General features: G+C 44.3%; 41 protein-coding genes and 9 tRNA genes. 17 read left to right on the forward strand and 33 right to left on the reverse strand.

Annotated features, from left to right (window positions below; translation table 11 throughout):
• Positions 1 to 111: helix-turn-helix domain-containing protein (locus VTH8203_RS22225; protein WP_158296086.1), on the reverse strand; the 111-nt coding region annotated here is incomplete at its 3' end.
• 120 nt (positions 112 to 231) lie between these two features.
• Here VTH8203_RS22225 and VTH8203_RS22230 point away from each other — a divergent pair.
• Positions 232 to 852, forward strand: a complete 621-nt coding sequence (locus VTH8203_RS22230) for a LuxR/HapR/OpaR family quorum-sensing transcriptional regulator (RefSeq protein WP_096995613.1) — start codon at positions 232 to 234, stop codon at positions 850 to 852.
• 97 nt (positions 853 to 949) lie between these two features.
• Here the strand turns inward: VTH8203_RS22230 and lpdA are convergent, their stop codons facing one another.
• From lpdA to ampD, 5 genes are all read right to left on the reverse strand, one after another.
• Positions 950 to 2,377 carry a dihydrolipoyl dehydrogenase gene (lpdA, locus tag VTH8203_RS22235; protein WP_096995614.1) on the reverse strand — a complete coding sequence of 476 codons (1,428 nt, stop codon included), beginning with the start codon at positions 2,375 to 2,377 and terminating at the stop codon, positions 950 to 952.
• A gap of 327 nt (positions 2,378 to 2,704) precedes the next feature.
• Positions 2,705 to 4,624, reverse strand: coding sequence for a pyruvate dehydrogenase complex dihydrolipoyllysine-residue acetyltransferase (gene aceF / locus VTH8203_RS22240; RefSeq protein ID WP_096995615.1), 1,920 nt, complete (start codon positions 4,622 to 4,624; stop codon positions 2,705 to 2,707).
• A gap of 30 nt (positions 4,625 to 4,654) precedes the next feature.
• Positions 4,655 to 7,318 carry a pyruvate dehydrogenase (acetyl-transferring), homodimeric type gene (gene aceE, locus VTH8203_RS22245; protein ID WP_096995616.1) on the reverse strand — a complete coding sequence of 888 codons (2,664 nt, stop codon included), beginning with the start codon at positions 7,316 to 7,318 and terminating at the stop codon, positions 4,655 to 4,657.
• A gap of 56 nt (positions 7,319 to 7,374) precedes the next feature.
• Complete coding sequence (gene pdhR, locus VTH8203_RS22250; RefSeq protein ID WP_096995617.1) at positions 7,375 to 8,142, reverse strand: pyruvate dehydrogenase complex transcriptional repressor PdhR; 768 nt, start codon at positions 8,140 to 8,142, stop codon at positions 7,375 to 7,377.
• A 385-nt stretch (positions 8,143 to 8,527) separates the two neighbouring features.
• Positions 8,528 to 9,112, reverse strand: a complete 585-nt coding sequence (gene ampD, locus VTH8203_RS22255; RefSeq protein ID WP_096995618.1) for a 1,6-anhydro-N-acetylmuramyl-L-alanine amidase AmpD — start codon at positions 9,110 to 9,112, stop codon at positions 8,528 to 8,530.
• A gap of 135 nt (positions 9,113 to 9,247) precedes the next feature.
• Here ampD and nadC point away from each other — a divergent pair, with 135 nt between their 5' ends.
• The 8 genes from nadC to yacG all read left to right on the forward strand — a co-directional run bounded on the left by nadC (position 9,248) and on the right by yacG (position 16,288).
• Positions 9,248 to 10,138, forward strand: a complete 891-nt coding sequence (nadC, locus tag VTH8203_RS22260) for a carboxylating nicotinate-nucleotide diphosphorylase (protein ID WP_096995619.1) — start codon at positions 9,248 to 9,250, stop codon at positions 10,136 to 10,138.
• A gap of 229 nt (positions 10,139 to 10,367) precedes the next feature.
• Positions 10,368 to 10,847 carry a pilin gene (locus VTH8203_RS22265; RefSeq protein ID WP_096995620.1) on the forward strand — a complete coding sequence of 160 codons (480 nt, stop codon included), beginning with the start codon at positions 10,368 to 10,370 and terminating at the stop codon, positions 10,845 to 10,847.
• Positions 10,847 to 12,538, forward strand: coding sequence for a type IV-A pilus assembly ATPase PilB (gene pilB / locus VTH8203_RS22270; RefSeq protein ID WP_096995647.1), 1,692 nt, complete (start codon positions 10,847 to 10,849; stop codon positions 12,536 to 12,538). The genes VTH8203_RS22265 and pilB overlap by 1 nt, the downstream gene beginning before the upstream one ends.
• 12 nt (positions 12,539 to 12,550) lie before the next feature.
• Positions 12,551 to 13,777 carry a type II secretion system F family protein gene (locus VTH8203_RS22275; protein WP_096995621.1) on the forward strand — a complete coding sequence of 409 codons (1,227 nt, stop codon included), beginning with the start codon at positions 12,551 to 12,553 and terminating at the stop codon, positions 13,775 to 13,777.
• Between the two features lie 42 nt (positions 13,778 to 13,819).
• A complete protein-coding gene (locus VTH8203_RS22280; RefSeq protein ID WP_096995622.1) occupies positions 13,820 to 14,689 on the forward strand; it encodes a prepilin peptidase in 870 nt (289 codons plus the stop codon).
• Between the two features lie 2 nt (positions 14,690 to 14,691).
• Positions 14,692 to 15,300, forward strand: a complete 609-nt coding sequence (coaE, locus tag VTH8203_RS22285) for a dephospho-CoA kinase (RefSeq protein WP_096995623.1) — start codon at positions 14,692 to 14,694, stop codon at positions 15,298 to 15,300.
• 31 nt (positions 15,301 to 15,331) lie between these two features.
• Positions 15,332 to 16,072, forward strand: coding sequence for a cell division protein ZapD (gene zapD / locus VTH8203_RS22290; protein ID WP_096995624.1), 741 nt, complete (start codon positions 15,332 to 15,334; stop codon positions 16,070 to 16,072).
• A 21-nt stretch (positions 16,073 to 16,093) separates the two neighbouring features.
• On the forward strand, positions 16,094 to 16,288 hold the full coding sequence (gene yacG, locus VTH8203_RS22295; RefSeq protein ID WP_006074419.1) for a DNA gyrase inhibitor YacG: 195 nt from the start codon (positions 16,094 to 16,096) through the stop codon (positions 16,286 to 16,288).
• 160 nt (positions 16,289 to 16,448) lie between these two features.
• Here the strand turns inward: yacG and rplS are convergent, their stop codons facing one another.
• From rplS to ffh, 5 genes are all read right to left on the reverse strand, one after another.
• Positions 16,449 to 16,802 (reverse strand): 50S ribosomal protein L19, encoded by a 354-nt coding sequence (gene rplS, locus VTH8203_RS22300; protein ID WP_096995625.1) that lies wholly within the window; start codon positions 16,800 to 16,802, stop codon positions 16,449 to 16,451.
• Between the two features lie 42 nt (positions 16,803 to 16,844).
• Positions 16,845 to 17,594, reverse strand: a complete 750-nt coding sequence (trmD, locus tag VTH8203_RS22305) for a tRNA (guanosine(37)-N1)-methyltransferase TrmD (protein WP_096995626.1) — start codon at positions 17,592 to 17,594, stop codon at positions 16,845 to 16,847.
• Positions 17,595 to 17,628: 34 nt separating this feature from the next.
• Positions 17,629 to 18,186, reverse strand: a complete 558-nt coding sequence (rimM, locus tag VTH8203_RS22310; RefSeq protein ID WP_096995627.1) for a ribosome maturation factor RimM — start codon at positions 18,184 to 18,186, stop codon at positions 17,629 to 17,631.
• A 20-nt stretch (positions 18,187 to 18,206) separates the two neighbouring features.
• Positions 18,207 to 18,455 carry a 30S ribosomal protein S16 gene (gene rpsP, locus VTH8203_RS22315; protein ID WP_096995628.1) on the reverse strand — a complete coding sequence of 83 codons (249 nt, stop codon included), beginning with the start codon at positions 18,453 to 18,455 and terminating at the stop codon, positions 18,207 to 18,209.
• A gap of 221 nt (positions 18,456 to 18,676) precedes the next feature.
• The gene (ffh, locus tag VTH8203_RS22320; protein ID WP_096995629.1) at positions 18,677 to 20,056 is read right to left on the reverse strand and encodes a signal recognition particle protein; all 1,380 of its coding nucleotides are present in this window, start codon (positions 20,054 to 20,056) and stop codon (positions 18,677 to 18,679) included.
• 172 nt (positions 20,057 to 20,228) lie between these two features.
• Here ffh and VTH8203_RS22325 point away from each other — a divergent pair, with 172 nt between their 5' ends.
• Positions 20,229 to 21,023 carry a cytochrome C assembly family protein gene (locus tag VTH8203_RS22325; RefSeq protein WP_096995630.1) on the forward strand — a complete coding sequence of 265 codons (795 nt, stop codon included), beginning with the start codon at positions 20,229 to 20,231 and terminating at the stop codon, positions 21,021 to 21,023.
• Positions 21,024 to 21,124: 101 nt separating this feature from the next.
• Complete coding sequence (locus VTH8203_RS22330; protein WP_096995631.1) at positions 21,125 to 22,393, forward strand: HlyC/CorC family transporter; 1,269 nt, start codon at positions 21,125 to 21,127, stop codon at positions 22,391 to 22,393.
• Positions 22,394 to 22,459: 66 nt separating this feature from the next.
• Here VTH8203_RS22330 and metH read toward each other — a convergent pair whose 3' ends face one another.
• Positions 22,460 to 26,137, reverse strand: coding sequence for a methionine synthase (gene metH / locus VTH8203_RS22335; protein WP_096995632.1), 3,678 nt, complete (start codon positions 26,135 to 26,137; stop codon positions 22,460 to 22,462).
• A 299-nt stretch (positions 26,138 to 26,436) separates the two neighbouring features.
• Here metH and VTH8203_RS22340 point away from each other — a divergent pair, with 299 nt between their 5' ends.
• Complete coding sequence (locus tag VTH8203_RS22340) at positions 26,437 to 27,759, forward strand: cation:proton antiporter (protein ID WP_096995633.1); 1,323 nt, start codon at positions 26,437 to 26,439, stop codon at positions 27,757 to 27,759.
• Between the two features lie 177 nt (positions 27,760 to 27,936).
• Here the strand turns inward: VTH8203_RS22340 and VTH8203_RS22345 are convergent.
• From VTH8203_RS22345 to mutY, 7 genes are all read right to left on the reverse strand, one after another.
• Positions 27,937 to 28,012, reverse strand: a tRNA-Asn gene (locus VTH8203_RS22345).
• 56 nt (positions 28,013 to 28,068) lie between these two features.
• Positions 28,069 to 28,144, reverse strand: a tRNA-Phe gene (locus VTH8203_RS22350).
• A 7-nt stretch (positions 28,145 to 28,151) separates the two neighbouring features.
• Positions 28,152 to 28,227 (reverse strand) — tRNA-Thr (locus VTH8203_RS22355).
• Positions 28,228 to 28,284: 57 nt separating this feature from the next.
• Positions 28,285 to 28,360 (reverse strand) — tRNA-Phe (locus VTH8203_RS22360).
• Between the two features lie 126 nt (positions 28,361 to 28,486).
• A complete protein-coding gene (gene mltC / locus VTH8203_RS22365; protein ID WP_096995648.1) occupies positions 28,487 to 29,620 on the reverse strand; it encodes a membrane-bound lytic murein transglycosylase MltC in 1,134 nt (377 codons plus the stop codon).
• A 54-nt stretch (positions 29,621 to 29,674) separates the two neighbouring features.
• Positions 29,675 to 29,947, reverse strand: coding sequence for an oxidative damage protection protein (locus VTH8203_RS22370; RefSeq protein ID WP_096995634.1), 273 nt, complete (start codon positions 29,945 to 29,947; stop codon positions 29,675 to 29,677).
• Between the two features lie 15 nt (positions 29,948 to 29,962).
• Positions 29,963 to 31,009 (reverse strand): A/G-specific adenine glycosylase, encoded by a 1,047-nt coding sequence (gene mutY, locus VTH8203_RS22375; protein WP_096995649.1) that lies wholly within the window; start codon positions 31,007 to 31,009, stop codon positions 29,963 to 29,965.
• Between the two features lie 153 nt (positions 31,010 to 31,162).
• Between mutY and trmB the strand changes: the two genes are divergently transcribed.
• On the forward strand, positions 31,163 to 31,882 hold the full coding sequence (gene trmB / locus VTH8203_RS22380; protein WP_096995635.1) for a tRNA (guanosine(46)-N7)-methyltransferase TrmB: 720 nt from the start codon (positions 31,163 to 31,165) through the stop codon (positions 31,880 to 31,882).
• An 84-nt stretch (positions 31,883 to 31,966) separates the two neighbouring features.
• Entirely contained in the window at positions 31,967 to 32,887 is a 921-nt protein-coding gene (gene glsB, locus VTH8203_RS22385) for a glutaminase B (protein ID WP_096995636.1), read from the forward strand.
• A gap of 102 nt (positions 32,888 to 32,989) precedes the next feature.
• On the opposite strand, the gene VTH8203_RS22390 is transcribed toward glsB, so the two are convergent.
• From VTH8203_RS22390 to VTH8203_RS22425, 8 genes are read right to left on the reverse strand one after another with little or no spacing between them, the layout of a single operon-like run.
• Entirely contained in the window at positions 32,990 to 34,852 is a 1,863-nt protein-coding gene (locus VTH8203_RS22390) for an LTA synthase family protein (protein WP_096995637.1), read from the reverse strand.
• A 55-nt stretch (positions 34,853 to 34,907) separates the two neighbouring features.
• A complete protein-coding gene (hemW, locus tag VTH8203_RS22395) occupies positions 34,908 to 36,062 on the reverse strand; it encodes a radical SAM family heme chaperone HemW (protein ID WP_096995650.1) in 1,155 nt (384 codons plus the stop codon).
• A gap of 16 nt (positions 36,063 to 36,078) precedes the next feature.
• Positions 36,079 to 36,681 carry an XTP/dITP diphosphatase gene (locus VTH8203_RS22400; protein WP_096995638.1) on the reverse strand — a complete coding sequence of 201 codons (603 nt, stop codon included), beginning with the start codon at positions 36,679 to 36,681 and terminating at the stop codon, positions 36,079 to 36,081.
• Between the two features lie 48 nt (positions 36,682 to 36,729).
• On the reverse strand, positions 36,730 to 37,161 hold the full coding sequence (locus tag VTH8203_RS22405; RefSeq protein WP_096995639.1) for a DUF4426 domain-containing protein: 432 nt from the start codon (positions 37,159 to 37,161) through the stop codon (positions 36,730 to 36,732).
• Between the two features lie 24 nt (positions 37,162 to 37,185).
• Positions 37,186 to 37,473: a DUF167 family protein YggU gene (yggU, locus tag VTH8203_RS22410; protein WP_096995640.1), complete on the reverse strand. Its 288-nt coding sequence runs from the start codon at positions 37,471 to 37,473 to the stop codon at positions 37,186 to 37,188.
• Positions 37,473 to 38,030 carry a YggT family protein gene (locus VTH8203_RS22415; protein WP_006075533.1) on the reverse strand — a complete coding sequence of 186 codons (558 nt, stop codon included), beginning with the start codon at positions 38,028 to 38,030 and terminating at the stop codon, positions 37,473 to 37,475. Before VTH8203_RS22415 ends, yggU begins: the two co-directional genes overlap by 1 nt.
• A gap of 31 nt (positions 38,031 to 38,061) precedes the next feature.
• Entirely contained in the window at positions 38,062 to 38,880 is an 819-nt protein-coding gene (gene proC, locus VTH8203_RS22420) for a pyrroline-5-carboxylate reductase (protein WP_096995641.1), read from the reverse strand.
• 46 nt (positions 38,881 to 38,926) lie between these two features.
• Positions 38,927 to 39,637 carry a YggS family pyridoxal phosphate-dependent enzyme gene (locus VTH8203_RS22425; protein ID WP_096995642.1) on the reverse strand — a complete coding sequence of 237 codons (711 nt, stop codon included), beginning with the start codon at positions 39,635 to 39,637 and terminating at the stop codon, positions 38,927 to 38,929.
• 25 nt (positions 39,638 to 39,662) lie between these two features.
• Between VTH8203_RS22425 and VTH8203_RS22430 the strand changes: the two genes are divergently transcribed.
• Together VTH8203_RS22430 and VTH8203_RS22435 are read left to right on the forward strand one after the other, a co-directional pair.
• Positions 39,663 to 40,703 (forward strand): type IV pilus twitching motility protein PilT, encoded by a 1,041-nt coding sequence (locus VTH8203_RS22430; protein WP_096995643.1) that lies wholly within the window; start codon positions 39,663 to 39,665, stop codon positions 40,701 to 40,703.
• A gap of 9 nt (positions 40,704 to 40,712) precedes the next feature.
• Complete coding sequence (locus VTH8203_RS22435; RefSeq protein WP_096995644.1) at positions 40,713 to 41,822, forward strand: PilT/PilU family type 4a pilus ATPase; 1,110 nt, start codon at positions 40,713 to 40,715, stop codon at positions 41,820 to 41,822.
• A gap of 132 nt (positions 41,823 to 41,954) precedes the next feature.
• Here the strand turns inward: VTH8203_RS22435 and VTH8203_RS22440 are convergent.
• From VTH8203_RS22440 to VTH8203_RS22470, 6 genes are all read right to left on the reverse strand, one after another.
• Positions 41,955 to 42,030 (reverse strand) — tRNA-Asn (locus tag VTH8203_RS22440).
• Positions 42,031 to 42,050: 20 nt separating this feature from the next.
• Positions 42,051 to 42,126: transfer RNA gene (locus tag VTH8203_RS22445), tRNA-Thr, on the reverse strand.
• Between the two features lie 32 nt (positions 42,127 to 42,158).
• Positions 42,159 to 42,234: transfer RNA gene (locus VTH8203_RS22450), tRNA-Asn, on the reverse strand.
• 20 nt (positions 42,235 to 42,254) lie between these two features.
• A tRNA-Thr gene (locus tag VTH8203_RS22455) sits at positions 42,255 to 42,330 on the reverse strand.
• A gap of 56 nt (positions 42,331 to 42,386) precedes the next feature.
• A tRNA-Phe gene (locus tag VTH8203_RS22460) sits at positions 42,387 to 42,462 on the reverse strand.
• A 233-nt stretch (positions 42,463 to 42,695) separates the two neighbouring features.
• Entirely contained in the window at positions 42,696 to 44,318 is a 1,623-nt protein-coding gene (locus tag VTH8203_RS22470; RefSeq protein ID WP_096995646.1) for a methyl-accepting chemotaxis protein, read from the reverse strand.
• 167 nt (positions 44,319 to 44,485) lie between these two features.
• On the opposite strand from VTH8203_RS22470, the gene VTH8203_RS25235 reads away from it, so the two are divergent.
• Positions 44,486 to 44,905 (forward strand): helix-turn-helix domain-containing protein (locus VTH8203_RS25235; RefSeq protein ID WP_244181298.1); only part of this gene is annotated, 420 nt, incomplete at its 3' end.

Here is a 44,905-nt window from a genome sequence, read left to right on the forward strand (position 1 = left end):
ATAAGTGCGAACGGTATTTCTAGAGATACCTAAATCTCGCGCGATGCAGCGGATGCTTTGCCCTTGCTGATGTAAAACGTGTATTTCCACTAGTTGCTCCTGATTGATCATAATCCGCCGCTTTGTCCATTTTACGAACGGATAGTTTGCCTCAGGTGGGTCAATTTTAAATCGGCGTTAGTGGGTCATTTTTACATCGGCGCTGACAACAAACGTTGGCAAGGAATAATTATGGACTCAATAGTTAAAAGACCTCGAACCCGCTTATCTCCACAAAAGCGCAAGTTACAATTGATGGAGATTGCTCTAGAAGTATTCGCCAAACGCGGCATTGGTCGCGGTGGTCATGCGGATATCGCAGAAATTGCACAAGTTTCAGTAGCAACGGTATTCAACTACTTCCCAACACGAGAGGATCTAGTTGATGAAGTGCTCAACCACGTCGTATGTCAATATTCTAACTTCCTATCAAATACCATTGACCTTGATGTCGACATCAAAGAAAACCTCACCAACATCCTTGATGGTGTAGTAGACATGGTGACCGAAGACTGTCACTGGAACAAGGTATGGTTCGAATGGAGTACATCTACTCGTGATGAGGTTTGGCCATTGTTTGTTTCATCGAACAAAACTAGCCAAGCACTGATTGAAAACATGTTCATCAAAGCTACTGAACGTGGTGAAGTCTGCTCTCGACACAGCACCAAGCATCTCACTAACCTATTCCATGGTATTTGCTATTCAATCTTTATTGAAGCCAATCGGAGTAGTAATGGTGAATCTATTAAATCGCTTACCGACTGCTACATGGATATGGTTTGCATCTATGGGAAAGATGGTCACCACTAAAAACTGCCCTTGAGCATAAATATTCAAGGGTTTCATTTAAAATAGTATCCATAAAAAACGGCCAGTTTTGTACTGGCCGTTTTTGTCTTCTTAGAAATTATTTCTTTTTCTTCGCTTTTGCATTTGGAAGATCAGTAATAGTGCCTTCAAATACTTCTGCAGCAAGACCAACAGATTCGTGAAGCGTTGGGTGAGCGTGGATAGTCAATGCGATATCTTCTGCATCACAACCCATCTCGATTGCTAGACCGATTTCACCAAGCAGTTCCCCACCGTTAGTACCAACAATAGCGCCACCAATTACGCGGTGAGTATCTTTATCGAAGATAAGCTTAGTCATACCGTCTGCACAGTCAGAGGCAATTGCACGACCTGATGCTGCCCATGGGAATGTTGCAGTCTCGTAGTTGATGCCTTCTGCTTTCGCTTCTTTCTCGGTTTTACCAACCCAAGCCACTTCTGGCTCAGTGTAAGCAATTGAAGGGATCACTTTCGGGTCAAAGTAGTGCTTCTTACCAGAGATAACCTCTGCTGCTACGTGACCTTCATGCACACCTTTGTGAGCAAGCATTGGTTGACCAACGATATCACCGATTGCATGGATGTGAGGCACGTTAGTACGCATTTGCTTATCAACATTGATAAAGCCACGCTCATCGACTTCAATACCTGCTTTTTCTGCATCAAGCAGTTTGCCGTTTGGTACACGACCGATAGCCACAAGTACTGAATCGTAACGCTCAGCTTCAGCAGGTGCTTTCTTACCTTCCATTGAAACGTAGATACCATCTTCTTTCGCTTCAACTGCTGTCACCTTGGTTTCAAGCATCAAGTTAAACTTGTTCTTAATACGCTTGGTGTAGACTTTCACCATATCTTTATCCGCAGCAGGGATAAGTTGGTCAAACATTTCTACAACATCAATCTGAGACCCCAAAGAGTGGTAAACCGTTGCCATTTCTAGACCGATGATACCGCCGCCCATAATAAGCAGCTTTCCTGGTACTTCTTTTAGTTCTAGTGCATCAGTTGAATCCCAAATACGTGGGTCTTCATGTGGAATAAATGGCAGTTTAATTGGGCGAGAGCCCGCTGCAACGATAGCGTTATCGAAGTTAATAATCGTCTTACCGTCTTCACCTTCAACTTCAATTGAGTTAGGGCCAGTAAACTTACCAAAACCATTAACCACATTAACTTTACGCATCTTAGCCATACCGCCAAGACCGCCAGTGAGTTGGTTAATTACTTTTTCTTTCCAAAGACGAATCTTATCGATATCTGTCTGTGGTTCACCGAATACGATGCCATGCTCAGCAAGCGCTTTTGCTTCTTCGATAACTTTAGCCACGTGAAGTAGTGCTTTAGATGGGATACAACCCACGTTCAAACACACACCACCTAGCGTGCTATAACGCTCAATAAGAACGGTTTCTAGGCCTAAATCGGCACAACGGAATGCAGCGGAGTAACCAGCAGGACCGGCACCAAGTACTACCACCTGGGCTTTAATTTCTTTGCTCATTTTGACCTCTTGTAGTCATTATCCCTAACAGGCTGAGTGGGTATTGATTTTTATATGCTTAGACTTCGTTTTAAACAGACGTTCTATTAAACAAATAACTTAAACAATTATGATTTCAGACCGCCAACATTTTACAGAGATGTTAATGGTGTGAAAAGTAAATCAATTTAGCCTGTGAGCTAGACAACAGTTCACGTTGGAAATGTTGTATGAATTTGTTTTCCCTCTGCCCGCTTGCCAATAAATGAAGCGCGATTTGTTTGAAGAAGCTATCAACCAACAACGTCTCCCCCTAGTCAAAGGGGGAGCGAGAGAGGGAAATGTATCTTACAGTACTAGACGACGAATATCGCTTAGGCAGCTGTTTAGATAAGTAATGAAACGTGCACCTTCTGCACCATCGATCACGCGGTGATCGTATGACAGAGATAGAGGTAGTTGCAGACGTGGCTCGAATTCTTTACCGTTCCACACTGGCTTCATTTCAGACTTAGATACACCAAGGATACCGACTTCAGGTGCATTTACGATAGGAGTAAACGCCGTACCACCGATACCACCTAAGCTGGAAATAGTGAAACAACCACCTTGCATGTCAGCCGCAGTTAACTTACCTGAACGTGCTTTCTTAGACACTACCATCAATTCTTCAGATAACTCATAGATGCCTTTCTTGTTCACATCTTTGAATACTGGAACCACAAGACCATTTGGCGTATCAACAGCAATACCAACGTTCACGTACTTCTTAAGAATGATGCTCTCGCCATCTTCTGATAGAGAAGAGTTAAACGCAGGGAAGGCTTCTAGTGCTTTCGCAACCGCTTTCATGATGAACACAAGTGGCGTGATCTTCATGCCTGAATCTTTCTTCGCTTCGATAGCGTTTTGCTCTTTACGGAATGCTTCTAGAGCTGTGATATCCGCGTTATCCCACTGTGTAACGTGCGGGATCATCACCCAGTTACGGTGTAGATTAGCACCAGAGATCTTCTTGATCTTAGAAAGCTTCTGAACTTCAGTCTCACCAAACTTGCTGAAGTCAACCTTCGGCCAAGGTAGTAGACCAAGAGCAGAGCCGTCACCGCCTTTGCTAGATGCCGCAGCACCAGACTCAAGACGCTTAAGCGCATCTTTCACGTAGTTTTGAACGTCTTCTTTTAGGATACGGCTCTTACGACCAGAACCTTTAACCTTAGATAAGTTTACGCCAAACTCACGAGCCAGACGACGAACAACTGGAGACGCATGTGCGTATTCGTTGTTTTCTTGGAAATCGTTCGTTGCAGGTGCCGCCGCTGGAACTTCAGCTTTTGGAGCAGGTGCTGTCGCTTGAGCAGGAGCCGCCGCAGGAGCAGGTGCTGCGCCTTCAACCGGAGTGCCGGCCACAACGAACGTCATGATTAGAGAGCCAGTCGTTACTTTGTCGCCTGCAGCAATCTTGATCTCTTTAACTGTACCTGCGAATGGTGCTGGTACTTCCATAGAAGCTTTGTCGCCCTCTACAGTAATTAGAGATTGCTCTTCTTCTACTGTATCGCCAACTTTAACCATGATCTCAGTAACTTCTACTTCGTCACCGCCGATATCAGGAACGTTAACTTCTTTTTCAGCAGACGCCGCAGGAGCAGCTGCTGGAGCCGCTTCAACTGCAGGAGTAGCTGTAGGCGCACCAGAACCTGCTACCGGAGTGCCGGCCACTTTAAATACCATCACAAGAGAACCAGTGGTTACTGAATCACCTTCAGCAATCTTGATCTCTTTAACCGTACCTGCAAATGGAGCTGGTACTTCCATAGAGGCTTTGTCGCCTTCTACCGTTAGAAGAGATTGCTCTTCCTCCACTGTATCGCCAACTTTAACCATGATTTCAGTAACTTCTACTTCGTCGCCACCGATATCTGGAACGTGAACTTCTTTAAGTTCAGCCGCTGCCGCTGGAGCTGGAGCCGCTGCTGGAGCCGCTTCAGCCGCAGGAGCAGGTGCAGCGTCAGCTGCACCCGGAGCGCCGGCCGCATCTGCTTCGAAAATCATAATTAGAGAACCAGTAGTAACAGAATCGCCTTCCGCCACTTTGATTTCTTTAACAATACCTGCTTGAGACGCTGGAACTTCCATAGAAGCTTTGTCGCCTTCAACAGTGATAAGAGACTGTTCTTCTTCAACCTTGTCGCCAACGCTTACAAGAATTTCAGTAACTTCAACCTCATCCGCACCGATGTCAGGTACATTAATTTCGATTGCCATTGCTTATTTACCTTCTAGTTAAGCGCTGTATTAAGCGTATTGTGGGTTAGTTTTTTCAGTGTCGATGTTGAACTTAGCAATCGCTTCAACGACTACTGATTTCTCAACATCACCACGTTTCGCTAGCTCAGTAAGAGCTGCAACTACTACGTAGCCTGCGTTAACTTCGAAGTGACGACGTAGGTTCTCACGGCTGTCAGAACGGCCGTAACCATCAGTACCAAGTACTTTGTATGACTCAGAAGGCATGAACGCACGAACTTGCTCAGAGTAGTTCTTCATGTAGTCAGTCGCGGCGATTGCAGGCTCAGTACCCATTACTTGTGCAATGTAAGGTACTTTCGCTTCAGCTTCTGGGTGAAGCATGTTGTAACGCTCTACGTCTTGACCGTCACGAGTTAGCTCGTTGAACGATGTTACAGAGAACACGTCAGATGCGATGCCGTATTCTTCGCTTAGGATAGTCGCGGCTTTACGTACTTCGTTCATGATAGTACCAGAGCCCATTAGCTGAACTTTAGACTTATCACCAGCGTAAGATTCAAGCTTGTAAATACCCTTACGGATGCCTTCTTCAGCGCCTTCTGGCATTGCTGGCATTGCGTAGTTTTCGTTCATCACAGTTAGGTAGTAGAACACGTTCTCTTGGTTCTCACCGTACATGCGACGGATACCGTCTTGCATGATTACCGCAACTTCGTAAGCGAATGTTGGGTCGTAAGAGATACAGTTAGGAACAGTGTTCGCCATTATGTGCGAGTGACCATCTTCGTGCTGTAGACCTTCACCGTTTAGTGTTGTACGGCCAGCTGTAGCTCCTAGTAAGAAACCACGAGCTTGTTGGTCACCTGCCATCCATGCCATATCACCTACACGTTGGAAACCAAACATTGAGTAGTAGATATAGAACGGAATCATTGGTAGATCGTTGGTGCTGTATGAAGTTGCAGCGGCAACCCAAGAAGCCATTGAGCCTAGCTCGTTGATACCTTCTTGCAGAACCTGACCAGAGGTTGCTTCTTTGTAGTAAGAAACGATGCCTTTATCTTCTGGTGTGTATTCCTGACCGTGTGGGTTGTAGATACCAATCTGACGGAATAGACCTTCCATACCAAACGTACGAGCTTCGTCACAGATGATAGGAACGATGTTCTTACCAATGTTCTTGTTCTTAAGCAGGATATTAAGCGTACGAACGTATGCCATCGTAGTTGAGATGTCACGCTTCTGCTCGCTTAGTAGCGGCGCGAACTCTTCTAGTTCAGGAGTTTTGAATTCTTGAGTGAACTTAGGTAGACGCTGTGGCGTGTAACCTTTTAGTGCTTTACGACGAGCGTGTAGGTATTCGTATTCCGCACTACCTTCCTCAAGTTTTAGGTATGGAAGTTCCGCTACTTTCTCATCCGATAGGATGTCTTGAAGACCTAGGCGATCACGTAGGTGTAGTACGTGAGTCATGTCCATCTTCTTAACTTGGTGTGCGATGTTCTTACCTTCAGCCGCTTCACCCATGCCATAACCTTTAACCGTCTTAGCTAGGATTACTGTAGGACGGCCTTTAGTTTCTGCCGCATTTTTATACGCTGCATATAGCTTAGAAGAATCGTGACCACCACGCTTAAGCGCGAAGATTTCGTCATCTGTCATGTCTGCAACAAGTGCTGCTGTTTCTGGGTACTTGCCAAAGAAGTGCTCACGTACGTACGCGCCATCTTTAGACTTAAATGTTTGGTAGTCACCATCTACAGTTTCGTTCATTAGCTGTAGTAGTTTGCCTGACGTATCTTTCGCCAGTAGCGCATCCCAGTTGTTACCCCAGATAACTTTAACAACGTTCCAGCCAGCGCCTTTAAATAGACCTTCTAGCTCTTGGATGATGCTACCGTTACCCATTACAGGCCCATCTAGGCGCTGAAGGTTACAGTTGATAAGGAAGCATAGGTTATCTAGTTTCTCACGCGCAGCGAAAGACAGTGAACCGCGTGATTCTGGCTCATCCATCTCACCGTCACCTAGGAAGGCATAAACACGTTGAGCTGAAGTGTCTTTAAGGCCGCGACCATTTAGGTACTTGAGGAAACGCGCTTGGTAAATAGCAGAGATAGGACCAAGACCCATAGATACTGTTGGGAACTGCCAGAACTCAGGCATCAGTTTAGGGTGTGGGTATGAAGGAATACCTTTACCGTCTACTTCTTGACGGAAGTTATCTAGCTGCTCTTCAGTTAGACGGCCTTCAACGAATGCGCGAGAGTAGATACCCGGTGAGATATGACCTTGATAATAAACTAGATCGCCACCGTCTGTTTCATTAGGGGCACGGAAGAAGTGGTTGAAACACACTTCATAAAATGCGGCTGCAGACTGGTAAGAAGCCATGTGACCACCAAGGTCTAGGTCTTTCTTAGAAGCACGCAATACGATCATGATTGCGTTCCAGCGAATAATCGAACGAATACGACGCTCAAGAGTGGTATCACCAGGGTAAGCTGGTTCTTGTGCTGCTGGAATAGTGTTGATGTAGTTAGTGTTGATACCTGTCGGCATATCAACGCCGTCTAAACGTGCTTTCTCTAGAACTGTTTCTAGTAGGAACTGCGCGCGTTCTACACCTTCTTCGCGAACAACGGACTCAAGTGCTTGTAGCCAATCTTGAGTTTCCAGTGCATCTACGTCATGCTTCATGTCAGACATGGCGATCTTTCCTTCTGTTGGTTGGATCTACTTATTAAAAGTAAGCGTTTCTAGTTTTAAGAATCACTATCTTGTTGAATTCGTCTCAGAGAACGCTCACGTCGAGACTCTTCTCTGGTCAAATCTAACAATGTTTCTTCGATATAAGCTAAGTGTGAATGAGACATTTCACGCGCCTTTTCAGGCTTTCCAGAAACAATCGCTTCCACGATATTAGCTCGGTGTTTACTGACTTTCTCCACCACTTCACTTCGGCGGTGCAATAACTTTAAATTCTGTAATACATTTTGCTCTAGCAATGGCGCTAAGCTTCGTACGATATGAAGCAACACAACATTGTGGGCAGCTTCCGTTAACGCAACCAGAAAAGCCATAACAGCAGAAGCCTCAGCCTCAATGTCATCCGTTTCTTGTACTTTGCGAATCGTTCTTAAGCAGTTTTCAATTTGAGCAAAATCTTCATCGGTACCACGCAATGCCGCGAAATAAGCAGAAATGCCTTCCATAGCATGACGCGCTTCGAGTAAATCGAGCTGCGTTTCATTATGGGAGGATAGAAGGTCTAACAATGGATCCGAGAAACTTTTCCAGATATTTTCGCTCACAAACGTACCTCCCCCTTGACGGCGGGTCAGTAGCTTCTTCGCTTCTAGGCGCTGAATCGCTTCTCGAATGGAAGGTCGAGAAACATCAAACTGTTTTGCCAGCTCTCGTTCAGGAGGAAGCTGTTGACCTGCTGAAAGTGTCCCTTCAACAATCAAACGTTCCAACTCCTGTTCAATCACATCAGAAAGTTTCGGCTGACGAATCCTTTGATAAGCCATATTTATTATTCTACTTTTTCTTTCGAAGTTAATTGGTATTACCAATTTTAAATTGGCGTAAAAATTAACACATTTAAAACACCGATGTCTAGTGAAAAATTGATTCAAATCATAGAACGGGCCTTGCATTAACCATTGTGAAACATTTATGGATTAAAACATCAACACTCATGGTCAGACCAATTACATAAAGAAAACTAAAAGGGAAAATTACGTGCTATAAAAACACTTATAAATCAATAACAAACAGTCTGCTTATTGAGCTAAAAAACTTGACCAGCATCAATAAAAGAAGCCATGTTTTCAGACGGAGGCATTAATAATTTGAATAACAAAATAAATCTGTTGCGACACGGGTTTGTTTTGTTTTCAAACTGTCATCGCTTCATGAGAGAGCATTTTTAAAACGACGCCAGTCAAAAACCAGGCCAGGGTCACTTTTTCTCAACGGCGCTATATATTGATGCCCAGTAATCCGAGATGGCGTGATTTGAGGATAGTGTCGGGTCAAGGCATTTGTCAGCCGCTGTAAACTGAGGTACTGCTCATCGGTGTAAGCGACATAGTCTGAACCCTCAAGTTCAATACCAATTGAATAGTCATTGCATTTATCGCGCCCGGCGAAACTCGATACACCGGCATGCCATGCTCTTGCATCAAAAGGAACAAACTGCACCACTTCACCGTTTCGTCTTATCAAGCAATGTGCCGAGACTCGAAGATTTTCTATCACTTTGAAAAACGGATGGACCGAGGCATCCAGCTTACCCAAGAAAAAGTCTTCGATATAAGGACCGCCAAATTGACCCGGTGGTAAACTGATATTATGAATAACCAATAAGGAGATATCACTCGGATCCGAGCGAGTATCATAATGAGGAGACGGAACGAGGCGCGCATGACAATACCAACCTTGAGCATCAATAAGATTCTGGTTTTCTTGACCTTTATTTCTATTGTTTCTTTGCATACATCGACATTCCAGCTCACTCTATGACGATATGATTTTATCGGACAACGAAGAAAATGCGAGAATTGATGCTGAAATTCCGCACAAGCAAGAGTATCATGCCCACTTTGTTACCCCACAAAGACAGTTTTAGCGATGAAGAACACACATAACAGTCAAGAGCGCCTCGAATATCTTAAGCAGCAAATTCCAACAGAAATTACTCGTGCAGTGGCCGATACGTTACGCGAAGATCTCGGTGGTACTTTAGATGCCAAAGCTGATATCACTGCGAATTTAATTCCAGCTGAGACTCAAAATGTTGCCACTATTATCACTCGTGAGCACGGCGTTTTTTGTGGTCAAATGTGGGCCGACGAAGTTTTCAAGCAACTGGGCGGTGAAGTCGTTATTGACTGGCATGTTCAAGATGGCGACAAAGTTGAACCTAACCAGGTACTTTGCACTCTTACAGGTCCAGCACGCGTATTACTTACGGGTGAACGTAACGCCATGAACTTCATTCAAACCCTGTCTGGCTGTGCTACTGTGGTTGCTCAATACGCTGAAAAAATAGCTCATACCGAGTGCCGACTGTTAGACACACGCAAAACCATTCCTGGCCTGCGCAGTGCATTAAAGTATGCCGTCGCTTGTGGTGGTGGCTTTAACCATCGTATCGGTGTATTCGATGCTTATTTAATAAAAGAAAATCACATTATTGCGTGTGGCGGTATCAATAAAGCCATCGAAACGGCGAAACAGTTAAACCCTGGCAAACCGGTTGAAGTCGAAACAGAATCACTAGAAGAGCTACAACAAGCCATCGATGCAGGTGCAGATATCATTATGCTTGATAACTTTAGCACCGATATGATGCGTCAAGCGGTTGAACTTAATGCTGGCCGTGCTGCACTTGAAAATTCAGGGAATGTCACTTTGGACACCATCGCTGAGTTTGCGGAAACTGGTGTTGACTATATTTCTGTCGGAGCATTGACCAAGCACCTAAAAGCAATGGATCTATCGATGAGATTTAAAGACTAGCTTATTTCTCAACCCACGACTCTTATGAAAGCGAAGCCAATTTGGCTTCGCTTTTTTGTTCCTATATGGTTCTAGGCCTTAAATCGATACTTACTCCGCACGCCTATTCTGATTGTTTGTAAACCTTCTTTTAATTATCCGCCCTAGGTCGTAAGCCAATCACTACTCGCTTTCTCCTATTTAAGGATGCTTCTATTGTCGCCACATCCCCGGTGTTTAAGGAGTCAAAATGAATAAAAAAATCAATCAAAAAGGCTTTACCTTGATCGAGCTGATGATTGTGGTTGCCGTCATTGGCGTGCTTGCCGCTGTCGCTCTACCGCAATATCAAAAATACGTTGGAAAAAGTGAAGCGGCTTCTGCTTTGGCGACCCTATCGGGGCTTCGGACCAATATCGAGGCCTACACTCTAGAACAGGGGAGTTTTCCTGATACAAAGACCACGCCTGATTTAAAAAACCGCTTAGGGTTTCCCATCGCTATTATTGACGCAATCGAAGCGGATGCAGGAGTTAACGGAGCGGGCAACATTATTTTGTCCTTTGACCAAGTCCCCAATGCCAGCCCGTCTATTAGCACCTATAAACTGGCATTAGCTCGAAATGCCCAAGGTGGTTGGAGCTGTATCAGTACAGCTAGCGAAGCATCGGGTGTGCTTCCAAAAGGCTGCGGATATTCAGAAAGCGTCTCTGCTACGGTACCAGAATGATCCAATCGACCCTCCCTTCGATATTGAGACAGACCAATATTATTAACGAAATGCAAGAAGCAGCCTTGTATGACTTGTCTATGTCATCTGGCTGCTCAGTACCAGAAGGCATTGCTGAGCTCAAATATTGCCAAGCCCTGGACCTGGTAAACCTGTTAAGTGACCTATTTGGATTGCCAATTGGGTCACTGGAAAGCAAGAACTATTCGGAATTGTGCCAACAGCTAGGACTACGTGAAATTATCTTGCAGTACAACGCATTGCCGATTTCACTGCAAGACAGCGTACTCACTCTTGCGGTCAGCGATCCCACACCGCCTCAATTAGAAAATGATTTTAAGTTTGCTTCTGGGCTGAACATTGAATTGGTTCTAGTCAACCATCAAACCCTTAAAGCGGCCATTCGCAAGATTTATGGCGAGAATCACAAGCAGTGGTGCCAACAAGACAAGGAGTTAACCTCTGACGAGCTAGCAAATTTAGTTCAAATCAGCGACAGTGAGGTTGAACAATCGGAAGACTTGATGCTTGATGATGCGCCAGTCAGTCGATTCATCCATCAAATATTATCAGAAGCCATTAGCAAGAAGGCTTCTGACATTCATTTTGAACCTTACGAAAATCAATACCGAATTCGATTTCGCTGTGACGGTATCCTGCTCGAAGCACATCAACCAGCGAGTCAATTAAGTCGCAGACTATCTGCTCGCCTGAAAATACTAGCTAAGCTTGATATTGCCGAACGGCGATTACCTCAAGATGGCCGAATCAAGCTTAAACTATCACCACAAATTGCGACCGATATTCGTGTCTCAACATTACCGACAGTCTGGGGAGAGAAAATCGTCCTTCGGCTCTTAGATATGGCATCCGCTAATTTGAGTATTGATCAGTTAGGCTATAGCCAAGCTCAGCAATCGCTTTACTTACAAGCCTTACATAAGCCACAAGGCATGATCTTAATAACTGGCCCAACTGGAAGTGGAAAAACCGTTTCACTCTACGCTGGACTGAATCTACTCAATACTCCTGAGCGCAATATCTCCACGGCAGAAGATCCCGTTGAAATACACATTGATGGCATCAATCAAGTGCAAGTTAATCCTAAAATAGGATTTGATTTTTCTCAGGCCTTACGTACTTTTTTGCGTCAAGATCCAGATATCGTAATGGTCGGAGAAATCCGCGATATTGATACCGCAGAGATTGCGGTAAAAGCGGCTCAAACGGGACACTTAGTTCTGTCAACGTTGCACACCAATTCGGCGCTAGAAACCATCACACGATTACAGAATATGGGCATTGAGAGTCATAACTTGGTTTCTTCGTTATCTCTGATTATCGCGCAGCGCCTCGCTCGTTGTCTGTGTCCTCTGTGTAAACAACCAGACAATCTGTCCTATGACCTCCGTCAAAAACTAAATATACCCTTAGAGAAAACCATCTATAAAGCGAATGAACTAGGATGCACCGAATGCAACCAAGGCTACTCTGGACGCATTGGTATTTACGAGATTTTAGTGTTCTCTCCCCAATTAAGCACGGCCGTACTTCAACAGGCCAGTCTTCAAGAATTACAGGTCATCGCGATGTCACAACAAATGATGACGCTCAGGCAGTCTGGTATTGAGAAGTTGAGTCTTGGAGTCACCAGTTACCAAGAACTGCAGCGCGTACTCTATTTTGAGTAACAAGGAGGTGTTATGGCCAATAGTACTCCAATGCCACTAAAAAAGTTCTGCTGGAAAGGCCTCGATCGCTTGGGAGCCAAAAAGAAAGGAACCATCTTGGCCCTAACTGAAGTTGAAGTACGAAACCAGTTAAGCCTACAGCATATTCGTGTTAGTAAAATTACTCGTCATCGTATTTCAGTTTGGACCAAAATGACGAATAAGGTCACACGTAGAGATACCACGCTATTCACCAGACAACTTGCCACCTTATTAAACACAAGAGTTCCCGTCGTTCATGCGATTAAACTTATCTCACAAAGCCATTCTAAAGCAGAAATGAAATCCGCCTTAAATCAATTGGTTTTACAAATAGAAAGTGGCGTACCTCTTGCTCATGCAATGCGAACATCAAGTGCACATTTTGATCGTTTCTATGTCGACATGGTTGCGACTGGCGAGTCGTCGGGCAATATTGCTGCAGCACTAGATAGACTTGCAACCTATCGAGAGAAGGACGAAGCTTTGCAAGCTAAAATAGTGAAAGCTATGCTCTATCCCAGCATGGTGCTAATAGTGTCTATTGCTGTCACTTATTTAATGCTCACCAATGTCATACCTGAATTTGAATCGATGTTTAGAGGATTCAATGCTAACTTGCCTTGGTTTACAACCTTAGTTCTAGATCTGTCTGATTGGAGCCAAACCTATGGTTTGCTCGTTATCGTTTCACTTAGCCTATCGGTTGCCAGCCTTAAGTTGATCTGTACTAAAAGTGAGAGAGCTATGCTCTATATCAGCAAACTTCTGGTTAAAGTCCCAATCATCGGTGAGCTTATCGGCAAAGCTAGCATCGCAAAATTCTGCCGGACACTAGCGACCAGTTTTAGTTCTGGCGTCCCTATACTCGCAGGTATACACGCGAGCGCAAACACCACGGACAATTCATACTATCAATACGCCATTCTTTCAATACATACCAGTGTTGCCGCTGGCACCCCAATTCATCTTGCTATGCGAAACACTCGCGCCTTTCCAGAGTTGGTGCTGCAAATGGTTATGATTGGAGAAGAGACGGGTAAACTGGATGATATGCTCAATAGAATAGCGTTGGTTTACGAAGCAGACGTTGATAGCACTGTTGATAATCTAGGAAAAATCATCGAGCCGTTCATCATTGTTGTGTTAGGCGCAATAATCGGTGGATTAGTTATCGCAATGTACTTACCTATCTTTAACTTAATGTCAGTAATAGGCTAACATAGGCAATAACTTACTGATTTTACGGTTTCATATTCAATAATGGACGTTTTCTCTTATTACCCGTGGCTCTTTCCAACGTTTGCCGCTGTTTTTGGGCTGATTGTGGGCAGCTTTTTAAACGTCGTCATTTATCGGTTACCGATAATGATGGAACGAGGCTGGCGTGAAGAGTGTGCCGACGCTTTCCCTGAGTACAAGATTACGCCTCCTGAAGGTAAATTTAATCTGAGTGTACCGCGCTCAGCTTGTCCTAAATGCCACACACCAATCCGTATTATCGATAACATCCCTGTACTTAGTTGGTTGCTGCTCAAGGGTAAATGTCATCATTGCACTCATAAAATAAGTGCGCGCTACCCTCTTATCGAGCTTTTGACTGCGGCTATGTCCGCAGCGGTCGCTTTGCAGCTTGGGTACAGCGAATATAGCTTAGCGTTAATCATTTTTACCTTCTTACTTATCAGCGCTACGTTTATCGACTTCGATACCATGTTGTTGCCGGACCAGCTTACCTTGCCGCTAATGTGGTTAGGCATTGCTCTCGCATTATTGGGTATCTCGCCCATTTCGTTGACGGATTCTGTCATTGGTGCCATGGCTGGTTACCTTTGCTTATGGTCTATTTTCTGGCTATTTAAGCTACTCACAGGTAAGGAAGGAATGGGCTATGGTGACTTTAAGTTGCTGGCGGCTCTTGGAGCGTGGTTAGGCTGGCAACATTTACCTCTGATCGTTTTAATGTCATCCGTTGTCGGGGTTTTGTTTGGTCTCATTCAATTGCGAATGCAGAAAAAAGGAATTGATGTTGCGTTTCCTTTTGGCCCTTATTTGGCTATTGCTGGTTGGATAAGTGCTTTATGGGGAGAACAAATCATTCATTATTACCTTGTCTCTTATATAGGAATGTAATCATGGGATTTGTTATTGGACTTACCGGTGGTATTGCAAGTGGAAAAACCACCGTTGCTAACCTTTTTCACGATAACTTCGCTATTGATTTAGTCGATGCCGATCTCGTTGCACGAGAAGTTGTAGAAGTAGGTTCAGCAGGCCTAGACACTTTAACGCAGCACTTTGGTGTTGGAATCCTCCAAGAAGATGGTTCTCTTAATCGCAGTGCTCTTCGGGAGCGCATTTTTGCTAACGAGGACGAAAAGCTTTGGGTCAATAACTTGCTTCATCCAATGATCAGAGAACGAATGCAAGCCCTATTAGACGCGTCCACCAGCCCCTATACTCTATTTGTGGTGCCACTTCTTATTGAGAATAGTCTGCAAGGCATGGCCGACCGTATTCTGGTCGTAGATGTTTGTGAAGAAACACAAATTTACCGAACAATGACACGTGATGGGGTGCCTGAGTCACAAGCCCGTTCTATACTCAAAGCACAGGTAAACCGAGAAACTCGTTTATTGCACGCGGATGACGTGATTGATAATAATACTGATAACGCTCAACTTTTGCCCCAAGTCACAGAATTACACCAAAAGTACCTAGCATTATGCGAACAAAATCGGTGAAAATAGCAGGGAAGCGTTTAAAGGCTAGCAGATGATCACAAATAGATTCGAACACCCTCTTAATGAAAAAACAAGAATGTACCTAAGAGTTGAATCTCTCTTGAGACAGCTTCAGCACTCCTCGTCTTGTTCAGATAGCTATCAGTATCAAATTTTCTTCAAATCTCTCTTTGATTTACTGGAGATCTTCGAGCAAATCCAGCTAAAGAGTGAGCTGGCCAAAGATCTTGAAAAGCAGCGCCAAACGTACCGTGCTTGGCTCAACGTCGATGGCGTTGATCAGGAAATGTTAGGTTCGATCTTAAGAGATCTGGATGCTGTTCATAAGAATTTGATGATGGCTGAACGATTTGGTCAATCACTAAAAGAAGATCGTTTCCTTAGTACAATCCGTCAACGATTTGGGTTACCGGGCGGATCGTGTTGCTTTGATTTGCCATCGTTGCATTACTGGTTGCACATACCGATTGAAAAACGCATGCAAGATACGGAAGCTTGGTTGGCATCCGTAAAACCACTTATGAATGCCCTTCAGCTGTGGTTAAAGCTCACTCGCGAGACTGGTCGTTTTAAGAAACAGATTGCCCGCTCTGGGTTTTATCAAAGTGATGCTGAAGAAGCGAATATTCTTCGCCTAACTATTCCAATGGAGTATGGCGTCTACCCTATGATTTCAGGACATAAAAACCGCTTTGCGGTGAAGTTCATTGCCTTTGAATCAGGGCAAGCCTACCCTAATGATATTGAATTTGAATTAGCTGTGTGTAGCTAAGAGTAACACTCAGGAATTACTATGAGTAAACCAACCGTTGTTCCATGCCCTCAATGTAAAGCTGAAGTTGTCTGGAACGAAGACAGCCCGTTTCGCCCATTTTGTTCTAAACAGTGCCAAATGATCGATTTTGGAGAGTGGGCTGACGAAGAGAACACGATTCCAGGCGCTCCTGATATGTCTGACAGCGATGGCTGGTCTGAAGATAATTACTAACCTCGTCCAGCAATTACCGCCCCCTATGGTATTGACAGGACTCATAGGTAACAGTTTTAACCGGACACATGAGTACAAGTGCTAATGTTTTCGCTTCAAACATAAAAAAAGCGGAGCCCTTGGGCTCCGCTTAATACTTGAGAACGCTAGTAAAATAGCATTACTTCTTAGCAAGTTTCTCTTTGATACGAGCAGACTTACCAGAACGCTCACGTAGGTAGTACAGCTTGGCACGACGTACTGCACCACGGCGTTTAAGTTCGATGCTATCAACCATTGGAGAGTGAGTTTGGAACGTACGCTCAACACCTTCGCCGTTCGAGATCTTACGAACAGTGAAAGCAGAGTGAAGACCACGGTTACGGATAGCGATTACAACGCCTTCGTAAGCCTGTAGACGCTCACGGTCACCTTCTTTTACTTTAACCTGAACTACAACAGTGTCACCTGGTGCAAATTTAGGTAGGTCTGATTTCATTTGCTCTTCTTCAAGAGCCTTGATGATGTTACTCATGTTCTTAAATTCCTAGAATAAACTGATACTAAATTAAATAGGTTACTTGCTATTAATTCGATGTTCTTTAATGAACTCGGCAAGTAATTGTTCCTGTTCGTCAGTCAGAGCTAGGTTTTCCAGGAGCTCCGGTCTTCTTAGCCAAGTACGGCCTAACGACTGTTTAAGTCGCCAGCGACGAATGTCCCTGTGGTTACCAGACTTCAGCACACTTGGTACTTCCAGTCCATCTAACACTTCAGGGCGCGTATAGTGCGGGCAATCTAACAAACCATTTGCAAAAGAGTCTTCTTCTGCTGAAGCAAAGTCGCCCAATACTCCCGGAATAAACCGCGAGACTGAGTCGATTAGCGTCATGGCTGGGATTTCCCCACCTGTCATCACAAAATCTCCGATTGACCATTCTTCGTCAACCTCAGTTTGGATGATGCGCTCATCTACCCCTTCGTAGCGTCCACAAATCAACACTAAGTTGTCGTTTTTCGCTAGCTCTTCTACCCCAGTTTGGTCGAGTTTACGACCTTGAGGTGACAGGTAAATAACTTTCGCCTTTCCCGGTGATGCTTGCTTGGCTGTTTGAATGGCATCGCGCAATGGCTGAACCATCATTAACATACCAGGACCACCACCGTATGGTCTATCATCGACAGTACGATGCTTGTCGTGAGTGAAATCACGAGGATTCCAAGTCTCAATCGACAGTAGACCTTTTTTAACCGCTTGACCTGTTACTCCATAATCAGTAACGCTGCGGAACATGTCTGGAAAAAGGCTAATTACGCCAACCCACATCTGTTCTCTCGCTCTTTTAGTTACCAATTAAGGATTAGAATCCAGGATCCCAGTCAACTTCGATCCGTTGAGCTTCGCGATCAACTTTTTTGATCACCTGCTCTTCAAGGTACGGTATCAACCGTTCCTTTTGCCCAAAAGCATCTTTCAGATTTGCTTTCACAACCAGAACATCGTTCGAACCCGTTTCCAACATGTCGGTTACTTCACCTAGGTCGTAACCTTTTGTGGTCACTACTTTCATGCCGAACAATTCGCGCCAGTAGAACTCATCTTCTGACAGTTCAGGAAGCACAGCTGGATCAATTGCAATTTCAAAGTTAGTCAGTAGGTGAGCTTCTTCACGAACCTCAAGACCTTCTAGTTTACACACCATACCTTTGTTATGGCGCTTCCAACTTTCAACTTTTAATTCAACCCATTCGCCCTTTTGACTAATGTACCAAGGACTGTAATCGAAAATACTTTCAGGATTGTCTGTGTAGGTAAACACTTTAAGCCATCCGCGAATGCCATAAGTAGAACCAAATTTACCTACAACAATTCTTTCGGGATTATTGCTCATAGCGTCTTTACCTTTCATCGACGACATACTGCTAACTAAACTAACAATTAAGCCGCTTTTTGAGCGTCTTTAACTAGCTTAGCAACACGGTCAGATACAGATGCGCCTTGACCAACCCAGTGGTTAACGCGATCTAGGTCTAGACGTAGACCTTCTTCTTGACCAGTAGCAGTAGGGTTAAAGAAACCCACTTTCTCGATGAAACGGCCAGTCGCTGCATTGCGGCTGTCCGCTACTACGATTTGATAGAATGGACGCTTCTTAGCGCCGTGACGTGCCAAACGAATGGTTACCATATCGTCCTCTTTGCTTTCTCAATAATAAAAATGACCTCAGAAGTGTTTCTCTAATGAGCAACCTGAGGTCTCGTGCCAAAATAAAGCCCCGGAATTTTACTCTTATTCCGAGGCATTGCAAGGGGTTTAGCTATTTTTTCACCAGTTTTTGGCGAGCATTTCTCGTGTGACGCAGATAACAGTTTGAAACTTAAGGAACTGAAACCTGACTCAATATACGACTATCGACCAAACGGATTAAAGCCGCCGCCACCCATACCACCCATCATGCCTTGCATGTTACGCATCATTCCGCGCATGCCACCTTTCTGCATCTTCTTCATCATCTTTTGCATCTGAGTGAATTGTTTCAGTAAGCGGTTAACATCTTGCACTTGGGTGCCAGAACCTGCAGCAATACGCTTTTTTCGAGAACCTTTAATCAGCTCTGGACGTTGACGCTCTTTCATTGTCATTGAGTTGATGATGGCTTCCATCTGCTTAAACATCTTGTCGTCGACTTTGTCTTTCACGTTGGCAGGTAGGTTAGACATGCCCGGTAGCTTGTCCATCATTCCCATCATACCGCCCATATTCTGCATCTGACCAAGTTGCTCACGGAAATCTTCTAGGTCGAAACCTTTCTTCTCCTTGAACTTCTTCGCCATCTTTTCTGCTTTATCGGTATCAACATTACGTTGTAAATCTTCGATAAGAGAGAGAACGTCACCCATACCCAAGATACGTGATGCAACGCGATCTGGGTGGAAAGGTTCTAGTGCGTCGGTTTTTTCACCCACACCCAAGAATTTAACTGGTTTACCCGTAATATGACGAACAGAAAGCGCCGCACCACCACGAGCATCGCCGTCGACTTTCGTTAAGATAACACCAGTTAACGGCAGCGCATCACCAAACGCCTTTGCTGTGTTCGCCGCATCCTGACCTGTCATCGCATCGACAACAAACAGTGTTTCCACTGGGTTGATGGCGGAGTGAAGATCTTTAATCTCATCCATCATCTCATGGTCAACCGCTAAACGACCCGCGGTATCGACAATCAATACGTCATAGAATTTTTTCTTCGCATGATCAATAGCAGCATTGGCAATATCAATTGGCTTTTGATCTGCTGATGAAGGGAAGAAATCAACGCCAATATCGGTAGCCAATGTTTCTAGCTGTTTGATCGCTGCTGGACGATAAACGTCGGCAGATACAACCAGAACTTTCTTCTTATCACGCTCATGCAACAGTTTAGAAAGCTTACCGACACTGGTTGTTTTACCCGCACCTTGCAGACCAGCCATCAAGATAACCGCAGGCGGCTGTGCCGCTAAGTCCAGCGCTTCGTTGGACTCACCCATCACTGACTCAAGCTCGGCTTGAACGATCTTGATGAACTCTTGGCCCGGAGTTAGGGATTTAGAGACTTCGACACCAACGGCACGTTCTTTTACGCCTTTGATGAAATCTCGAACCACTGGCAGAGCAACGTCGGCTTCTAAAAGCGCCATACGAACTTCGCGCAATGTATCTTTAATGTTGTCGTCGGTCAGACGACCTTTACCGCTGATATTCTTCAGCGTTTTGGATAGACGATCCGTTAAATTCTCAAACATTTCTTTCTCTTCGCTGTAAATTGCGATCAATTCTTATGAGTATACCTTAGCCAGCAGTGAGAGTCATACCTAACAAGATCAAATACGGGTCAATACTTTTTACTTCTGAGATGGCTCATTGAGGCGATGCAAGGTATAATTCCTGCTCTAAGCAATCGATTTTTTAGGAAAAATGGACAGTTTAATCGCAATTGCCGCCGCCATTCTTTATGTGCTTGCCATCGCAACTATTATCCCAGGCTTGGTTCATCAGGTAGGGATCCGTACAAAAACTGTTCTCGTCAGTGCGGTTTTAGCGCTCGCATTCCACGCTTGGTTACTCAGCGATCTCATTTTAGGTGGCACGGGTCAAAACCTAAGTATCTTAAACGTGGCTTCTTTGATTGGCTTTATCATCTCGCTAGTCATGAGCATTGCCATGCTTAAAACGCGAATTTGGTTCTTATTGCCCGTCGTGTATGGTTTTGCCGCTATCAACCTTTCCGCTGCGGCTTTCGTTCCCACTGCGTTTATCACCCACTTAGAGCACAACCCAAAACTGCTAATTCATATTTCGTTAGCACTTTTCTCCTATTCTACGCTCTCAATTGGTGCACTTTATGCGATTCAATTAGCCTGGCTAGACCATAAGCTTAAGAATAAGAAAGCCCTGACCATAAATCCTAATCTTCCACCTTTAATGATGGTGGAAAGGCAGCTTTTCAAGATCATTTTGATTGGCACTGGTCTACTTACCGCCACACTTTTTACCGGTTTTGTGTTTGTACAAGATATATTTGCTCAAGGTAAAGCTCACAAAGGTGTACTTTCTTTCTTGGCTTGGATTATCTACTCAATATTGCTTTGGGGACATTACCGTAAAGGCTGGCGCGGAAAAAAGGTGACATGGTTTGCCGTAGCAGGTGCAACATTACTTACTCTGGCCTATTTCGGCAGCCGCTTCGTGAGAGAGATTATTCTAAGTTAACGGACTAGCCATGTTCTTAGCACATTACGAATGTCGCGTTGACAACACGGTATAAATGGTTCATTAATTAACCAGCTATTAACTAAAGGAATTTTGACGTTTTGGATGACATTTCGACCGGTATTTTGTTTGCAATCCTTGCAGGTCTAATTGTAATTTCCGGCTACTTCTCCGGCTCAGAGACAGGGATGATGTCTCTGAACCGCTACCGACTTAAACACCTTTCTAAGACAGGCCACAAAGGCGCGAAGCGCGTTGAGCGCTTGCTCAATCGACCCGATAGGCTGATTGGCTTAATCCTTATCGGAAATAACCTGGTTAATATTCTAGCTTCCGCCATTGCGACCGTGATTGGTTTGCGTCTTTATGGCGACATAGGTGTTGCTATTGCGACAGGTGTACTCACTTTGGTTATTTTGGTCTTTGCTGAGGTCACACCAAAGACACTCGCCGCATTGTATCCAGAACGCGTTTCTTTTATGAGCAGTATCCTTCTTACCATTTTGATGAAGGTATTGTCGCCATTAGTTGTGTTAGTGAACTTCATCACCAACGGTTTCATTCGACTACTCGGCATTCGTGTTAACCATGATGATGAGGACCACCTTAGCTCTGAAGAATTACGCACGGTCGTAAATGAAGCGGGCTCACTCATACCTCGACGCCACCAAGACATGCTGATCTCCATCCTAGATCTTGAGCATGTGACCGTGAACGACATTATGATTCCACGTAATGAAATTACCGGCATCAACATCAATGATGATTGGAAGTCGATTGTCCGCCAGTTAACCCACTCACCACATGGCCGAGTCGTTCTTTATCGTGATCAGATTGATGAAGTCGTCGGAATGCTGCGTCTACGTGAATCTTATCGATTGATGTTGGAGAAGAATGAGTTTACTAAAGAAACGCTACTTCGTAGTGCTGATGAAGTTTACTTTATTCCAGAAGGTACGCCCCTCAATGTCCAGATGCTAAAGTTTCAACGCAATAAAGAGCGCATTGGACTGATTGTAGATGAATATGGTGATATTAATGGATTAGTGACACTTGAAGATATTCTCGAAGAGATCGTGGGTGAGTTCACTACTTCAATGGCACCAACACTGTCTGACGAGATTACCCCTCAAGGTGATGGTAGCTTCTTAATTGAAGGGAGCGCGAACATTCGAGACATTAATAAGGGATTAAAATGGACCCTGCCTACCGACGGCCCAAGGACATTAAATGGTTTGATGTTAGAGTACTTAGAGGAAATACCGGAGAGCCACCTAAGTGTGCACGTTGCCGGTCATCAGATGGAAATTGTCGAACTGGAAGAGAACCGTATTAAGATGGTTAAAGTCTTTCCCAAGAGTAAAAAATAACGAATCTACTCGAAAAAACGGCACCCAACCCAAGGGTGCCGTTTTTTTATCTGCGGAGCAAGCAGCCTAGTTGATATTTGGCCCCAACCACTTCTCAGCTTCCGTTTGATCCCAGCCTTTACGATCCGCATAGCTGTCTACCTGATCTTGCTGAATCTGGGCAATAGCAAAGTATCGAGAATCAGGGTGTGAGAAATACCACCCGGATACAGAAGCACCTGGCCACATCGCATAACTCGAAGTCAGCAACATACCAATGGTTTGCTCAACCTCGAGTAGCTCCCACAACGCGCCTTTTTCCGTGTGCTCTGGACAGGCTGGGTAACCTGGAGCTGGTCGAATACCTTGGTACTTTTCACGAATCAGATCGTCATTAGACAGAGCTTCATCTGCCGAATAACCCCAAATCTCTTTGCGAACTTTCTCATGCATATATTCTGCAAACGCTTCTGCCAAACGGTCGGCAACCGCTTGAATCATGATCGCATTGTAGTCATCACCTTGAGCTTTGTACTCATCAGCCAGTTCACGCTCACCAATTCCACCAGTTACCGCAAAAGCGCCAATCCAATCTTGCTTGCCCGTTTCTTTTGGCGCGACATAATCAGAGAGACAATAGTTAAAACCTTTCGGCTTTTCTGTTTGTTGACGTAAGTTGTGCAGTACTTTATGCACTTCAGTGCGAGTTTCGTCCGTGTACACTTCAATGTCATCGCCCACGGATGCCGCAGGGAACAGAGCACACATGCCACTCGCTTTTAGCAAACCTTCACGCTCAACTCGGTCTAACAACTCATTGGCATCATGAAACAGTCGCTTCGCTTCTTCCCCTACCTCTTCATGTTCTAATATTGCTGGATACTTGCCCACCAGCGACCAAGTCATAAAGAAAGGTGTCCAATCGATATAGTGTCTTAGTGTGGCGACCTCAAAGTTCTCAAATACATGCACGCCCGGCTTCACTGGAGCCGGTGGCGTATAGTTTTGCCAATCGATAGCCACTTTATTCGCTCTTGCTTCTTCGAGCGTGACAGGTTTGGTTCTCGGCTTTTTACGGTTGTGCTGATCGCGCACCCGTTCATAATCAATATCAAGCTTTTCAATAAAGGCCGGTTTAAGCTCTTTAGACAACAGTGAAGTACAAACACCTACTGCACGAGAGGCGTTATTCACGTATACCACAGGCTCGCTGTAGTTCTGTTCGATTTTCACTGCCGTATGCGCTTTCGAAGTCGTTGCTCCGCCTATCAATAGCGGTAGAGTGAAGCCTTGACGCTCCATCTCTTTTGCCACATGGACCATCTCATCAAGAGACGGAGTAATCAGTCCAGAAAGACCTATGATATCCACGTTCTCTTCTTTAGCGACCTTAAGAATCGTTTCACACGGCACCATCACGCCTAGATCAATGATTTCGTAGTTGTTACATTGCAGCACAACCCCAACGATGTTCTTACCGATATCGTGTACATCGCCTTTTACGGTCGCCAGTAAGATCTTGCCGTTTGAAGAGCCGGCTTGTTTTTCTGCATTAATAAATGGCTCTAGATGGGCAACCGCCTGCTTCATAACACGAGCGGATTTTACTACCTGAGGTAAGAACATTTTGCCTTCACCAAACAAGTCACCCACCACGTTCATGCCATCCATTAATGGCCCTTCAATGACTTCTAGAGGTTTAGACGCATTCAAACGCGCCTCTTCGGTATCTTCAACAATAAACTCAGTGATACCTTTTACCAAAGCGTGCTCTAAACGCTTTGAAACCGGCCAAGTACGCCATTCAAGGGCACTTGCATCCTCTTCCTTACCAACGCCCTTGTCAGCATATTCAGCAGCCATCTCAAGCAGTCTTTCAGTACCATCATCGCGACGATTAAGTACGACATCCTCAACCGCTTCGCGCAATTTCTCAGGCACATTGTCATAAATCTCTAGCTGACCGGCATTGACGATCCCCATGTCCATACCATTTTTAAAGCAGTGATAAAGGAACACGGCGTGAATGGCTTCGCGGACATAGTTGTTACCGCGGAAAGAGAACGACACGTTAGACACACCACCAGAAATCATGGCATGTGGCAGGTCACGCTTGATATCAGCGACAGCTTCAATAAAGTCCACAGCGTAGTTGTTGTGCTCTTCAATACCTGTCGCCACAGCAAAGATGTTAGGGTCAAAAATGATATCTTCAGGAGGGAAGCCTACTTCATCAACAAGAATATTGTAGGCATTGGTACAGATTTCTAGCTTGCGCTCACGCGTTTCTGCTTGGCCTATTTCATCAAACGCCATTACGATAACGGCTGCGCCATAACGTCTGATCAGTTTCGCTTGCTCGACAAATTTCTCTTTGCCTTCTTTCATGGAAATCGAGTTAACGATGCCTTTACCTTGAATACACTTCAGGCCAGCTTCAATCACTTCCCATTTTGAAGAGTCAACCATGATTGGTACTTTAGAGATTTCTGGTTCAGAAGCGCACAGGTTTAAAAAGCGAACCATGCATGCCTCAGCGTCAAGCATGCCCTCATCCATATTGATATCGATGATCTGCGCGCCATTTTCGACTTGCTGACGAGCGACTTCTAATGCCTCGTCATATTGCTCTTCTTTGATAAGGCGCTTAAATCGTGCAGAGCCGGTTACATTAGTACGTTCACCAACGTTGATAAATAAAGACTCTTTCTCAATCGTCAGTGGCTCTAGCCCTGATAATCGACACGCCACAGGTAGTTCAGGTAAAGGGCGAGGAGTGACGCCTTCAACGGCGTTGGCCATTTGACGAATATGCTCTGGTGTCGTGCCACAACAGCCACCAACAAGGTTCAAGAAACCACTGCGCGCCCACTCACCAATGTGTTCTGCCATGTCTTCTGGCGACAAGTCATATTCACCAAAAGCATTAGGCAAACCCGCGTTAGGGTGCGCTGACACAAAGCTCTCGCTAATACGCGACATTTCTTCAACGTACTGTCTAAGTTCATCAGGACCGAGGGCACAGTTTAAGCCAAAGGAAAGCGGCCTTACGTGGCGTAACGCGTTGTAGAAAGCTTCTGTTGTTTGACCTGAAAGCGTTCGGCCTGATGCATCGGTAATGGTTCCCGAAATCATCACTGGCAGTTCATAGCCAAGCTCTTCAAATACAGTTTCAACGGCAAAAGCACACGCTTTGGCATTGAGCGTATCGAAGATAGTTTCGATAAGGATAAGGTCTGAGCCGCCTTTAATCAGTGCATGTGTTGACTCTGAATACGCCTCGACCAATTCATCAAACGTGACATTACGGTGCCCGGGATCATTCACATCAGGAGAAATCGAACACGTTCGGTTAGTTGGGCCGAGTACACCAGCAACATATCGTGGTCGGTCTGGTGTTTTAGCGGTCCATTCATCGGCAGCTTGCCGAGCCAATTTTGCCGCTTGGTAGTTAATTTCCTCGCTCAGCGACTCCATGTCATAGTCGGCCATCGCAATCGTGGTAGCGTTGAAGGTATTGGTTTCTAGGATATCTGCGCCAGCTTCCAAATAAGCGCTATGGATCTCTTTAATAAGGGCTGGCTGGGTCAACACTAAAAGATCGTTATTTCCCTTCAGATCACTCGGCCAGTCCGCAAAGCGCTCACCTCGGTAGTCTTGTTCTTCAAGTTTATAACCCTGAATCATGGTGCCCATACCACCATCAATCAGTAAAATTCTTTGCCTTAACTGACGCTCTATTTGTTGTCTTACGTTACTTCCCACGATACTGCCTCATTCCTTGCTTATGCCGTCATCGTATCACAGATTTTTTAGAAATCTAGACGTCTAAAAATCTTTCTAATGTCGCAACAACCAACTTAACTAACTACATAGAAGGACACAAGCCCTTCCCTATGTAGCATTTTCGAAACAATTCGGTTTTAGAAACGAGAAAAATCCACAAGTTATCGTTTTAAGCTCTAATCTATAAGCAAGAGAAATGAATTCAAAAATAGTGATTGATATTCCCGGAAGAGAAGCACAAAATCCCATTCACATTTTTATACAAACTAGGTGGAGTGATGTCCGTTTATCAGACTTTATGTTTTTTGTCGGCAGCGGCGATGTTAATTGCCTTTGTAAACAGCAAGATAGGTAGAATGCAAACTACGATAGCCATCACAGCTGGTGCTATGATGCTGTCGCTATTCATTTTGATTGCTGGCCAAAACGATTGGTTTCAACTCACAGAAATTGCCACAGAGACCTTAGCTGATATTGATTTTGAAGACTTCCTTTTGCAGGGGATCCTTGGCTTCTTACTCTTTGCAGGTGGTTTAGGCATTAAGTTACCTAATTTGAAAGATCAGAAATGGGAAATCACTGTGCTTGCACTCGGTGCAACCCTCTTTTCAACTTTCTTTATCGGTTTTGCGCTTTACGGGTTCTGTAACCTTATCGGCATTCAGTTTGATCTTATCTACTGTTTATTATTTGGTGCACTCATCTCTCCGACTGACCCTATTGCTGTACTGGCTATTGTTAAGAAGCTCAAAGCACCTGAGCGCGTGTCAACGCAAGTTGAAGGTGAATCACTGTTCAATGATGGTTTTGGCCTTGTTATCTTCGTCACACTATTTACCATCGCCTTTGGTAGCGAAACGCCAACGGTAGGCAGCGTAACTATGTTGTTCTTACAGGAAGCGTTAGGCGGCATCATCTATGGCTTTGTGCTTGGTTTGGTATTCCACTACCTCATTAGCTCAACAGACGACCACTCTATGGAGTTGCTGTTAACCATAGGTATCCCAACCGCGGGCTACGCTTTTGCCGAGGTGCTACATGTTTCTGGGCCACTATCTATGGTGGTATCAGGCATTATGATCGGTAATTGGACTCGTTATATTGGCTTCTCAAAAGAAACTGAAGACCACCTAGATCACTTCTGGGAGCTTGTAGATGAGTTCTTAAATGGCGTGCTATTCTTACTTATCGGTATGTCTATGCTGTTATTCCAATTCCACCAAGAAGACTGGATTTTAATGGCCTTCTCGATTCCTCTTGTACTCAGCGCTCGTTATTTGAGTGTCGCGCTCGCATACGTTGGCTTTAAACGCTACCGCACTTATAACCCTTGGTCAGTCCGTATTTTGACTTGGGGTGGCTTGCGTGGCGGCTTAGCGTTGGCTATGGCTCTCTCTATTCCATCAGGTATTTGGGTTATCGAGGACAAACTGATTGACGTGAAAGAGATCATTCTTGTTATGACTTACTCTGTCGTCGTGTTCTCTATCCTAGTTCAAGGTTCAACGATTACGCCGATGATTGAAAAAGCAAAACTGGCAGAAAAAGAGATGGAAGCGAAAAGAACCGCTCAACAAACTGACGGCCAGCAACAAGAATAAATTCGCTTATTGTTTACTAAGAGCCTCACCATGATGGTGGGGCTTTTTATTTAACGAGATAAATGAAAGCGCGAGTAGCAACGAGAAGAGACTCTGAGCACTGCGCTAGCTAATAGGGCGTTGTATTCGTATTAAATGCAAAAAGGCCGCATCTTTCGATGCGGCCTTTTCTTAAAGTGGCTCCCCCTGCAAGACTTGAACTTGCGACATACGGATTAACAGTCCGCCGTTCTACCGACTGAACTAAGGGGGAATTATTTGTGTAAGCACTTGGTCATAATGACCATTGTTTGCTTAAGCACCAAATAATGGTGCCTCGAGGCGGAATCGAACCACCGACACGAGGATTTTCAATCCTCTGCTCTACCGACTGAGCTATCGAGGCAAATAAATGGTGCCGACTACCGGAATCGAACTGGTGACCTACTGATTACAAGTCAGTTGCTCTACCTACTGAGCTAAGTCGGCGACACTTTATTTTGCGTTGCTCGTGCTAATTTTCTCAGCACCAACAATTTCAATTTGTGGTGCCCGGAGGCGGAATCGAACCACCGACACGAGGATTTTCAATCCTCTGCTCTACCGACTGAGCTATCCGGGCTAACGGAGCGCTATTAAACGGATTTTCCACTCTCCCGTCAACGCTTTTTTGAAAAAAACTTCAAAAAAGCGTTCAAGCGCTGCATTTTTCATCGAATCGTATTCGTTTTATGCAGATTAGCGCCATTTAGCCCCTTCCCGCATTAAAATCTTTTTTGAATTTAGTTACTTTCTCCAAATAACGTCGAGCCTCTGCATTGGGGTGTTTTTTCGTCAACGCCCAATAAACTTGATTCGGCAGCAAAGAATTCAGATCGTTCATCGCACGTTTTCTATCACTGTGGAACGTTCGCAACACGCCTCCGGTTCCACCGTTATAGGCTGAAATCATGCTGTACTCCAACGATAATGGATGCCTCACATCTTTCAAGTAGCGGTTTTTCAAAATGTAGAAATACGCTGTTCCGGTATCTATATTTTGCTCCGGATTGAATAAATACTCTGGCGTAGGCTCACCAGGCTTGTTTTTTACCAGATGAAATACATCCCGACCTGCCGTTTTGGGTACGACCTGCATCAACCCATATGCGTTAGCCCAACTCACTGCATAAGGGTTAAAACTGCTCTCTGTTTTGATGATCGCGTAAATCAAATCTTCTGGAATACCATATCGCTGTGATGCTCTACGAACGATGTCCGCATATTGGTAACTTCGCTGTTTAAAGTGATCCGCCACCATCGGAATTTCGACGTAATAGGCTTTTTTGAAATCGACGTTCTTAGTCTTCAGTTTGTTTGCAATCAAGTAGTCAGCAAAACGGTTGGCACGCCAAGACCATTGAATAGGTTTCTTATCTTGATCGACCACTTGGTTGTATAGGAATGGCTGCCCTTCTAACGTAATCGCTTTGGACGAAAATAAGTCGACACTTGAGGGGTCATCTGGAGTCAACAAGGTGGTAATGATCGCAGCTCTAAGGTGTTTCTCCGGCTCCGTAGGTGAGACCGTTTCAATCGTGATGAGACCCTTGCTGAAGTTAACTTCAGCACGACTTAGATAGTTATCGATGTATTTTACGTAGTTACTTTTGCCCGCAACTTTAACTTCATTGCTCCCCCAGCGCTTTTGAATATTACCGCTAAAACTATTGATCAAAGCGTCTAACGCTTTTGTGTCTTTGACATACTGGCCTGGCAGCTCTGCTAAGTTTTTGGCAAAGCGATTGGTTGGTTCATAGTTAACATCATAAATCTTCTCGATAAATTCACGACTACAGCCCACCAGCAACAGGGGAAACAAAAAGTAGATTAACTGCTTCATAGACAACATTAAAAACACCACCCAAAAGGTGGTGCTTAATTTATTCCTTGTAGATTATTCTGACGGCGGCGTATAGCCATCGATGACGACATCCTTACCTTCGAATAAGAAGTTCACCATCTCAGTTTCAATCAACTTACGATGCTCAGGATCCATCATGTTGAGCTTCTTCTCATTGATCAGCATGGTCTGCTTAGACTGCCACATCGCCCACGCCTCTTTCGAGATGTTATCGAAGATACGTTTACCCAGTTCACCTGGGTACAATTGGAAGTCGAGACCTTCAGCATCTTTCTGTAGGTGAGCACAAAAAACCATACGGCTCATATTGTTATCCTCAAATTAATGTCGTTGTAGGGTTTCAATTAGCGACTTAACTGGTGCCGCTAATCCAACCTTTTCTGGATTAGTTATGTTATACCAAAGACCTTTCGACTCTTCCATCACCATTGTTGGAAGCTGGTTAAGTGTCACGACGATTGGTGTTATATCGAGATGATAGTGGCTGAATGTATGTCGAAACGCGATTTCAACCTCTCTGGACTGGATAATTTGTTGCTGGATACCATATTGCTCCAACACCTCATCAATATCCGCACTGGGGCTCTCCGGAAAGCAAAACAAACCACCCCAAATCCCCGTTTGTGGCCTTTGTGCCAACCAGAGCTCATCTTGGTATTTTAAGATGACAAACCACGTCTCTTTTTCCGGTTTGGTTTTCTTCGGTTTCTTCCCAGGATAATCAAGTGGATTGCCCTGTTTGTTAGCAACACAAAAACTTTCTACCGGACACAATGTGCATTTAGGTCGACTTCTAGTACAAACCATCGCTCCCATATCCATCATGGCTTGATTGTACTTATCTGTGTCTTCTGCCGGTGTATGTTGCTCAGCAATTTGCCACAGTTGATTTTCTACTTTTTTTTGCCCAGGCCACCCTTCCACAGCAAAACTGCGAGCAAGAGTGCGCTTGACGTTACCATCAAGAATTGCATGAGGCAGTTTATATACCGATGACAAGACCGCTGCTGCGGTTGAACGCCCCACCCCGGGAAGTGCATTCATAGCTTCAAGAGACAGTGGAAATTCACCACTATGTTGCTCAACCACAACTTGAGCAGCCTTATGAAGGTTACGAGCACGGGCATAGTACCCTAGTCCCGTCCATAGGTGCAGCACTTCATCTTGAGGCGCTTTAGCTAAAGACTCTACGGTGGGGAAATGCTCCAAAAACCGTTCATAATATGGAATGACGGTGGTCACTTGTGTCTGTTGCAGCATGATTTCCGACAACCACACCTTATAGGCGGTCTTTTGTTGTTGCCACGGTAGCGCTTTGCGACCGTACTTCTCATACCAATCTAATATCGCGCGTGCAAAAGGCGTCACAATTACTCTCATCTCTCTTATAATTTGCTAGAAATTGCACCACACTTAGTAACAGAAGTAAAACTGCGTGAAATTCTGATCCGATAATGCTTGCTTGCGAGCAAATTCTTTGGATAATTCCCGCACTGATTATTGAATGAACAGGCTAAACCAATGAGTGAAGTGACTACTAACGAATACACAGAAGATGGCAAACTGATTCGCAAAGTTCGCAGTTTTGTTCGTCGTGAAGGACGCCTAACCAAGGGCCAAGAATCGGCGATGGAAGAGTGCTGGCCTACAATGGGTATTGATTACCAAGAGTCACTACTCGACTGGCAACAGGTATTTGGTAACAACAACCCTGTTGTACTTGAAGTTGGCTTCGGCATGGGTGCTTCTCTGGTTGAAATTGCAAAGAACGCTCCAGAAAAAAACTTCTTAGGTATTGAAGTCCACAGCCCTGGTGTAGGCGCGTGTCTTTCTTCTGCCCGCGATGCTGGTATTACCAACCTACGAGTAATGTGCCACGACGCAGTTGAAGTGTTTGCTAACATGATTCCAGAAAGCAGCATAAGCACCATGCAATTGTTCTTCCCAGACCCATGGCATAAGAAACGTCACCACAAACGTCGTATCGTACAGCTAGACTTTGCTGAAATGGTAAGAACTAAGCTAATCCCAGAGACTGGTGTGTTCCACATGGCAACAGACTGGGAAAACTACGCTGAACATATGGTTGAAGTAATGAATCAAGCGCCTGGTTATGAGAATATTGCGACGGATGGTGATTTTGTACCACGTCCAGATGATCGTCCTTTGACAAAGTTTGAAGCTCGCGGTCACAGACTCGGACATGGTGTTTGGGATATCAAATATCGCCGTACCGCTTAAGTTTCGGTTACTAACTGAAATCTAATCGCGAAAAGCCAACTCTCTGTTGGCTTTTTTGACGCCCTCATTGGGAGAATACCAAACATGAGACCAACCAAACAGATCCTTTCCACGATCCTTAGTGAAGTAAAACCACTGATTGGGCAAGGAAAAGTTGCAGACTACATCCCTGCACTAGCTAAAGTACCTAACAACAAGCTAGGTATTGCGGTTTACACCAATGATGGCGAAGTAATTACAGCTGGCGACGCAGAAGAATCGTTTTCCATTCAGTCTATTTCTAAGGCACTGAGTTTGACCTTAGCGATGATGCTGTATAAACCAGAAGAAATTTGGCAACGAGTAGGCAAAGAACCATCAGGCCAAGCCTTTAACTCACTTATCCAGCTAGAAATGGAACAGGGTATCCCAAGAAACCCATTTATTAATGCTGGCGCTATCGTGGTCGCTGATTTGCTACAAAGCCGCTTATCCGCACCTAGACAGCGTCTATTGGAGTTTGTTAGGACGCTTTCCGGTGATAGTCACATCGTCTACGATAAGATCGTTGCGGCTTCAGAGATGATGCACAGTGATCGCAATGCGGCTATTGCCTATCTCATGCGCTCATTTGGCAACTTCGATAATGATGTTATTCCTGTTCTCAATAACTATTTCCATGCCTGTGCATTGAAAATGAACTGCGTTGACTTGGCTAAGACCTTTAGTTATTTGGCTAACAAGGGGCAGTCTGTTAACACGAAGAAGCAGATCATTACGCCTACTCAAACCAAACAATTGAATGCTCTATTGGCGACATGCGGCCTTTATGACGGTGCGGGAGAATTTGCTTACCGGGTCGGAATGCCAGGAAAATCTGGGGTTGGCGGAGGGATCATTGCCATCGTGCCGGGTGAAATGACGATCGCAGTTTGGTCTCCTGAGCTGGATAAATCTGGAAACTCACTCGCAGGTACCCGAGCCCTAGAAATGTTATCGCAGCGAATTGGTCGTTCTATTTTTTAGTTCTCAATTCAGATCTTTATTATGAATGGCCTTACTCTTTTATAAGTAAGGCCGTTAGTCAATTACACTATGATAGGCACGGTAAAAGTGCGCTTCTTAGCGCTAATACGCCATCGTTGTTCCTTCAAACAAGTGCTGCTGACTATACAACATGTAATTGATTCCGTTCTCATATTGTTCTTGAACACTCTTATCAGCTAAATCGCAATGTACCGGTTCCAAATCGGTTGTATTTTCAGAGATCTGTGCGCAGCTCTCTAAATTTCCATTCTGAGCGTTAATTCTCATCAAAAGATGATTCGCTATCCAGAAGAATTCATTATTGACTGAAAAGTTCGCCCCTTCTTTATAGTCTTCTGATAACAGGCTATGCCCAGAGAACCAAGATGCATTACCGCCCATGATATCAAGTATTGTTGGTGCTATATCACGATGCGATGCCGCGACCGGTTTATTGAGCACTGGGACATCAATATTAACACCACGCATCAAAAACGGAATTGAGACATGACGCAAATCATTTTTAGCCCCAATGGCCGTATGATCAGCCACCAGGATAATTAACGTCGGTTTGCTTACTTTACTTTCTATTTCAGTGACAAAGCGTTCTAAAGCTTGATCAGCATGATGCACGGTACTACGACGACGCTCATCTGGAGTCGCACTACCAAAAACATAATCGCTTTCAGACGGTAGGAAACTGTCGTGAGTCGTACCGGTGTTGATCACCATAAACTTGGGATGACTGCTTTTAGAGTCGAGTTGGCGAAGAGCAAAGTTATAGATACCATCGTCCATATAGCCCCAGTAGTTTGTTGCAAAACTACTGTCAGGAAAATCAAATTTCCCATATGAGTTTTCAAATCCTAATGACTGTGAAAAAGAGCCGACAATCCCTTGGCCACTGCCTTGAATAATAGTGGTCTCCCATCCTTTATCTTTAAGTATTTGCGGTAAACATTGGTATTGCCTTGCCATCAAATCAGTACCCGCTACTGAGCTGCCTATAGGATTTGGCATTGAGCACATAGTCGCGAAGATACCCTCAACGGTGCGAAATCCATTAGAATAAAACGATGACGTGGTTAAAGAGGATTTACGCAAACTATCAAAATAAGGTGTCGCATCGACCTCAGCGCCATAATCCGCCATGTCTACAGCAGCCCAACTTTCTAATAACACCATTATAATGTCTAGTTCTTGTAACTCACTGACATCACTTTCAAAGGATGTTTTGACTTTTTTCTGCAGCTCTAACATTTGTGTTTCAGTTTGTACTGGTGTCCATCGATACGCTATATTTTCCTTACTAATAAAACCGTAATAAGTCATTGCATATGGCGCACTCCAAGCTACTCGAGCTAAATCTGCATCACCAATTTTATAGACACTCATAGGGCTTTGTGGATGATCATCAAAACCACCTCTAATCACAAATACCGAAGAGGCGACAAATAGAATCCCACACAATAGGTTCTTGTACCATTTAGAGTAAAACTCTAGTTTGAACTTACGCTTAACAATAATAGTAATGAAGAACAATGAAATCAGAGTCGCGCCAAGGAACAACCATGGATACTGAATGATTGCTGTACTTGCCAGTTCAAGCTCCATCCCTTTGCCCAAACTAATATCCATTGTGATATGACGGCTAGCCTGACTCATATATATTGCATCAGCCATGGTCGAGAAAACCACACCTAAAACACTAAAGCTAAGCCCGAAAGCATAGAGATATTGGTAAAAGTTCTTAAATCGATAAAAGGGCGTAATGAATAAAAAACCCAATGCCGTAAGCATAAAGGAAACCGTAAGATCGAATCGTATTCCCCATGCTAAAGAATAGATAAAGTCGACAATACTTGTTGAGGTAAAATCAAATTCATACCAACCAATAAATACGGCTTTGGATACAAATGCGCTAATGAAAATTAATGAAATTATTTTCATTAAAGAAATAAACATGCTTACCCTCTTAATATAATAATGTTTATAAATCCTAGAAGGATTCGGCTGACAACTAAATAGCGACAAACAACTCTAACAGGTCGTTTAAGAAGAGCTTACCTTTTTCTGTCACTCTCCAACTATTTTTCTCATCCACCAGATAACCCTTTTGCAGTGCTATGTTTAATGGTTGCTCTATTGTCTCCAGACTCAATCCCGTTAGATCAATAAAATCCCTCTTGTTGCACGGTTCCAACAATCTAAAGCGATTCATAAAGAACTCAAATGGACGGTCTTCCGGAGCCACTTCGGTCTGGGAGTCTAAATATGGTTTCAACATATTGAGGTAACCGCGTGGATGTTTCACCTTAGTCGTGCGCACAATACGCCCATCGGCAAAGCTCAGTTTTCCGTGAGCGCCGCAGCCAATACCGAGGTAGTCACCAAAGCGCCAGTAGTTTAAGTTATGCTGACATTGAAAGCCTGGTTTACTGTAGCCTGAAATCTCATACTGCTGATAGCCAGCCTCCACCAGCATTTGATGTCCTTGTTCAAAGATATCCCACAGGTCATCTTCATCCGGAAGTGTAGGCGGCTTTGAATAGAACAGGGTATTTGGCTCTATGGTAAGTTGATACCATGAAAGATGTGGCGGTGCCAATTCAATCGCCTGCTTTAGATCACTCAATGCATCATCAATAGATTGATCTGGTAATCCATGCATCAGATCCAAATTGAAGCTCTTTAGCCCAATTTCATGGGCCAACTTAGCCGCATTGACCGCTTCACTTTCGCCATGAATTCGTCCCAAGCGCTCTAGTTTGGTTTGCTGAAAGCTTTGCACACCAATAGAGATGCGCGTAACGCCTGCGACTCGGTACTGCTCAAATCGAGCGGCTTCGATCGTTCCTGGATTGGCCTCCATGGTGATTTCTATGTCATCACGAAATGGAATACGATCCCTTACTCCATCAAGCAACTGCTTAATGTATTCTGGCGCGATTAAACTTGGTGTACCACCACCAATAAAAATCGAATGAATTGGGCGAGTATCTGATGCCAACTGATATTGACCAATATCAGTATCTAAATCCTCAAGTAACGCCGTGATGTACGCTTGTTGGGGAATATCTCCCTTTTGAGCATGCGAGTTAAAGTCACAATATGGACATTTTTGTACACACCAAGGAATATGGATATAGAGACTCAGCGGCGGCGGCACTAACACAGGAGGTTGTTTCATCTTAAATACCTTGCGCCTGAATCGTTGCGAAAAGCTCTTTTAATGCCTTACCTCTGTGTGATAGCTGCTTTTTACGTGCTGGTTCTAGGTCCGCAGACGCACAGTTGTCTTCAGGCACAAAGAAAATCGGATCATAACCAAAACCATTGTCACCGCTTGGCTCAGTCAGGATACGGCCTTCCCATTTGCCATGGCAAACTATCGGCGTAGGATCAGCAGCATGACGCATTAGCACCAACACACAGTGAAAACGTGCGGTTCTTTGCGCTTCAGGCACCCCTGACAACTCTTCTAGTACCTTATCTATATTGCGCTTGTCCGTCGCGCCTTCTCCAGAGTAACGAGCAGAGTAAATACCCGGCGCGCCTTTTAGATAATCGACTTCTAACCCAGAGTCATCCGCAATCGCAGCTAGTCCCGTTTCTTGAGCAGCATGTCTGGCCTTAATGATGGCATTCTCGATGAATGTGGTACCCGTTTCCGCCACTTCTGAGACATTGAATTCATTTTGGGCATGGACTTCAAAACCAAAATCAGACAGCAAGTCAGCCATCTCTTTCACTTTGCCTTGATTGCCGGTTGCAAGTACGATTTTTTTGCTCATGGGATTCTCTCGAGTTAGTAAGCTTACGCGTTGGTATTTATTGGAACCTTAAGGTTCTACATACAGTTTCTGGCTAAAGGTAATAGGACCGCGACCTTTGTTTCCAGCATCAATATCAATCGTGAATCGGTATTGCTCTTCGTTCACGATAGGAAATTGGGCCAAGTAGTATATCGCATCTCCTTCCTTAATTTCTTTAAACTCGAGCGTTTTGGTTTGACCAATAAGGTTTTTAGCATTGCCTTTTATCGATACAGGCATGGCAGGCTTGCCTGCGCTTGAGCGGTCAAGAACACTGATATTCACTGTTGCAACAAACTCATTCCGCTTCAAACCGTAGCTACGCGCCACTTGTGGCGTGATAAATGTTGAGTTGAACACCACATAATGTACTTCTGCATCTTTGATTGTTTTGAACTGTTCAGCTTGAGCCAACCCAGTCACCATCAATGCCGAAATCAACAATAACCATTTTTTCATTATTCTTCTCCTTTGAAAAAGCCCTCATAAGAGGGCCATAAATTCCTTGGGAATCAGTGCAGGTGACACTATTCGAAGTTGTTTGTGCCTTCCAAGCTCACCTTTCTCAATCAACACTTGTCCCTTTGCGACTTTAAATTGTTTAGCAAGGTACTTGCTCAAATGCGCATTGGCCTTTCCATCAACAGGAGGGGCAGTAATCGCCACCTTAAATTCTTCTCCATGCTCTCCCACCAGCTTGTCTCGACTGGCTTTAGGTTGAACATAAATATGAAGAATAAGGTCTTCTCCATCCTGTTTTACGGCTGACATTAAAGTCGATACCAAATTGGACCAATAAGATCGCCCATTAGGAAATTAGCAAACTGCAGCACAATAAATAGCACTAACACACTCAAATCAAACCCACCCATTGCTGGAATGATTCGGCGAATTGGTGCCAACATAGGCTCTGTCAATTGATGGAAGACATACTCAATCGGACTACGCCCTTGACTGACCCAGCTTAAGATTGCACGAATTAATAGTACCCAGAACAACAAGCCACCCGCGGCTTTAATAAGAGAAAGCAAACCTAGGAACAAGAAGTCAGCACCAAAGCTAAAGTTGCCACCAGAAGCTATCAGTACCAAAGCCACGTATTTACCAACACAAAGAACGTAAGCAAACAATAACGTCGCCATATCAATAGCGCCAATAGACGGAATCATTCGTCTTAGTGGCGCTACTACAGGTTGGGTTGCTTTCACAATAAACTGTGAAAACGGGTTGTAGAAGTCTGCGCGTGCTGCCTGTAGCCAAATGCGCAAAATCACGACCATAATGTAGAGATCAAACAAGGTCGAAACCAAGAAACTCATTGAATTCATAACTAGCCCTTACGAGTTATCATTGTTGGGATTAAAACAGTTTTTCCATTTCTTCAGCACGGGTCACGGCCGATTGCATCGCTTTAGCAACAATGCCTCGAATATCATTTTCCTCAAGCGTACGAACCGCTTCTGCCGTTGTCCCTCCTTTAGAGGTGACCTGTTGGCGCAGGGTAGCTAAATCAGTATCTGGATTCTCATTAACCATTTTAGCTGCGCCTAATGCGGTTTGTTGCACCAACAGTCGAGCGGTGTCTTCATCAAAGCCACTTGCTATCGCTTGTTGCTGAATCGCTTCCATGAACAGGAAGAAATACGCCGGAGCACTACCAGCGGCAGCGATAATGTCATTGATACCGGATTCTTGTTCAACCCAACAAACTTTACCAACAGCCTGCATCAGCTCACCTGCATAGGTTTTATCACTAACTGGTGTTATTGGGGAAGCAAATAGACCACTCATACCCTCACCTAATAAAGAAGGGGTATTCGGCATTACTCGAATCAGATTTAGTGGGTTGGCAAACATTTGTTGCAGACGCTCTATTGAGATTCCGGCCGCAATTGAAATGACAAGTTTGCCCTGAAAATCAATCGACTGAAGTGGTTTAGCTACTTGTTCCATCAATTGAGGTTTCACAGCCATCACAATCACATCGGCTTGTTGTGCTGCCTCAGTATTGTTCGTCGTCACTTGAATATCATAAGCCTGCTGCAAAGCAACTAACTTTGCTTCGCTAGGATTTGTCGCAGTAATACAATCTGGACGGTAGCCACTGGCCACCAATCCCGCGACGATGGAGCGAGTCATATTGCCCGCACCAATGAATGCGATCTTTCTTTGTTCCATTAACCCTATCCTAAATTAGAGGTACTTTGCGTCACTCTCTTATATGTTACGCTTTGTTGCTGTAATCTCTCGCACCAAAGATAGCCGTTCCAATTCGAACTATGGTACTTCCAGCTTCTATCGCTGCTTCCATATCGCCACTCATACCCATCGATAGCGTATCGACTTGAGGGTACTTTTCTGCCAGTAAGTTTTTGACCTCTGCCAGTGCTTTAAAGGCATTAAGCTGAGATTGATAGTCACTGACATTTTCTGGAATTGACATTACTCCTCTTAACGTGAGGTTGGGCAATGAAGAAATCAATTGGGCAAGCTCTAAAACTTGCTGACTGTTAACACCAGACTTACTCTCTTCGCTGCTGGTATTTACCTGGATCAACACTTGAATTGGCGTCATACCTTCAGGGCGCTGATCACTAAGTCGTTGGGCTATCTTGGCACGATCTACGGTATGAACCCAATCAAAGTGCTCTGCGACCGGTCGTGTTTTATTCGATTGAATAGGGCCAATAAAGTGCCATTCAATTTCGATATCACTATGGTGTTCATTAAAATAGGCGACTTTAGATACCCCCTCCTGAACATAGTTTTCGCCAAAAAGACGTTGACCTGCCTGACATGCGTCTAAAATTGCCTCCACAGGCTTAGTTTTACTGACCGCGAGCAATTGCACATCACCTTGCGCTCTCCCGCACTTTTGCTCAGCCTGTGCAATTTGGGAGGTGATTAGTTCGATATTTTGTTGAATACTAGTCATAGCTTATAAATTATAAGGAAAATGAATGGATATCACCGAGTTACTAGACTTTAGTGTAAAGCATAACGCTTCAGATCTACACCTTTCTGCCGGTGTCCCACCTATGGTACGCATTGATGGTGAAGTAAGAAAGCTTGGTATTCCTGCCCTTGAGCATTCTGAGGTCCATAAATTAATTTTTGACATTATGAACGATAAGCAGCGCGGCGAATACGAGGAGCATCTCGAAATCGATTTCTCATTTGATGTTCCAGATATCGGTCGTTTTCGTGTTAATGCATTTAACCAGTCGCGCGGGTGCTCCGCTGTTTTTCGGACCATCCCCAACCAAGTTCCAACACTGGCCCAAATAGACGCCCCAGACAAGTTTGCCGAGATAGCCAGTTTAGAACGCGGATTGGTGTTAGTAACAGGACCAACAGGGTCTGGTAAATCGACCACACTCGCTGCCATGGTTGATCATATAAACCAACATCAAAACAAACATATCCTGACCATTGAAGATCCTATTGAGTTTGTCCATCAAAATAAAAAGTGTTTAGTTAACCAACGAGAAGTTCATCGTGATACCCACAGCTTTAAAGCAGCGCTCCGCTCTGCACTGCGTGAAGACCCGGACATTATTTTGGTCGGTGAGCTTCGAGATCAAGAGACCATCAGTTTAGCTCTTACCGCTGCCGAAACGGGTCACTTAGTATTTGGTACCCTACACACAAGTTCTGCAGCCAAAACCATTGACCGAATCATTGATGTCTTTCCAGGCCAAGACAAAGAAATGGTTCGCTCTATGCTATCAGAATCGTTACGGGTCGTTATCGCGCAAACTCTGTTGAAACGCGTGGGAGGTGGGCGCATCGCCTGTCATGAAATCATGCTAGCAACACCCGCTATCAGAAACCTCATTCGAGAAGATAAAGTGGCTCAGATGTCCTCAATTATCCAAACCGGTGCGGCAAGTGGTATGCAGACCATGGAACAGCATTCTAAACGGTTGTTATCTCAAGGGCTGGTTGAACTAGAAGAAGTGAATAAGAAGATTGAACAGCACGGTTCAATGTTTCAATAGGACAAGATAATGCACAACATTGATACCATTCTAAATCACATGCTTGATGAAAAAGCCTCTGACCTTTATCTAACCGTCGGTGCGCCACTGCTATATCGCGTAGATGGCGAACTGCAACCGAAAGACGACAAGCTCACTACAGAGGCGATTCAAGCGCTTTTAAGTAGCGTCATGGACTCATCTAAGTACTCGGAATATCAGACAACAAAAGAAGCCAATTTTGCGATAGTAAAGCCATACGGGCGATTTAGAGTAAGTGCCTTCTACCAGCGAGAACTGCCTGGTGTAGTCATCAGGAGAATTGAAACTCAGATACCGACCTTCGAGCAGCTTTCGTTGCCAGAAGTAGTGCAAGATCTTGCAATAGCCAAACGCGGTTTAGTCTTAGTGGTAGGAGCTACTGGCTCTGGTAAATCTACCACTATGGCAGCGATGACGGGTTATCGAAATCAGCACCGCAGTGGTCATATTCTTACCGTCGAAGATCCCATCGAATTCGTTCATGAGCACGCAAAATGTATCGTTACGCAGCGTGAGGTTGGGTTGGACACTGAAAGCTATGAAGTCGCTCTTAAAAATTCACTCCGCCAAGCTCCTGATATGATTTTAATTGGTGAAATACGTTCTAGGGAAACGATGGAATACGCTATGTCCTTTGCTGAAACTGGGCACCTTTGTATTGCGACATTGCATGCGAATAATGCTAGCCAAGCGTTAGAGCGGATACTTCACCTCACACCGGAAGATAGACGAGAACAGTTCCTTTTTGACTTATCTTCGAATTTAAAAGGTATCGTAGGTCAACAACTCATTAGAGATAAGAATGGACAGGGTCGCCATGGTGTTTTCGAGGTGCTTCTAAATAGCCCTCGCATTTCCGATCTCATTCGTAAAGGTGATTTACATGAAATCAAAGCCGCAATTGCAAAAGGTAAAGAAGTCGGAATGCAAACCTTTGACCAAGCCTTATTTGATTTGGTATCAGCAGGCAAGATAAATCAAGAGGACGCTTTGCACAGTGCGGATTCGCAAAATGATCTCAGATTAATGCTAAAACTTCAAAGTAACGACAGTAATAGCCCATCAACTCTCAGTGATATTAAGATTGACATGAGCTAAGCACAGGCTTCAACCAACTGTGTAAGAAAACAGCGAAAAGACTGTATAGCTGTATACGGTCTTATTAGGCAGCGGATAGATAAATCGAAGACAACAAAAAAGGCTGCATCTTACGATGCAGCCTTTATAATGTGGCTCCCCCTGCGGGACTCGAACCTGCGACATACGGATTAACAGTCCGCCGTTCTACCAACTGAACTAAGGGGGAATTACTTTTCAGTAATTAAATGGTGCCGACTACCGGAATCGAACTGGTGACCTACTGATTACAAGTCAGTTGCTCTACCTACTGAGCTAAGTCGGCACTGCAAGCAAGCTCTCGCTTACTCTTAAAAGTGGCTCCCCCTGCGGGACTCGAACCTGCGACATACGGATTAACAGTCCGCCGTTCTACCAACTGAACTAAGGGGGAATTACTTTTCAGTAATTAAATGGTGCCGACTACCGGAATCGAACTGGTGACCTACTGATTACAAGTCAGTTGCTCTACCTACTGAGCTAAGTCGGCGACACTTTATTTGTTATTGCTCGTACTACTGTTAACAGCACCAACAATCTAAATTGTGGTGCCCGGAGGCGGAATCGAACCACCGACACGAGGATTTTCAATCCTCTGCTCTACCGACTGAGCTATCCGGGCGACGAGGTGTATTAAACGGCTTTTCGTCCTTTACGTCAACACTAAATTGCAAAAAAAATATCGTTTGGTGCTTTTCTATACTTAGCGTTCTGTTTTTATTCATTTGGTGCTTAAAAACAAGCCCTAGCAATCGTTCTGCTCCATGCTTGAACATAGATAAACAAGGCGCATTAACTTTCCACGCACCAAATAAGTTAAGGTTTTGTCGCTTTATACAGAGAGATAGTCATTGATTACTGAACCTCAAAGCGAGCAACTTTATGGCGCAGTTCCAACGACAGTTGATTTAATGTGTGAGTCCCTTGCTCAGTTTCTTCTACCGCAGAGCGAAGTTTACTGCCACTTTGCTCGATCATATTAACTCGTTGAGCGATATCGTCACTCACCGCTGTTTGTTCTGCCGCAGCTGTCGCTATCTGCTGACTCTTTTCTGTAATAGCCTCTAAGCGTGCTACTACCTCTTGCAAAGATGCTGATGCGGTTTGTGATTCACTAACCGTCGCTTCACTTGTCTGAGCACAAAGATTGATACTCTGAATGGCATGTTGTGAGCCTGATTGAAGATTACCAATCATCTCTTGAATTTCTTTAGTGCTTTGTTGAGTTCGGCCAGCAAGATTTCTGACTTCATCAGCAACAACGGCAAAACCTCTTCCTTGCTCACCTGCTCTAGCAGCTTCAATAGCGGCATTCAAAGCCAATAGATTAGTTTGCTCTGCAATATCACCTATTACATCCAGTATCCGAGCAATATTATGGACATCAGAGTCAAGCTCAGAAACAGCGCTCCTAGCGCCTTCTAATTGTGCTGCAAGCTCTTCTATATTTGATACGGTAGCTTGTATCAACTCACTAACGTGCAGGCTCTGTTGATCAGCCTCATCTGTACTATTTGCTGCATCCGTAGCAGATTGAGCTACATGAGACGCAGAAGAGGCCATTTCAGTCATTGCGGAAGCAATCATTTCCGTACTCTGTTGCTGCGTAGAAGTGAGTGTTGATATCGTCGCAGAGCGGTTATTAGCATCACTAACCTGATCTGCTATAGAGGCTGTTACTTTTTCAATGCTGGACAAGAGTGACGCTAAAGAAAGACTCATCTGTTGCACTGAATGATAGATACTTCCCTCCGTCGCTGTTCGTTCAAACTTAGTTGTCAGCTTTCCTTTTGCAACACTTTGTACCGCAAGTAATACTTCTTGCGGCTCACCACCAAGAATAGCGGAAATACGCTTTAGTGATAACAATAGCAAAGTAACGATAGTGACGATGAGGATCAAACATAAAGCAAGCTGCCATTTAGCTGTTGACCAAAAGCGCGCATTAACTTCATTAAAGCCGATTCCTGTACCCACAACCCAATTCCAATGTGGAGTTCTCTCAGCGATCGAGAGCTTATCTTCTACATCACCGCTTGGAAGTGTTTGTGTCCAGCTATATTCAATGATTTTTCCCGTTGTATTACCAAGTTTGGAAAGGATTATGTCAGCAACACTCTTACCCATGCTATCTCTGAAATCATGAAAACTCGTACCATGAAGCTGAGGATCAAGAGGAGCTGCAATAAATGTCATACTCTTATCAGCTACATAAACATATTCGTTATCTTTGTAGATATTATTGCGAAGTATTCTTATGGCGATAGCTTTAGCGTCTTGTTCTGTTAGCTTTCCTTCTAGTGCAAGGTTTTCCAATTGAATAATGGTGGAATAAGTACTAGTGAATAGCTCGGTCACTCGAGCTTTATTATCCACATCGCTTGCAATTCGAAGCGACCATAAGCCTGTTACAGCCACTATAACAACGGTAGACAAGATGATTAATGACAATAAATATGTTTGGCTTTTCAATTTCATTTTTAGGCTTACTTCTTTTTTGTATCGAAATTACTTTTTAAAAGCAGGATACATGACGAAAAGAGCGTTTAAAACCTCACGTAGTCAAACTATGACAATGATTAATACCAATCTAAGTAAAAATATGATCTAATTGATGCTATTACTTTTGCGAAAAAACGGATGCTATGGACAGCCTCGATAACATTGACTTTAAAAAGCTCGCTAGCCAACAAAAATCTATCCAGATGAAGATGCGATTACTTGCGTTGTCCCACTTTAAAGATGGTCATTCTCGCACCCAAATTGCCAAGTTCCTTAAAGTCAGTAGAACCAGTGTCAACAAATGGGTACAAACTTTCCTTGAGGATGGGCTTGATGGGTTGCAAGAAAAACCGAGAACGGGTCGGCCTGCTTTCCTTAATCCTCAACAACGTGAGCAATTAAGCCTATACATAAAGAATCGAGCAGAGGATTCATCAGGGGGTAGATTAACTGGTGCTGACATTCATACCTATATCGCCGAAGAGTTTGGTAAGTACTACCACCCAGATTCTATTTATTATTTGCTCAATCATATGGGCTTTTCTTGGATAACCTCCCGCTCC

The sequence above is a fragment of the Vibrio thalassae genome (assembly GCF_900089835.1).
Lineage (GTDB): Bacteria > Pseudomonadota > Gammaproteobacteria > Enterobacterales > Vibrionaceae > Vibrio > Vibrio thalassae.

Bases quoted from the DNA above. Each gene is read 5' to 3' on its own strand.
- VTH8203_RS22425 (WP_096995642.1), bottom strand. From the start codon at position 39,637: ATGACTAGTATTCAACAAAATATCGAACTAATCACCTCCCAAATTGCA.
- pdhR (WP_096995617.1), bottom strand. From the start codon at position 8,142: ATGGCTTATCAAAGGATTCGTCAGCCGAAACTTTCTGATGTGATTGAA.
- nadC (WP_096995619.1), top strand. From the start codon at position 9,248: ATGAAGAACACACATAACAGTCAAGAGCGCCTCGAATATCTTAAGCAG.
- mltC (WP_096995648.1), bottom strand. From the start codon at position 29,620: ATGAAGCAGTTAATCTACTTTTTGTTTCCCCTGTTGCTGGTGGGCTGT.
- rpsP (WP_096995628.1), bottom strand. From the start codon at position 18,455: ATGGTAACCATTCGTTTGGCACGTCACGGCGCTAAGAAGCGTCCATTC.
- trmD (WP_096995626.1), bottom strand. From the start codon at position 17,594: ATGTGGGTTGGCGTAATTAGCCTTTTTCCAGACATGTTCCGCAGCGTT.
- VTH8203_RS22280 (WP_096995622.1), top strand. From the start codon at position 13,820: ATGGACGTTTTCTCTTATTACCCGTGGCTCTTTCCAACGTTTGCCGCT.
- VTH8203_RS22370 (WP_096995634.1), bottom strand. From the start codon at position 29,947: ATGAGCCGTATGGTTTTTTGTGCTCACCTACAGAAAGATGCTGAAGGT.
- VTH8203_RS22415 (WP_006075533.1), bottom strand. From the start codon at position 38,030: ATGAATTCAATGAGTTTCTTGGTTTCGACCTTGTTTGATCTCTACATT.
- aceE (WP_096995616.1), bottom strand. From the start codon at position 7,318: ATGTCTGACATGAAGCATGACGTAGATGCACTGGAAACTCAAGATTGG.
- zapD (WP_096995624.1), top strand. From the start codon at position 15,332: ATGATCACAAATAGATTCGAACACCCTCTTAATGAAAAAACAAGAATG.
- ffh (WP_096995629.1), bottom strand. From the start codon at position 20,056: ATGTTTGAGAATTTAACGGATCGTCTATCCAAAACGCTGAAGAATATC.
- VTH8203_RS22400 (WP_096995638.1), bottom strand. From the start codon at position 36,681: ATGAGCAAAAAAATCGTACTTGCAACCGGCAATCAAGGCAAAGTGAAA.
- VTH8203_RS22325 (WP_096995630.1), top strand. From the start codon at position 20,229: ATGGACAGTTTAATCGCAATTGCCGCCGCCATTCTTTATGTGCTTGCC.
- VTH8203_RS22340 (WP_096995633.1), top strand. From the start codon at position 26,437: ATGTCCGTTTATCAGACTTTATGTTTTTTGTCGGCAGCGGCGATGTTA.
- glsB (WP_096995636.1), top strand. From the start codon at position 31,967: ATGAGACCAACCAAACAGATCCTTTCCACGATCCTTAGTGAAGTAAAA.
- proC (WP_096995641.1), bottom strand. From the start codon at position 38,880: ATGGAACAAAGAAAGATCGCATTCATTGGTGCGGGCAATATGACTCGC.
- yggU (WP_096995640.1), bottom strand. From the start codon at position 37,473: ATGTCAGCCGTAAAACAGGATGGAGAAGACCTTATTCTTCATATTTAT.
- VTH8203_RS22435 (WP_096995644.1), top strand. From the start codon at position 40,713: ATGCACAACATTGATACCATTCTAAATCACATGCTTGATGAAAAAGCC.
- ampD (WP_096995618.1), bottom strand. From the start codon at position 9,112: ATGCAAAGAAACAATAGAAATAAAGGTCAAGAAAACCAGAATCTTATT.
- yacG (WP_006074419.1), top strand. From the start codon at position 16,094: ATGAGTAAACCAACCGTTGTTCCATGCCCTCAATGTAAAGCTGAAGTT.
- VTH8203_RS22430 (WP_096995643.1), top strand. From the start codon at position 39,663: ATGGATATCACCGAGTTACTAGACTTTAGTGTAAAGCATAACGCTTCA.
- coaE (WP_096995623.1), top strand. From the start codon at position 14,692: ATGGGATTTGTTATTGGACTTACCGGTGGTATTGCAAGTGGAAAAACC.
- VTH8203_RS22390 (WP_096995637.1), bottom strand. From the start codon at position 34,852: ATGTTTATTTCTTTAATGAAAATAATTTCATTAATTTTCATTAGCGCA.
- VTH8203_RS22230 (WP_096995613.1), top strand. From the start codon at position 232: ATGGACTCAATAGTTAAAAGACCTCGAACCCGCTTATCTCCACAAAAG.
- aceF (WP_096995615.1), bottom strand. From the start codon at position 4,624: ATGGCAATCGAAATTAATGTACCTGACATCGGTGCGGATGAGGTTGAA.
- rplS (WP_096995625.1), bottom strand. From the start codon at position 16,802: ATGAGTAACATCATCAAGGCTCTTGAAGAAGAGCAAATGAAATCAGAC.
- trmB (WP_096995635.1), top strand. From the start codon at position 31,163: ATGAGTGAAGTGACTACTAACGAATACACAGAAGATGGCAAACTGATT.
- VTH8203_RS22405 (WP_096995639.1), bottom strand. From the start codon at position 37,161: ATGAAAAAATGGTTATTGTTGATTTCGGCATTGATGGTGACTGGGTTG.
- VTH8203_RS22275 (WP_096995621.1), top strand. From the start codon at position 12,551: ATGGCCAATAGTACTCCAATGCCACTAAAAAAGTTCTGCTGGAAAGGC.
- lpdA (WP_096995614.1), bottom strand. From the start codon at position 2,377: ATGAGCAAAGAAATTAAAGCCCAGGTGGTAGTACTTGGTGCCGGTCCT.
- VTH8203_RS22470 (WP_096995646.1), bottom strand. From the start codon at position 44,318: ATGAAATTGAAAAGCCAAACATATTTATTGTCATTAATCATCTTGTCT.
- rimM (WP_096995627.1), bottom strand. From the start codon at position 18,186: ATGTCGTCGATGAAAGGTAAAGACGCTATGAGCAATAATCCCGAAAGA.
- VTH8203_RS22265 (WP_096995620.1), top strand. From the start codon at position 10,368: ATGAATAAAAAAATCAATCAAAAAGGCTTTACCTTGATCGAGCTGATG.